Origin of the sequence: Bacillus sp. FSL K6-6038 (assembly GCF_038050455.1) — a bacterium.
GTDB classification, from domain to species: Bacteria; Bacillota; Bacilli; order Bacillales; family Bacillaceae_G; genus Bacillus_A; species Bacillus_A pseudomycoides.
Map to the genome: position 1 here is coordinate 2365490 of NZ_JBBOUH010000001.1, position 57671 is coordinate 2423160.

At 35.9% G+C, this 57671-nt stretch carries 44 protein-coding genes, 3 pseudogenes, 1 riboswitch and 2 other annotated features (1 of these 50 cut by a window edge); of the genes and pseudogenes, 37 read left to right on the forward strand and 10 right to left on the reverse strand.

Features of this window, described 5'->3' with window-relative positions:
• Positions 1-23: 23 nt before the first annotated feature.
• Positions 24-230, reverse strand: a complete 207-nt coding sequence (locus NSQ40_RS12210; RefSeq protein ID WP_018767192.1) for a KTSC domain-containing protein — start codon at positions 228-230, stop codon at positions 24-26.
• A gap of 655 nt (positions 231-885) precedes the next feature.
• Here NSQ40_RS12210 and NSQ40_RS12215 point away from each other — a divergent pair.
• Positions 886-3411 carry a PBP1A family penicillin-binding protein gene (locus NSQ40_RS12215; protein ID WP_097787256.1) on the forward strand — a complete coding sequence of 842 codons (2526 nt, stop codon included), beginning with the start codon at positions 886-888 and terminating at the stop codon, positions 3409-3411.
• 146 nt (positions 3412-3557) lie between these two features.
• Here the strand turns inward: NSQ40_RS12215 and NSQ40_RS12220 are convergent, their stop codons facing one another.
• On the reverse strand, positions 3558-3848 hold the full coding sequence (locus NSQ40_RS12220) for a hypothetical protein (protein WP_003197573.1): 291 nt from the start codon (positions 3846-3848) through the stop codon (positions 3558-3560).
• 166 nt (positions 3849-4014) lie between these two features.
• On the reverse strand, positions 4015-4452 hold the full coding sequence (locus tag NSQ40_RS12225; RefSeq protein WP_097787263.1) for an exosporium protein C: 438 nt from the start codon (positions 4450-4452) through the stop codon (positions 4015-4017).
• 325 nt (positions 4453-4777) lie between these two features.
• On the opposite strand from NSQ40_RS12225, the pseudogene NSQ40_RS12230 reads away from it, so the two are divergent.
• The 8 genes and pseudogenes from NSQ40_RS12230 to NSQ40_RS12265 all read left to right on the forward strand — a co-directional run.
• Positions 4778-4979, forward strand: a pseudogene (locus NSQ40_RS12230) (HesB/YadR/YfhF family protein); the annotation flags it as partial.
• 420 nt (positions 4980-5399) lie between these two features.
• Positions 5400-6518 carry a citrate synthase gene (mmgD, locus tag NSQ40_RS12235; protein WP_016114806.1) on the forward strand — a complete coding sequence of 373 codons (1119 nt, stop codon included), beginning with the start codon at positions 5400-5402 and terminating at the stop codon, positions 6516-6518.
• Between the two features lie 98 nt (positions 6519-6616).
• Positions 6617-8053, forward strand: a complete 1437-nt coding sequence (prpD, locus tag NSQ40_RS12240; protein ID WP_033797486.1) for a 2-methylcitrate dehydratase — start codon at positions 6617-6619, stop codon at positions 8051-8053.
• Between the two features lie 17 nt (positions 8054-8070).
• Positions 8071-8979, forward strand: a complete 909-nt coding sequence (gene prpB, locus NSQ40_RS12245) for a methylisocitrate lyase (protein WP_006094816.1) — start codon at positions 8071-8073, stop codon at positions 8977-8979.
• Between the two features lie 112 nt (positions 8980-9091).
• A complete protein-coding gene (locus NSQ40_RS12250) occupies positions 9092-10852 on the forward strand; it encodes a sigma-54-dependent Fis family transcriptional regulator (RefSeq protein WP_033797488.1) in 1761 nt (586 codons plus the stop codon).
• A gap of 140 nt (positions 10853-10992) precedes the next feature.
• A complete protein-coding gene (locus NSQ40_RS12255) occupies positions 10993-12708 on the forward strand; it encodes an acyl-CoA dehydrogenase family protein (RefSeq protein WP_033797489.1) in 1716 nt (571 codons plus the stop codon).
• A gap of 16 nt (positions 12709-12724) precedes the next feature.
• Positions 12725-13615, forward strand: a complete 891-nt coding sequence (locus tag NSQ40_RS12260) for an NAD(P)-dependent oxidoreductase (protein WP_003207149.1) — start codon at positions 12725-12727, stop codon at positions 13613-13615.
• A 75-nt stretch (positions 13616-13690) separates the two neighbouring features.
• Complete coding sequence (locus NSQ40_RS12265; RefSeq protein ID WP_003197594.1) at positions 13691-15151, forward strand: CoA-acylating methylmalonate-semialdehyde dehydrogenase; 1461 nt, start codon at positions 13691-13693, stop codon at positions 15149-15151.
• A 66-nt stretch (positions 15152-15217) separates the two neighbouring features.
• On the opposite strand, the gene NSQ40_RS12270 is transcribed toward NSQ40_RS12265, so the two are convergent.
• On the reverse strand, positions 15218-15850 hold the full coding sequence (locus NSQ40_RS12270) for a LysE family translocator (RefSeq protein WP_026008697.1): 633 nt from the start codon (positions 15848-15850) through the stop codon (positions 15218-15220).
• A 131-nt stretch (positions 15851-15981) separates the two neighbouring features.
• On the opposite strand from NSQ40_RS12270, the gene NSQ40_RS12275 reads away from it, so the two are divergent.
• Positions 15982-16527, forward strand: coding sequence for a helix-turn-helix domain-containing protein (locus tag NSQ40_RS12275; RefSeq protein ID WP_003197601.1), 546 nt, complete (start codon positions 15982-15984; stop codon positions 16525-16527).
• Between the two features lie 83 nt (positions 16528-16610).
• On the opposite strand, the gene NSQ40_RS12280 is transcribed toward NSQ40_RS12275, so the two are convergent.
• Positions 16611-17663: an enoyl-CoA hydratase/isomerase family protein gene (locus tag NSQ40_RS12280; protein WP_006094830.1), complete on the reverse strand. Its 1053-nt coding sequence runs from the start codon at positions 17661-17663 to the stop codon at positions 16611-16613.
• A gap of 458 nt (positions 17664-18121) precedes the next feature.
• On the opposite strand from NSQ40_RS12280, the gene NSQ40_RS12285 reads away from it, so the two are divergent.
• The 13 genes and pseudogenes from NSQ40_RS12285 (at position 18122) to NSQ40_RS12345 (ending at position 39164) form a co-directional block, all read left to right on the forward strand.
• On the forward strand, positions 18122-18379 hold the full coding sequence (locus NSQ40_RS12285) for a hypothetical protein (RefSeq protein WP_003197605.1): 258 nt from the start codon (positions 18122-18124) through the stop codon (positions 18377-18379).
• A 476-nt stretch (positions 18380-18855) separates the two neighbouring features.
• On the forward strand, positions 18856-19095 hold the full coding sequence (locus NSQ40_RS12290; protein WP_016114814.1) for a DUF2584 family protein: 240 nt from the start codon (positions 18856-18858) through the stop codon (positions 19093-19095).
• 21 nt (positions 19096-19116) lie between these two features.
• A complete protein-coding gene (locus NSQ40_RS12295; protein WP_003197609.1) occupies positions 19117-20274 on the forward strand; it encodes an exonuclease SbcCD subunit D in 1158 nt (385 codons plus the stop codon).
• Complete coding sequence (locus NSQ40_RS12300; protein ID WP_033797491.1) at positions 20271-23360, forward strand: AAA family ATPase; 3090 nt, start codon at positions 20271-20273, stop codon at positions 23358-23360. Before NSQ40_RS12295 ends, NSQ40_RS12300 begins: the two co-directional genes overlap by 4 nt.
• Positions 23361-24102: 742 nt before the next feature.
• Positions 24103-24888 (forward strand): 2,3-dihydro-2,3-dihydroxybenzoate dehydrogenase, encoded by a 786-nt coding sequence (locus tag NSQ40_RS12305; protein WP_003197614.1) that lies wholly within the window; start codon positions 24103-24105, stop codon positions 24886-24888.
• 25 nt (positions 24889-24913) lie between these two features.
• Positions 24914-26131, forward strand: coding sequence for an isochorismate synthase DhbC (dhbC, locus tag NSQ40_RS12310; protein WP_003197616.1), 1218 nt, complete (start codon positions 24914-24916; stop codon positions 26129-26131).
• Between the two features lie 18 nt (positions 26132-26149).
• Positions 26150-27766 carry a (2,3-dihydroxybenzoyl)adenylate synthase gene (locus NSQ40_RS12315; RefSeq protein WP_033797493.1) on the forward strand — a complete coding sequence of 539 codons (1617 nt, stop codon included), beginning with the start codon at positions 26150-26152 and terminating at the stop codon, positions 27764-27766.
• A gap of 46 nt (positions 27767-27812) precedes the next feature.
• On the forward strand, positions 27813-28733 hold the full coding sequence (locus NSQ40_RS12320; protein ID WP_097787366.1) for an isochorismatase: 921 nt from the start codon (positions 27813-27815) through the stop codon (positions 28731-28733).
• Between the two features lie 14 nt (positions 28734-28747).
• Positions 28748-35902 carry a non-ribosomal peptide synthetase gene (locus NSQ40_RS12325; RefSeq protein ID WP_258248445.1) on the forward strand — a complete coding sequence of 2385 codons (7155 nt, stop codon included), beginning with the start codon at positions 28748-28750 and terminating at the stop codon, positions 35900-35902.
• Positions 35899-36120 carry an MbtH family protein gene (locus tag NSQ40_RS12330; protein ID WP_016114820.1) on the forward strand — a complete coding sequence of 74 codons (222 nt, stop codon included), beginning with the start codon at positions 35899-35901 and terminating at the stop codon, positions 36118-36120. The genes NSQ40_RS12325 and NSQ40_RS12330 overlap by 4 nt, the downstream gene beginning before the upstream one ends.
• A gap of 2 nt (positions 36121-36122) precedes the next feature.
• Positions 36123-37577 (forward strand): annotated as a pseudogene (locus NSQ40_RS12335) (MDR family MFS transporter); the annotation flags it as partial.
• Positions 37578-37737: 160 nt separating this feature from the next.
• Positions 37738-38502: a 4'-phosphopantetheinyl transferase family protein gene (locus NSQ40_RS12340; protein ID WP_097787372.1), complete on the forward strand. Its 765-nt coding sequence runs from the start codon at positions 37738-37740 to the stop codon at positions 38500-38502.
• Between the two features lie 113 nt (positions 38503-38615).
• Entirely contained in the window at positions 38616-39164 is a 549-nt protein-coding gene (locus NSQ40_RS12345) for a hypothetical protein (protein WP_003197630.1), read from the forward strand.
• Between the two features lie 33 nt (positions 39165-39197).
• On the opposite strand, the gene NSQ40_RS12350 is transcribed toward NSQ40_RS12345, so the two are convergent.
• Positions 39198-39470, reverse strand: coding sequence for an HU family DNA-binding protein (locus NSQ40_RS12350; protein WP_018767205.1), 273 nt, complete (start codon positions 39468-39470; stop codon positions 39198-39200).
• A gap of 238 nt (positions 39471-39708) precedes the next feature.
• Between NSQ40_RS12350 and NSQ40_RS12355 the strand changes: the two genes are divergently transcribed.
• Genes NSQ40_RS12355 through NSQ40_RS12365 form a run of 3 tightly spaced genes read left to right on the forward strand, consistent with a single transcriptional unit; the run spans position 39709 to position 42030 of the window.
• Positions 39709-40473 carry a DUF3891 family protein gene (locus tag NSQ40_RS12355; protein ID WP_003197634.1) on the forward strand — a complete coding sequence of 255 codons (765 nt, stop codon included), beginning with the start codon at positions 39709-39711 and terminating at the stop codon, positions 40471-40473.
• A gap of 39 nt (positions 40474-40512) precedes the next feature.
• Positions 40513-41025, forward strand: a complete 513-nt coding sequence (locus tag NSQ40_RS12360) for a DinB family protein (protein ID WP_003207154.1) — start codon at positions 40513-40515, stop codon at positions 41023-41025.
• Between the two features lie 57 nt (positions 41026-41082).
• A complete protein-coding gene (locus NSQ40_RS12365; protein ID WP_003197638.1) occupies positions 41083-42030 on the forward strand; it encodes an MBL fold metallo-hydrolase in 948 nt (315 codons plus the stop codon).
• Between the two features lie 63 nt (positions 42031-42093).
• Here the strand turns inward: NSQ40_RS12365 and NSQ40_RS12370 are convergent, their stop codons facing one another.
• Both NSQ40_RS12370 and NSQ40_RS12375 read right to left on the reverse strand, forming a co-directional pair.
• The gene (locus tag NSQ40_RS12370; RefSeq protein ID WP_098188158.1) at positions 42094-43461 is read right to left on the reverse strand and encodes an alanine/glycine:cation symporter family protein; all 1368 of its coding nucleotides are present in this window, start codon (positions 43459-43461) and stop codon (positions 42094-42096) included.
• 106 nt (positions 43462-43567) lie between these two features.
• Positions 43568-43690: riboswitch (glycine riboswitch) on the reverse strand.
• 270 nt (positions 43691-43960) lie between these two features.
• Positions 43961-44545 carry a hypothetical protein gene (locus tag NSQ40_RS12375; protein WP_003197642.1) on the reverse strand — a complete coding sequence of 195 codons (585 nt, stop codon included), beginning with the start codon at positions 44543-44545 and terminating at the stop codon, positions 43961-43963.
• Between the two features lie 193 nt (positions 44546-44738).
• Between NSQ40_RS12375 and NSQ40_RS12380 the strand changes: the two genes are divergently transcribed.
• Positions 44739-45047 (forward strand): hypothetical protein, encoded by a 309-nt coding sequence (locus tag NSQ40_RS12380; protein WP_097787370.1) that lies wholly within the window; start codon positions 44739-44741, stop codon positions 45045-45047.
• A gap of 64 nt (positions 45048-45111) precedes the next feature.
• On the opposite strand, the gene NSQ40_RS12385 is transcribed toward NSQ40_RS12380, so the two are convergent.
• Entirely contained in the window at positions 45112-45795 is a 684-nt protein-coding gene (locus tag NSQ40_RS12385) for a hypothetical protein (RefSeq protein ID WP_097787371.1), read from the reverse strand.
• 237 nt (positions 45796-46032) lie between these two features.
• On the opposite strand from NSQ40_RS12385, the gene NSQ40_RS12390 reads away from it, so the two are divergent.
• The 7 genes and pseudogenes from NSQ40_RS12390 to NSQ40_RS12420 form a co-directional block, all read left to right on the forward strand.
• A complete protein-coding gene (locus NSQ40_RS12390; protein WP_033796141.1) occupies positions 46033-46851 on the forward strand; it encodes a hypothetical protein in 819 nt (272 codons plus the stop codon).
• Between the two features lie 108 nt (positions 46852-46959).
• Positions 46960-47580: a DUF4937 domain-containing protein gene (locus tag NSQ40_RS12395; protein WP_003197649.1), complete on the forward strand. Its 621-nt coding sequence runs from the start codon at positions 46960-46962 to the stop codon at positions 47578-47580.
• Positions 47581-47862: 282 nt separating this feature from the next.
• A complete protein-coding gene (gene rluF / locus NSQ40_RS12400; protein WP_003197651.1) occupies positions 47863-48570 on the forward strand; it encodes a 23S rRNA pseudouridine(2604) synthase RluF in 708 nt (235 codons plus the stop codon).
• Between the two features lie 133 nt (positions 48571-48703).
• Positions 48704-48930: a binding site (T-box leader), on the forward strand.
• A gap of 36 nt (positions 48931-48966) precedes the next feature.
• Positions 48967-49194, forward strand: a binding site (T-box leader).
• A gap of 46 nt (positions 49195-49240) precedes the next feature.
• Complete coding sequence (gene thrS / locus NSQ40_RS12405) at positions 49241-51166, forward strand: threonine--tRNA ligase (RefSeq protein WP_003197653.1); 1926 nt, start codon at positions 49241-49243, stop codon at positions 51164-51166.
• A gap of 548 nt (positions 51167-51714) precedes the next feature.
• The gene (locus NSQ40_RS12410) at positions 51715-52482 is read left to right on the forward strand and encodes an ABC transporter ATP-binding protein (RefSeq protein WP_033797012.1); all 768 of its coding nucleotides are present in this window, start codon (positions 51715-51717) and stop codon (positions 52480-52482) included.
• 11 nt (positions 52483-52493) lie between these two features.
• The gene (locus tag NSQ40_RS12415) at positions 52494-54374 is read left to right on the forward strand and encodes an ABC transporter permease (protein ID WP_003197657.1); all 1881 of its coding nucleotides are present in this window, start codon (positions 52494-52496) and stop codon (positions 54372-54374) included.
• A gap of 273 nt (positions 54375-54647) precedes the next feature.
• A pseudogene (locus NSQ40_RS12420) lies at positions 54648-54722 on the forward strand (IS6 family transposase); the annotation flags it as partial.
• Positions 54723-54878: 156 nt separating this feature from the next.
• On the opposite strand, the gene NSQ40_RS12425 reads toward NSQ40_RS12420, so the two are convergent.
• On the reverse strand, positions 54879-55241 hold the full coding sequence (locus NSQ40_RS12425; RefSeq protein ID WP_003197658.1) for a MerR family transcriptional regulator: 363 nt from the start codon (positions 55239-55241) through the stop codon (positions 54879-54881).
• Between the two features lie 113 nt (positions 55242-55354).
• Between NSQ40_RS12425 and NSQ40_RS12430 the strand changes: the two genes are divergently transcribed.
• The 3 genes from NSQ40_RS12430 to NSQ40_RS12440 form a co-directional block, all read left to right on the forward strand.
• On the forward strand, positions 55355-56116 hold the full coding sequence (locus NSQ40_RS12430; RefSeq protein ID WP_003197660.1) for an SDR family NAD(P)-dependent oxidoreductase: 762 nt from the start codon (positions 55355-55357) through the stop codon (positions 56114-56116).
• Positions 56117-56581: 465 nt separating this feature from the next.
• Positions 56582-56866, forward strand: coding sequence for a hypothetical protein (locus NSQ40_RS12435; protein ID WP_003197665.1), 285 nt, complete (start codon positions 56582-56584; stop codon positions 56864-56866).
• 450 nt (positions 56867-57316) lie between these two features.
• Positions 57317-57671 carry the 5' portion of a DinB family protein gene (locus NSQ40_RS12440; protein ID WP_003207157.1) on the forward strand. It continues 143 nt past the right edge of the window, so 355 of the gene's 498 nt are visible here — the first part of the coding sequence; it begins with the start codon at positions 57317-57319; its stop codon lies off the right edge, out of view.

Genomic DNA, 57671 nt, shown 5'->3' on the forward strand with positions numbered 1-57671 from the left:
AGGAGAATGAGGAACCTTACTGATTAAATTTTGGTGTGACGATAGGAATTTCTAATATAGGTGTCATAATAATAGCTTTTGGATTGCGCGTTTCGTAATCCTGTGTATATACTTTCTGGTACATCGTAAAAATCATATGTGCCATTTCTGAATTCAATTCGTAAAATCATAGATGATGGATTATAACCTACAGCGACTAAATTTTTAGAAATTACTGGATATAAAGTCATGTTAGTTCATCTCCCTTCTTCAATATGTTTAGCTGTTAAGAAAGGAAAATCCTGCTAATTTATAGAATTATAATACTTAGATGCTATACATTGCATATTATATATCCATTTTGATTTTCCGACATATAAGTCGCTGCTATGAAGAACAAAGGGTGGTCTGCACTCATTTTCTATGGGGTAGGAAGAGGGTCTGATCGCTTCTATGCATGGCCGGATGCTCTCTTTTACCTAAAAAAGAAAGGTTTTATGTCGGTTTTTCAATTTGTATTTATATAGTACTGTTTTTTGTGATCGCTTAGTTTATTGTGAGTTCACACGAAATTCATATTGGTGTGATATTTTTATTTCACTATTGATTTACTAGTAATAGTTTTTCAAATAAAAAAGTTTGACCAAATGAAAAAAAAGTATATTATTTATACGAGGTTATATGTTTTTTTATACTTTGCTGTTTAAAATTTTCGAATTAACTTATGCCAAAAGCAAAATGAAAGCCAACCTCTTATATTATATGTGTTACATGTAAGTATTATTAGAAAGATAGAGGGGAAAAAGTTGTCCAAAGTATATAGGCTTATTTGTTGAGGTGAAATCAAGATGTTGGTTTCATTTTCGTGTAAATCAACGGGAGAATTGAAAGGCAGGAGAAAGCAAGATGTCAGAAAATTATCGCTCTCGAGAAGAGCGAAGACAAGTACAAAAGAAAAAGCAACCAAGTGCTAATGTAGAAAAAACGAAAGGTAAAACATCGTTTTTCCGTAAATTTTTAATTGGATGTTTAATACTTGGAATCGTGGCGCTCGTAGGAGGAGTAACTACTTTTTTCATTATGATAAAAGATGCTCCGAAACTTGAAAAGGAAAAGCTTGTCAATCCATTATCAGCAAAAATTTATGATAAAGATAAAAAGCTGATATATGAATATGGGAAAGAGAAACGAACAAATATTACGTATGATCAAGTACCTAAATTAATAGAAAATGCATTTTTAGCTACAGAGGATGCACGTTTTTATGATCATAGTGGTGTTGACTTCAAAGGGACTGCACGTGCTGTTTTAGTCAGCCTTACTGGGAATTATGGCTCACAAGGCGGAAGTACAATTACCCAACAGGTTATTAAAAACTATTTCTTGTCTATGGATAAAACCCCTAAGCGTAAGGCACAAGAAATATTTTTAGCTTATAAGTTAGAACAGCAATATTCAAAACATGAAATATTAGAAATGTATTTAAATAAGATTAATTTAGGGAACCGCTCATATGGTATTGCAACAGCAGCTGAAAACTATTATGGAAAAGAATTAAAGGACTTAACTTTACCACAGGCTGCGATGCTTGCAGGACTACCAAAAGGCCCTAGTATTTATGATCCAACAAAACCGCAAAATGTAGAGCGGGCAACAGAGCGTAGAAATGTTGTCTTACATTTAATGAATCGACATGGATATATTTCGAAAAAACAAATGGAAGAAGCATCGAAGGTCCCTGTAACCGACGGACTACTTCCTCCTAAAGAAGTTACAGAAATGCCATATCCAGCATTTATAGACGCTGTTGTGAAGGAAGTAGAGAAAGAGTTACCAGATGCAAACGTTGGATCTGATGGGTTATCTATTTACACAACTTTAGACCAAGAAGCGCAGAAATATGCTGATGATCTTTTAAACAAAAATATTATTAGTTATCCAAATGATAAATTCCAAGGTGCTTTTACATTTATGGATACAAAAACTGGAGAAATTCGCGCTATAGGTAGTGGACGTGGTGAAAATAAAGCGACATTCAAAGGGCATAATATGGCAATTGAACTAGATCGTTCAGCAGGTTCAACAATGAAGCCAATTTTTGACTATGGTCCAGCAATTGAATATTTAAAATGGCCAACTTATCATCAACTCGATGATTCAGCATATAAATATTCGACAGGACAACAGGTTCAAAATGCTGATAAAACGTATAAAGGTATGATAACAATGCGTGAGTCTCTTAAATGGTCTCGTAACATACCAGCAATTAAAACAGCAAAAGAGGTAGGATTAAGTAAAGCACAAAGCTTTGCAGAAAGCTTAGGTATTCCATTTAAAAAAGATGCAGTTGAGTCAACAGCAATTGGTACAAATGAAGTATCGCCAACTGAAATTGCAGGAGCATATGCTACATTTGGTAATGATGGTAAATATACAAAACCACACTTTGTTAAAAAAGTGGTTTATCCTGATGGGAAATCACAAAGTTTTGAACCAAAATCGAAACGTGTTATGGAAGATTATACAGCATATATGATCACAGATATGCTACGTTCTGTTGTGAGTTCTGGTACTGGTACAGCAGCTAATGTAAGTTCTTTAGATGTGGCAGGTAAAACAGGAACAACAAACTATTCATCTGAACAAATATCGAAATATGGTATACCATCTAGTGCATCGCGTGATAGTTGGTTTGCGGGTTATACACCGCAGTATACAATGGCAGTTTGGACTGGATATATGAAAGATAGTCCTGAAGATTATATAAGCAGCAAAAATACGAAAATTGCACAACAGATTTTTAAAGAAATGATGAGTAAATTTGGAACAAATACGTCACACTTTAAGGCGCCAAGTAGTGTTGTTCAAGAGGGTGATGAATTACGTGTGAAAGGTGCAAAACGAGATTCTTCTCCAAATCCGAGCACGTCAAATTCAAACTCAAGTGAACAGCAGAAAAATGATGGTCAAAATAAACAGCAAGAACAGCAGCAACAAACAGATGGAGATAAAAAACAACAAGAGCAAAAACAAAATGAAGAAAATAAGCAAAATAATGATCAAAATAAACAAAATGAAGACAATGCAGCAAATAATCAAGGTGGAAATGATCAAGGGAATACAACCCCGCCGAGCAATGGAAATGGTCAAGGGAATACAACCCCGCCGAGCAATGGAAATGGTCAAGGGAATACAACTCCGCCGAGCAATGGAAACGGCCAAGGAAATACAACTCCACCAGGCAGTGGAAACGGCCAAGGAAGTACAACTCCACCAGGCAGTGGAAATGGCCAAGGGAATACAACCCCGCCAGGCAGCGGAAATGGCCAGGGGAATACAACTCCACCAAGCGGTGGAAACGGCCAAGAAAATGCAACACAACCGAGCAATGGAAATGGTCAAGGAGAGGCAACTCCAAATGGTGGTCAATAAATATAATGTTTTTTAAAGTTTCAATCATATAAAAGTGTATGGAAAACACCTAGGATACCGGAGATCGATCGGTAACTTAGGTGTTTTTTTGTATGCTATCATGTATAAAAATACTGTATATGAAATGGAAGAATATATATATATGTTCAAATGTTGAAGGTCCCATAAAAATTTTGAAAATAAATTGATGGGAAATGATAGAAAATCTGGAGAGGTGGATACGGAGAATGGGGAGGATGACCATAATAGGTAGTGCCACTAGGAGGTGTGCCGTGATGCCAAAATGAAGGTGTTGCTCCACCTGATAATTGATATTGCTGCCAAGTTGCTGGGAGTTCAATGCCAACATCAGAAGTTGCTGTATGAACGGGAACAGAATGGACAGAAGGAGAGGCAACTGGGGCTACAACGGCAATTCTTGTTGGAAATAAATACATAAAAGAATCACCCCTAAATCGTATTATATAGCAGTATATTCTTGCACGAGCTGCAAATGTGCACGCGAATTTTTACAGAGTATAGAATGTATATAAAAAAGAACAAGAAAGAACAGAAATGAGTTCTTTCTTGTTGGAAAGACATTTAGATATTGTAGTAGTTTCATTAACAGCAATCGTGGTTGTTGCCAATAGCTAACGCGCTAAAAGAAACCGGACCTACTATTGCAGCTTCGGCACCAGCAGTCATATTTTCAACAGTAAGCGTGTAAACATGAGTTCCGGATCTTAGATCTTTGTCAATTGCTTGGAAGGTTACAGCATAAAATTGTTCTGAATCAGTGGATTCGATCCCAACTTGAGTGTTGAAAATCTCAGTATTATCGCGGAAAATACGAAATACGATTTGAGCGATGTTTGTAACTCCTTCAACTCCAACTGTTGCGATTAATTCTACTGTGTTGTCACGGGAGTCTCTACGTGGAATATTTACTCGTAACTGAGCAACTGAATTTCTTTTTGGAGAATGGTCAATTGGAATTGTTTGTCTTGCATTTGTTTTACTACGTGGCTGAATAGCTTGAAAATCAATAATATGCGTTATAATTCTCACTACCTATTGTTTGATACCTTATAATATGAAGACTCTTAGAGAATAGCTTGGACATTTTTACTAAAAAGGTATATAAGCTCTACAGAAAACTTTATTAAAAAATCGTATTGGGGGCATGAAGTTAAAATGAAGAGCCGCTTTCAATAATTATATTCAAAAAAAATATAAACTTATTTAATAGTTCAATAGTCGAAAGACTAACTCCAACTATAGATGGTGGACTTTTTTTATAAAAACACATCTATTTACGGAAGGAAGTTCCTGTATAAAAAGATACAATATGATTGTAATAAATAATACCTTTTATGAGTTTTTATATGGAGATAATAGCACCATTCAGCCTAGTTATTCTTTAGGAGTGGCTTTTGAGGTGTCAGAAGATATAGCCGCATCTGTTGAACAGGATGGCATTCAATTTTTTTGTCGATTCCGACGATATTTGGTATTTTCGGGACTGTGATTTAGTAGTAAGTTATCATAAGAAAATGGACGAAATTGAATTTAACTATGTAAAATAATAATTTTATTAAAAATGAAAATATTTTATATAAAAATTGTATTTAATTAATATCGATATATAAAATAAGTGTGAGCGAGTTGTGTATATGTACAACTCGCTTTTTTGTGTGCTGAAAAAAGATAATAAATATACGGAGTAAATTGTTTGTTGTATAAGCTTTATATGGAATTTTATTGAAAATCAATATATTTCGGTTTAAAAGAAAAAGAAGGGACAACGGGCTTTTTGATAAAAAACTTAGACGTTATTCTTAAAAAACAATTTTATTACAGCAGGAAAAGTATAGGAAACTTATCATTATAAAATAAATTGAAATCTTCTAAAAACTCTGATACATTGAAATAGAAATGTAGTTCACAATGTTGTAAAGGCTTACAGTTATGTGCACGAAGATCTATTAGGATTGGAGGAAATGATAATGAAAGCTGAAGAAAAATTTTCCCCGGGATTAGATGGTGTAGTCGCAGCGGAGACGAAAATTTCGTTTCTCGATACGGTAAAAGGTGAAATTGTTATTCAAGGATATGACTTAATTGAACTATCAAAGACAAAAGGTTATTTAGACATTGTGCACCTTTTATTAGAAGAACATCTACCAAATGAGGATGAAAAGGAAAAACTTGAAAAGAAATTGAAGGAAGAATATGAAGTACCAGAAGGTGTATTCAATGTTTTAAAAGCATTGCCAAAAGAAACGCACCCGATGGATGGGTTACGTACAGGTGTATCAGCATTAGCTGGTTATGATAACGATATTGAAAACCGTTCGCTAGAAGTGAACAAAAGTCGTGGTTATAAATTGTTAAGCAAAGTGCCAAATATTGTTGCGAACAGTTATCATATTTTAAACAATGAAGAGCCAATCGGGCCGCTTCAGGAGTTATCGTATAGTGCGAATTTCTTCTATATGTTAACTGGTAAAAAACCGACTGAGCTTGAAGAGAAAATCTTCGACCGCTCTTTAGTTTTATATAGTGAACATGAAATGCCAAACTCTACATTCACAGCTCGCGTTATCGCATCTACGCAATCAGACTTATATGGTGCTTTAACAGGAGCAGTCGCATCCTTAAAAGGAAGCCTACATGGCGGTGCAAATGAAGCAGTTATGTACATGCTGTTAGAAGCTGGAAATGTTGAGAAATTTGAAGAGTTACTGCAAAAAAAATTATATAACAAAGAAAAAATCATGGGATTTGGACATCGCGTCTACATGAAGAAGATGGATCCAAGAGCACTCATGATGAAAGAAGCTTTAAAACAGTTATGTGATGTAAAAGGTGATTATACATTATATGAAATGTGTGAAGCTGGAGAGAAAATTATGGAGAAGGAAAAAGGAATCTATCCGAATCTAGATTATTATGCAGCTCCAGTATATTGGATGTTAGGTATTCCAATTCAACTGTACACGCCAATCTTTTTCAGTTCTAGAACAGTAGGCTTATGTGCGCATGTTATTGAACAGCATACAAACAATCGCTTGTTCCGCCCACGTGTAAATTATATCGGCGAGCGACATGTGCTTAGCAAATAAAAACAACTGGGGAGTTGTTAAGGCCGCCCGCCAGGTGGGTGTTTGACCGACACCCATCCTCAATAATAACGAATTTTCGACAGAAAGGGAAGGATAGCATGATTAAAACAAATGAAATTAAACAAAAAGATGCAATTTTAGAAGAGATTACGGATTATGTATTAAATAAAGAGGTGACGAGCTCAGAAGCATTTAGCACAGCACGCTATGTGTTGCTTGATACGCTTGGATGCGGAATTTTAGCGCTGCAATATCCTGAATGTACGAAACTCCTTGGACCAGTTGTACCAGGAACAGTTGTGCCAAATGGTACACGTGTACCAGGAACATCATTTGTACTTGATCCAGTACGCGGTGCTTTTAATATTGGATGTATGATTCGTTGGCTGGATTATAACGATACATGGCTTGCTGCAGAATGGGGACACCCGTCTGATAATTTAGGTGGAATTTTAGCTGTTGCAGATTATGTGAGCCGCGTTCGTATTTCAGAAGGAAAAGAACCATTAAAAGTACGCGATGTACTTGAAATGATGATTAAAGCTCATGAAATCCAAGGTGTACTTGCATTAGAAAATAGTTTAAACCGCGTTGGTCTTGACCATGTATTATATGTAAAAGTAGCGACAACAGCAGTTGTTACAAAAATGCTTGGTGGCACGCGTGAAGAAATCTTTAACGCATTGTCTCATGCATGGATTGATAACTCTAGTCTTCGTACATATCGTCATGCCCCAAATACAGGTTCACGTAAATCATGGGCAGCTGGGGATGCAACAAGCCGTGGTGTTTACCTTGCACTTACTGCATTAAAAGGTGAAATGGGTTATCCAACAGCATTATCTGCACCAGGATGGGGATTCCAAGATGTATTATTTAATAAGCAGGAACTAAAATTAGCAAGACCTTTAGATTCTTATGTAATGGAAAATGTATTGTTTAAAGTATCATATCCAGCAGAATTCCATGCTCAAACAGCTGCAGAATGCGCAGTGAAATTACATCCAGAAGTGAAAGAGCGATTAGAGGAAATTGACCGTATTACAATTACAACACATGAATCGGCGGTTCGTATTATTGATAAAGAAGGTCCATTAAATAACCCAGCTGACCGCGATCATTGCTTACAATACATTACTGCAATTGGTCTATTAAAAGGCGATATCGTTGCAGATGACTATGAGGATGAAGTTGCATTTGACCCTCGTGTAGATGAATTACGAAATAAGATGGTTGTTGTAGAAAATAAACAGTATAGTTTGGATTACCTTGATCCGAACAAGCGCTCAATCGCCAACGCTGTTCAAGTTCATTTTAAAGATGGCACAGTAACAGAAAACGTAGAGTGTGAATACCCATTAGGTCACCGTTTCCGTAGAGACGAAGCGATTCCAAAGGTTGTTCAAAAGTTTTCTGCAAATATGGCTGTTCATTATTCTAATAAACAACAAGAAAAAATTCATGAAGCTTGTTTGAATGAAGAAAAGTTAGAAAATATGAATGTAAATGAATTTGTAAATCTTTTCTTAATTTAAGTATAGGGGGAATAAGAATGGCTTGGGTTGTGAATAAACCGTCAACACAAGAAGAGCTTGCTAATCGATTCCGAGCTTTAGTAGAGGCACCTGAAATTTTACAAATCCCTGGTGCTCATGATGCAATGGCTGCTCTTGTTGCAAAAAACACTGGATTTTCAGCTCTTTATTTATCGGGAGCTGCTTATACAGCAAGTAAGGGTTTGCCAGATTTAGGTATTGTAACGTCTACTGAAGTAGCTGACAGAGCAAGAGATCTTGTTAGAGCAACGGACTTACCTCTTCTTGTCGATATTGATACAGGATTTGGTGGAGTGTTAAATGTAGCAAGAACGGCTGTAGAGATGGTGGAAGCAAATGTAGCCGCTGTCCAAATTGAAGATCAACAATTACCGAAAAAATGTGGACACTTAAATGGAAAAAAACTTGTTTCCACTGAGGAATTAGTACAGAAGATTAAAGCGATTAAAGAAGTAGCACCAACACTTGTTGTTGTAGCACGTACAGATGCTCGCGGTGTAGAAGGATTAGATGCAGCAATTGAAAGAGCGATTGCTTATGTAAAAGCAGGTGCAGATGCTGTTTTCCCGGAAGCACTTCAATCCGAAGAAGAATTCCGTTTGTTCAACAGTAAAGTAAATGTTCCGTTGCTTGCGAACATGACTGAATTTGGGAAAACTCCATATTATAGTGCAGAAGAATTTGCAAATATGGGCTTCCAAATGGTGATTTATCCGGTTACATCACTTCGCGTTGCAGCAAAAGCATATGAGCGTGTGTTTATGCTAATTAAAGAAACAGGCTCACAAAAAGAAGGGTTATCTAACATGCAAACGAGAAGTGAATTGTATGAAACAATTTCGTATCATGATTTTGAGGAATTAGATAACGGAATTGCAAAAACAGTTTTATCTGAAGATCAATAGAACAGAGAAGAAAGGCGATGATGGGACATCTTGGGCAAGAACAACTGCTTGATGTGAGAATTCATCGCCTTTTTATATGATTTGAATTGTTGTATACAAGAGGTGAGAAGATATGAGTTCTACAAAAGATTTCTCTGTAGAAAAATGGATGCAGCAAGATTTCCAGTTTGTGAGAAGTAACGATACGATTACTGAAACAGTTAAATTTCTTATTAAAATATCAAAGGATGAACTTCCTGTGCTAGATGGAAAGCAAATGATTGGCATTGTAAAACTAACAGATTGTATTCAGTGGATACAACAAAAAAGTGATAAAAGTATGTTAGTTCATATGATTGTCACTAATTCTATTAATAAGGGTAGTATGAAAACAACTATGAACGAATTACAGGATATACCATTTTATGTGACAACTGAACAAGACGGAGTACTTGTAGGAATCATAGACAAGCCTGAACTTTTCGCTTTTCAAAAGTTTCTAAAACAGCAATTAAAAGAATCACAACAATTAATTGAATGGTTTCGTTTGTCTTTCGACACTGCGTATGAAGGCATTGCGATTGTGGATGAAAACGGCGTCATTCAAATGTTTAATGATACGTATAGCCGCTTTGTCGGAGTATCGAAAGAAGAAGCAATTGGACAACTGGCCGAAAATGTAATTGAGAATACGAGGCTTCCAGTTGTATTAAAAACAGGGGTACCAGAAAGAAATCAAGTGCATCGTTTGCAAGGCCAAAATTTAGTTGTGCATCGGATGCCGATTTGGAAGCAAGGAAGAGTGATAGGTGCTGTAGGCATGCTTATTCATGAAGGGATTTCAGATATTTATAAAATACTAGAGAGGTTTGATCAAAAAGATAGTGCTGTCAAACCGTTATTTTCTAAACCGAAGAAGAAGCAAATTCGATTCGAAGATATTCTTGGAGAAAGTCAGACGATTTCTGAAACGAAAAAAATGGCTCGAAAAGCAGCTGGGTCGAAAGCGTCTGTGTTAATTACTGGAGAAAGTGGTGTTGGTAAAGAGCAATTTGCAAGAGCTATACATGATACAGGTATAACAAAAAACGGTCCATTTATCAGTGTGAACTGTGCTGCTATTCCTGATAATTTACTAGAATCCGAACTGTTTGGTTATGCAGAAGGTGCTTTTACAGGTGCGAAAAAGAACGGGAAAGCAGGGAAGTTTGAACTTGCGAATCATGGCACGTTATTTTTAGACGAAATCGGTGATATGTCTCTATTAACACAGGTGAAAATTTTACGTGTTTTACAAGAAAGGGAGATAGAAAGAATTGGTGGTACACATCCAATTTCAGTTGATTTTAGGCTAATTGCAGCGACAAATAAAGATTTAAAACAAATGGTTAGAGAAGGTACATTTAGAGAAGATTTATATCATCGTCTTCATGTTATTCCGATTCATATTCCACCACTTCGTTTTCGAAAGCAAGACATCCCACTCATTGTCGAAGAACATTTACAAAAGTTATGTCAAATGTATGGTGCTAAAGAAAAGACACTTGATAAAGAAGTATTACGCCTTATGTTCCATTACAATTGGCCAGGAAATGTTCGGGAATTAATCAATGTGTTAGAAAGACTATTTGCACTATCGGATGATGTACATATACGAGCTAAGGATTTATCAGAAGAATTCTATTATCGGGATATGGAACAGAAGAAATTAGTACCTATGATTCAGTCTTTACCAGCAAAGCAAGAAGCGATGAAAGTGGTACGTGAAGAGGAAGAGCGAGGATTAATTGAACGCGTTTTAAAAGAAGCAAAAGGGAATAAGTCAAAGGCAGCAGCATTGTTAGGGATTTCTAGGGCGACTCTTTATAACAAATTATCACGATTCAAAATCTAGACAAATTGTTATAAACAGTGTAAAACTGTCTAGACAGTTTTACGTTTTCTATTTATTTAGCCCAGGTTCTATCAAGTTTTTAGTTTGGCATAGATTTTGCATATAAAGAAAATGAAGACCGAAATGATAGGGGGATACAGATGGAGAAAACAAAGTTGCAATGGGACGAATTTTTTTCGCTGAATAAGAATCTTAATACAACTTTTTTTACACCGGAAGATTTTTCAGGTGATGAAGATTTAATCGCAAAAACAACAGAACAGTTTGTTAAACAGGAAATTGTTCCTCGAATTGAAAATATCGAGCAGCACAATTATCAAGTTTCTCGCGGGTTGTTTGAAAAGGCCGGAGAACTTGGGTTGTTAAGTATAGAGGTACCAGAAGAATATGGTGGGTTCGAATTAGGAAAGGCAGTTTCTGGCCTTGTAGCAGAAAAGATGGGATATGCAGGAGCATTTAGTGTTTCCTTTAATATTCATGCTGGTGTAGGAACATTGCCATATATATACTATGGCACAAACGAGCAGAAGGAAAAATACTTACCTAAAATTGCATCAGGCGAATGGATTGGAGCGTATGCATTAACAGAACCTAATGCTGGATCAGATGCATTAAGTGCAAAAACAAGCGCTGTATTAAATGAAGAAGGAACAACTTGGAAATTAAATGGGGAAAAGCAGTGGATTACAAATGCTCATATGGCTGATGTATATGTTGTTTTTGCAAAGACAAATAAAGGAATGACAGCATTTATTGTCGAAAGAACATGTGAAGGTGTTTCAATTGGCTTAGAAGAAAAGAAAATGGGCATTAAAGGATCTTCGACTGCGACACTCATTTTAGAGGATGTTGTAATTCCAGTTGAAAATGTATTAGGGGAAGTTGGAAAGGGTCATTACGTAGCCCTTAATATCCTCAATTTCGCTAGATTGAAACTCGCTTTTGGAAATATTGGAACAGCAAAACAAGCAATTGGTTTATCTGTTCAATACGGGAAAGAACGAAAACAGTTTCAAACAGAATTAGTTGATTTCACGATGATTCAAGAGAAAATTGCAAATATGATTATCGCTACATACGGTGCAGAGAGTGCAGCTTATCGAACAGCAGGCGTAATTGACGAGGCAATTCATGAGACAAATGGGGATGGAAGCATCATGCAGAAAATGTCTCAATTTGCAATGGAGTGTGCCATTAATAAAGTGAATGCTTCGGAAACACTAGGAAATATTGTGGATGAAGCTGTACAAATTCATGGTGGCTACGGTTATATGCAAGAATATGAAGTAGAACGATTATATCGTGATGCTAGAATTAGCCGTATATTTGAAGGAACGAATGAAATTAACCGCTTAACAGTTGCGAAAATGTTAATGAAACAAACGAAGCAAATAGGAGATCAAGTAGACGAAGGCACATTTGAAAATATAGAACGAAACCATCGTTATATTTTATTATCGAAACAGTTATTGAAGCAATCTTTGAAAACGCTATCTCAAACTCCTGAATTAAAAATCGAGCAAGAACAAGAATATTCACGCGTATTAGCAGACATGTTGAAAGATGTGTATGTAATGGAATCAGCATTTTTACGTACGAAGAAAGCAGTGAGTAAAAATGGTGAAGAAAAAGAACGTACAAAACAGTTCGTAACAGATGTTCTTTGTGAGGAAGGGTATCGTAAAGTAGAATCAGCGGCAATGGTTCTTCTTTCTGCAGCAGTACAAGAAGAGCAAAATAGAAACGCTATTCTAGATGAAATTCGTCAACTGTCAATACCTCTATATACGAACATATTTATGAAAAAGAGAGAAATTGCAAAAGCCATTATAAATCGCGGAAAATATATTGTTTAAATAGGAGGAGAACAATATGAAAAAGATTGGTTTTATTGGTTTAGGTAATATGGGCCTTCCAATGTCTAAAAATTTAGTTAAATCAAATTACACTGTATATGGCGTCGATTTAAATAAAGATGCTGAGGCTTCTTTTGAGAAAGATGGAGGAATCATCGGCTTATCAATTGCAAACTTGGCAGAAACATGTGATTTGATTTTTACAAGTTTACCATCTCCGCGAGCTGTGGAAGCGGTTTATTTTGGAGAAGAGGGTTTAATTGAGAATAGTCATCCGAATGTTGTTCTAATTGATACCAGTACAGTAGCACCGCAATTGAATAAAAGATTAGCAGAAGCTGCTAATGATAAAAAAGTAGATTTCTTAGCAGCACCGGTTAGTGGTGGGGTGATTGGAGCGGAAAATCGCACATTAACTTTTATGGTCGGTGGATCAAAAGAAGTATATGAAAAAGGTTTACCAGTGATGGAAGTATTAGGGGCAAATGTGTTTCATGTAAGTGAACAAATTGATAGTGGCACGACTGTAAAGCTTATTAATAACTTATTGATAGGTTTCTACACAGCGGGTGTAAGTGAAGCTTTGACTTTAGCGAAGAAAAACAATATGGATTTAGAGAAAATGTTTGATATTCTAAATGTGAGTTACGGACAAAGTAGAATTTATGAGCGCAACTATAAAAGCTTTATCGCACCAGAAAACTATGAGCCAGGTTTTACTGTAAATCTATTAAAGAAAGATTTAGGATTTGCGGTTGATTTAGCAAAAGAAAGTGAACTTCACTTACCAGTAAGTGAAATGCTGTTGAACTTGTATGATGAAGCGGGTAAAGCGGGGTATGGGGAAAAAGACATGGCTGCTTTATATAAGAAGATAAGTGAACAAGTAATCTCTAGTCATGAATAATGAATGGTTATAGCGTCGAATTATAAATTGTGAGAAACAATTCGAACTTATAACAATAAAAAAGGAGCGAATACAATGATTACAACAGAAATTAAACGAGTGAAAAATCATATTAATGGTGAATGGGTAGAATCTACTGGTACGGAAGTTGAAGCTGTTCCAAATCCTGCAACTGGGAAAATAATCGCTTATGTTCCGCTTTCTCCAAAAGAAGATGTGGAGCGTGCTGTTGAAGCTGCAAAAACAGCTTATGAAACATGGTCTAAAGTGCCGGTTCCAAATCGTTCAAGACAGCTATACAAATATTTACAACTTTTGCAAGAAAATAAAGATGAGCTTGCGAAAATTATCACATTAGAAAATGGAAAAACATTAAAAGATGCGAGTGGTGAAGTACAGCGTGGTATTGAGGCTGTAGAATTGGCAACATCAACACCAAATTTAATGATGGGGCAAGCACTCCCGAACATTGCAGGTGGAATTGATGGTTCGATTTGGCGTTACCCAATTGGAGTTGTTGCTGGTATTACACCGTTTAACTTCCCGATGATGATTCCATTATGGATGTTCCCATTAGCAATTGCTTGCGGTAACACATTCGTATTAAAAACATCTGAAAGAACACCACTTTTAGCTGAGAGACTGGTAGAGTTATTCTATGAAGCAGGTTTCCCAAAAGGAGTTTTAAATTTAGTGCAAGGCGGAAAAGACGTTGTAAATAGCATTCTAGAAAATAAGGACATTCAAGCGGTTTCATTTGTTGGATCTGAGCCAGTTGCACGCTATGTATACGAAACAGGAACAAAATATGGAAAACGAGTACAAGCACTCGCAGGAGCGAAAAATCATGCGATTGTTATGCCAGATTGCAATCTTGAAAAAACAGTACAAGGTGTTATTGGTTCTGCATTTGCGAGCAGTGGAGAGCGCTGCATGGCATGTTCTGTTGTAGCTGTTGTGGATGAAATTGCTGATGAGTTTATTGATGTACTAGTAGCGGAAACACGTAAATTAAAAGTTGGCGATGGTTTCCATGAAGATAATTATGTAGGTCCATTAATTCGTGAATCTCATAAAGAGCGTGTACTAGGCTATATTAATAGTGGTGTAGCAGATGGGGCTACTTTATTAGTAGATGGTCGTAAAATTAATGAAGAAGCCCGTGAAGGATATTTTGTTGGAGCAACAATCTTTGATGGTGTGAATCAAGATATGAAAATTTGGCAAGATGAAATTTTTGCTCCAGTTTTAAGTATTGTGAGAGTAAAAGATTTAGAAGAAGGCATTAAACTTACAAATCAATCCAAATTTGCAAATGGTGCAGTTATTTATACATCAAGCGGTAAACATGCGCAAACATTCCGTGATAATATCGATGCAGGAATGATTGGCGTAAACGTTAACGTTCCAGCACCGATGGCATTCTTCGCATTTGCTGGAAATAAAGCATCCTTCTATGGTGATCTTGGAACAAATGGAACAGACGGTGTTCAATTCTATACACGTAAAAAAGTTGTGACAGAGCGCTGGTTTTAATAGATGAATAGCATATACATGTACAAAAAGTACACCCCTCATTAGAGAGGGGTGTACTTTTCATCGTTAACTATTCTTTTCAAAAGCTAATTTGATACCAAATCCAATTAATACAATACCAGTAAGTCCTTGGATGTATCTTTGAGTAGCTGGTTTTTTCATGAAAACACTGATTTTATCAATTAAGAAGATATAAAAGGCAAACCATATCACGGTTAAAACGAGATAGGTAAGACCCATGGTTAGAAATTGAATGAATGTATTATGGTTAGGATTTAAAAATTGTGGTAAAAAGGTCAAAAAGAATACAGCGACTTTAGGATTTAAAAGATTAGTAAGAAACCCTTGGCGAAAACAAGAGCTGTTTTCATCTGCACGTTTCATAGGTAACTCATTTGTATCTATGCTGTTTTTGCTTTTTAAAGATAAAAGTGCTTTTATTCCTAAATAGACTAGATAAATGGCACCAACATATTTAAAAATAGAAAATAAGAGAGCAGATTTAACAATGATAGCGGAAAGCCCAATTACAGCAGCTAAAGTATGAATTAAAAGGGCGATACATGTGCCGAAAACCGTTTTTACACCTCCTATTTTTCCTGAAGTAAGAGTGTTTTTTGTAGCCATTGCAGTATCAGGCCCGGGTAAAATAATAAGACAAATAGACATGATAATAAAAAGAAGATAGTTCTCCACAATCACTCCACCTTTCTGTGTTTGTTTTTCAGAAAATTTAATTAAAAATAGTTTAACACAATTTAAGTGATATGATAAATAAAATTTAAGTATGTTAAAATATATCTATCATATTGTTTGAAGGAGCATGAGGTATGGAAAATATAAATATCGGAAAAAAGGTGAAAGAGCTTCGGGAATATAAGGAGCTGAGTATGCGAGAGTTAGCTAAAATGGCAGAAATAACACCTTCTATGTTAAGTCAAATTGAACGAGGATTAGCTAATCCTTCGATTCAAACATTGAAATTGCTAGCCAAGGCTTTAGAAGTTCCAACTTTTAGTTTTCTCATTGAAGATACGAACACGGATGATCTAGTTATAAGAGCGAATGCACGTAAAAAAATGATCGTAGGAAATTTATCCTATGAATTATTATCACCAGATTTAACGGGTGCTTTGGCAGTATCTTTAATGACTTTGCCACCTAATTCTGTTTCCTCCGAAAAACTTTTAGAGCATAAAGGAGAGGAAATTGCTCATGTTTTAGAAGGACAGATTATCTTGTATTTACAGCAAGATATATATACTTTATACCCCGGGGATAGTGTGAAAATCCCTTCTTACATGAAACATAAATGGGAGAATCTATTTGATCAAGATGCCGTTATTTTATTCGCTGTAACGCCTCCATCGTTCTGATAATGAAGATACATAATACATATGTCTAGAAAGAAAAAAGCTAGATGAAGCAGCAAATAGGTTGCTTTCATCTAGCTTTTTGATTAGGCATTAAGCAGATTGAAGAAGCGATTGACATCTTCATCTGAAACATCACTTAATTGTTTATATTTATACTTTGGATTTTGATCTTTGTCGACAACGACTGAACGTACTCCTTCAAAGAAATCTTCGTGCCTCATGAAATTTTTAGCGAGCACGAGATCTGTTGCAAAGCATTCTTCTATCGATTTTTCCTTTCCGTCAATAAGTTGTTTTAATGTTACTTTTAATGAGAACGGAGATTTTGATAGTAATGTTTCTTTCGTTTTTGAAGCGAAGGATCCGTCAGCATTATCTAATGAATGGATGATATCTTCAACTGTATGGAATGAAAAATGTTGATCAATTTCTTCTAATAAGGAAACAAGTTCACTTTCTACACTAGGAGCTGTTTCATATTTATTAATGAGTTCTTTTAAAGTGATATGTATATTTTGATCATGCCAATTTACCTTTTCGATTGCATCTAGGAAAGTAGGTAAAGTTTCCGATGGCATATAATGATCAGCAGCTTTTATATATAATACATCAGCAGCTTTTAAAACAGATGCTGTTAACGCAACATACCGACCAGTCTGCCCAGGAGCCTTGTTTAAGAAATAAGCAGCTCCAACGTCTGGGAAAAAACCAATGTTCATCTCAGGCATGGCCCATTTTGTACGATCTGTTACAATTCTATATTTTGCCCCATTCGTAAGACCGACGCCACCACCCATTACAATTCCATCTAAACAAGCAATAATTGGTTTTGGATAATGATATATATAAGTATCTATTTCGTATTCTTCTTCAAAAAAATGTTCAGCATGCTGTAATGCAACTTCATTTGAACGTGCTTCGTATAATGTTTTTATATCACCGCCAGCGCAAAATCCTTTCGTGCCAGCACCTTTCAAGATTACTACGGCAATACGATCATCTTTTTCCCATTCTTTTAGTTTCTGACCAATCGGATGTAACATATCATAAGATAAAGAGTTAAGTGCTTTTGGGCGATTTAAAGTGATTGACGCGACGCCATTTTCGTGAATGGAAAATAAAACATTTTCAGTCATTTTGAATCCTCCTCTTATATATCTTCTCATTCTTATTTCTCGATACAAGCTAAAATGTCCTTTATAATTTATTTGATATTGCAAGTAGCGTGCCAGTTTTAATGTCCTTAATTAAGAAGAAATGCCAGTAATAAAGTGTCTAACTGTCTAAACAAATGGACATTTAGACGTCGGACTAGATACTTTTTAGAATGGTGCATATTTTGACGAGTTATATTTGCAGGATTTCAACATATGAAAATGAATATTACAACATCAGTCATTTAAAATGTAGGGGTATTGTTTGTAACTTGAAAATGAAGGGAATACTATATACCATATTTAATTTGAAAGAAAGTGAGTAATTGGAATGAATTCAATATGGATAGCAACTTCACTTTGTTTTATTTACTGAATTGTCTTGCTTTTAACGAAGTGAGAGTTTGTATATAATAGGAGTAGAGAAAGGGGAGATCGGAATGCCAGGGCCTTTGCTATTATCGGTTATTATTTTGTCTTCTCTCATGGTAGGAATTACACAGTATTTTCATCGTACAGATACAACAGAAGAAATTAAAGATAAAGTACGTCTCGTATTTCCGGTTTTTATATTATCTATCTCACTGTGTTATGTGTTAAATAAAGATGGATATATCGTGGCATCATTCTCATTTTTTATAGCAATTGTTTTAATAACTGTATTGTACTATATAATGAAAGAGTATTTGCAAAAATAAAGATGCCTGAAAAGGCATTTTTATTTTTATGAAATTAAACAATTTATACCGGAATTTGAAGATGTGAATTCATATTACTGTTTACCTGCTTTTCTAAAATTGCTTTCTGTATACTTGCTTTTTAAGCTATTATTGCTTTGACTTTAGGATATTAATAAACTTATTGAATCATATTTTTATTGGGACTGTTTTTTGTATCATATAAAATCATTCAACTTGTAGAACATTCAGCTCATTCTTCTTTTCCAAACGGTCACGCGACATCAGCGATTCTATTTTAAACATCGTGACTTAATTTCAAATCCACATGAAACATTGTTAATTTCACATACCGTATTATAATTTAAAAAATACATATAGCATAAAAAAAATAAAATGAATGTGAAAGTGAATTCTTCATCATGTATTCACTTGTCAATCGTGAATAGCCGCTATACTATTAAAGTATAGAGAACTGGAAAAGGGGTTGTATTTATATGAAATTTGAGATGCATACAAAGATTATTTCAAATGAAAAAGAAATGAGATTACATATAGAAGAAAATATATTTCAATTAATATTAGACGGTTATCATTTATTTGCTGTGGATGAAATGTTACCTTTATATAAATCTGATCAAGAAAGAATCGGTAGTGCAATCGTTCAAAAGTTAGAGTGGGAAGATGGGAAGACAACACTTAACTACCAACTGGTTTCATTACAATCAGTAAATTAAAAGAGAGAAAGGAAGGAAAAGATGAAGTTTTTTCATACAGCGGATTGGCATTTAGGAAAACTTGTTCACGGTGTGTATATGACCGAAGATCAACGAATTGTATTAGATCAGTTCGTTCAAGCTGTGGAAGAAGAAAAACCAGATGCCGTAATTATTGCAGGTGATTTGTATGACCGAGCGATTCCTCCAACAGAAGCAGTAGATTTACTAAATGATGTATTAAAAAAGATAGTGATTGATTTACAAACGCCAGTAATTGCAGTAGCAGGGAATCATGATAGTCCAGACCGTATTCATTTTGGCAGCAGTTTAATGAAAAAACAAGGGTTACATATTGTTGGCCAATTTCAATTTCCGTATGAACCAGTTGTTTTACATGATAAGTATGGGGAAGTGCATTTTCATTTAATCCCATATGCGGATCCAAGTATTGTAAGACATGTGATGAAAAATGAAGATATTCGGTCGCATGATGATGCGATGCGTATTTTCATGAATGAACTTTCAGAAACGATGAATCAAGAAGCAAGACACGTATTTGTAGGCCATGCATTTGTCACTTCTTCAGGTGAAGCAGAAGAAAATACGAGTGATGCAGAGCGTCCGCTTTCCATCGGCGGTGCTGAATACGTAAATAGTCATTATTTTGATAAGTTTCATTACACAGCACTTGGGCATTTGCACCAAGCGCACTTTGTACGTAATGAAACGATTCGTTATTCTGGTTCACCACTTGCGTATTCTATTTCTGAAGAGCGGCATAAAAAAGGGTATTATATTGTGGAATTAGACGAAACAGGTCAAGTGGAAATAGAAAAGCGTTTATTTACACCTCGTCGCCAAATGCGAACAGTAGAAGCGAAAATAGATGATTTATTAAAGTATCCAACAAGTGAAGATTATGTCTTCGTAAAGTTATTAGATGAAAATCCTGTACTGCAGCCAATGGAAAAAATTCGTTCTGTATATCCAAATGCTATGCATGTTGAACGTTCTATGCAAAGACGAGAATTTACAGAAACCAATGAAGTTACTGTTTCTAGACATAAAACAGATGATCTATCCCTTTTGAAAGCTTTTTATAGAGAAATGAAGGGCTCAGATTTATCAGAAGAGAAAGAACGTCTTTTCTTAGACGTATTACAAACAGTGCAGGAACGGGAAGGTGAACGAGGATGAGACCACTTCAGCTTATTATGACCGCATTTGGTCCGTATAAACAGCGAGAAGTTATCGATTTCAGCGATCTTGGCGATCACCGTATTTTTGCTATTTCAGGAAATACGGGAGCTGGGAAAACAACGATATTTGATGCGATTTGTTATGTATTATATGGGGAAGCGAGCGGAGAAGAACGTAGTGATACGAGTATGCTACGTAGCCAATTTGCTGATGATAATATATACACAAGTGTAGAATTAACCTTCCAGTTGAAAGGAAAGCAATACGAAATAAAAAGACAGCTCGGTCATAAAAAACAAGGGAATAAAACAGTTACAGGGCATGCTGTTGAGCTATATGAAGTAATAGGTGATGAGAAGGTTCCATGTGTGGATCGTTTTCATGTGACAGATGTGAACAAAAAGGTTGAAGATTTAATCGGACTTAGCAAACATCAATTTAGTCAAATTGTTATGCTTCCGCAAGGAGAATTCCGAAAACTATTAACGTCTGAAACAGAAAATAAAGAAGAAATTTTACGTCGTATTTTTAAAACAGATCGTTATAAATTAATGCGTGAATTGTTAGATCAAAAACGTAAACAGTGGAAAGACGTCTTACAAGAAAAGCAAAAAGAAAGAGAACTGTACTTCCGTAATGTTTTTAAATTACCGGTTCGAGATGATTCACTATTAGAGACATTAGTTCAACAGGAACATGTAAATACGCACCAAGTAGTCGAAGCGCTTGAACAAGAAAAAAATTGCTATGAGGCGGAAGTTGAACAATTACAAGCGCAGCAAACATTGCAAACGCAGCAATTAAAAAAAGCCGAAGATCGTTTTCATATAGCTAAGTCTATTAATGAAAAGTTCAAAGATTTACAGCAAAAACAAGAGAAACAAGCAGTTTTACAAGCAAATCGAGAACAAATAGAAACGGAAGAACAACGCTTTAAACTTGCTGAACAAGCGAAACGATTATTACCATTTGAACAATGGTATGAAGAAGCGGTACAGAGTGAACAAAATGCTGAACAATTATTGAAACAAATATCTGTAAAAAAAGAAAAGACGGTTAAGGCGTTTGAACTTGCTTATGAGAAATATGAAGAATTAAAGGGTAAAGAGTCTGTTCGTGAAGAAGGTAAGAAAACTGTACAAAGATTAGAAGAGTTACAGCCAATTATTGCTTCATTAGCAGAGAAAAAATCAAAATTGCAACAGGCAGAACTTCAAAGTGGGAAATTGAAGGAAGGTATTCAGAAGTTTGAGAAACAGCTAGAAGGACAGATTTCTCAAAAACAACAAATTGCCGGAGAATTACAACAGCTAGAGGTTGCACTTGAGCAATATGTAGCAAAAGTAGAAGAGCTAACAAATATGCGGGAAGATGCAAAAGTACTAAAGCAAGCATATGACGTTTGGCAAGAAAAGCAAAAATATGAACAAGAAAAAGAAGTTGCAAATCAAAAGATGGAAGTTGCAGTTAAAGCATATGAAGAGATGGAGCATCGTTGGTTAAATGAACAAGCAGGAATGTTAGCTCTTCATCTTCATGAAGGTGAATCTTGTCCTGTATGTGGTAGCATAGATCATCCAAAGAAAGCTACAGAACGTGGAGATTCCATTGATGAAAAACATCTAAATGAACTGCGCGAAAAGAAAACAGTTGCTGAAAAATTACATGTTCAAGTAGAAGAGAAATGGAATTTCTACAGATTACAATATGAGCAAGTAATAGATGAAGTCGTAAAACGAGGATACTGTTCAGAAGAGTTAGTTGAAACATACCGTACGCTAGTGCAAAACGGAAAACAACTAGCAGCTGAGGTAAACACATTAAAGGAAAGTGAAGAAAAACGTAAACAGCTAGCGTTAAGTGTAAAAGGATTAGAAGAAAAAGTAGAAGAATTACAGAAGCAAAAACGCGAAGCTGAAGTGATGCATCACCGTACTGAAATGGAGTGCATGCAACTTCGTACGTCCTATGAACATGATCAGCAAAAAACCCATGAGGACTTACAAACGTTAGAAGCCTGGAAAAAACAATTTGATCAAGCTGTTAGCACACTTCGCTTTATGGAAGAGGAGTGGAAGAAAGTACAAGAAGCTTATCAATATTGGCAAAATGAAAATATACGCATACAAGCTGAGTATGATGGTGCTCTAAAGCAAGTAAGTCATGCAAAAGAAAAGCAAGAAGAGACTTTACTTCGCTTTACGACAGAGCTTGAACAAGGTGGATTTATCGACCAACAAGCTTATAAAGAAGCAAAATTAACAGATGTAGAAATGAAGCATTTGCATGAGCAAATTCAAGAGTACTATTCATCCTTAGAAGTATTGGCTAAACAAATTGAGGAACTAGTAAATGAATTAAGCGGGAAAGAATGGACGGACATTACAGCTCTAGAAGAACAAATGAAAGAGTTAGGAATTCAGCTTGATATTACAAAAGAAAAGCGCCAGCGTGCCCAAAGTGCAGTTGCATACATTACCGATTTGCATGAAAACATTAGACGAATTGATGAACAAATTCATGAAGAAGAAAAAGCTTTCCAAGAACTTGTTGATTTATATGAAGTCATGAAAGGGGATAACGAAAGTCGTATTTCGTTTGAACGTTACATTTTAATTGAGTATTTAGAACAAATTGTTCAAATTGCTAACGAAAGACTTCGTAAACTATCAAACGGCCAGTTCTATTTAAAACGAAGTGAACGAGTTGAAAAACGAAATCGTCAAAGTGGACTAGGATTAGATGTATATGACGCATATACAGGTCAAACACGTGACGTAAAAACATTGTCTGGTGGTGAAAAATTTAATGCATCGCTTTGTCTAGCACTTGGTATGGCAGATGTGATCCAGGCATATGAAGGCGGTATTTCTATCGAAACCATGTTTATCGATGAAGGATTTGGCTCGCTAGATGAAGAGTCATTAACAAAAGCGATCGATGCATTGATTGATTTACAAAAATCAGGACGATTTATTGGCGTTATTTCACACGTTCAAGAGTTGAAAAACGCAATGCCAGCAGTTTTAGAGGTAACGAAGCAGAAGAATGGTTGTAGTGAGACTCGGTTTGTGGTGAAATAATAAAACTAATAAAAAGGTTAATAGTAAATTTTAATTATGAGAGGACATATGCTTAATAGTGGGCATATGTCCTTTTTCCATATAGTTATATCGGTATAATTTACGTTTGAAGGAAGCGTTGTTTAAAGAAAAAGATGTAAATAGTTATTTTTAAATAAATTTCTTAATAAAATTTTTTCAGAAATTTATTGAGAAATTAAATGTTCAATATGATGGTTTTTATTATAAAATAAAGATTTTTATGTAACTAATGATAAAATTTATGATTATTAATTAGGAAATTTGAAAGTTTCAATTTAATTTTTTAAATCTATTATTTTCACAGAAAATAGGATGAAAAAAGTCTATATTTACAATAAAAGCAGAGATTTTTATGCAGATAAGTATGGGGACATAATAAAATATTTTATCTGAAAAATAAAAAAAGATTGACAAGACTGTTGAGAAACATTATCATTTCGGTGTACAAAAGAAAATGAAAATCATTATCAATTAATGCTAAGTGAGTATTACCTAGTTTATTGTGACTGAAATTAAGATTAAATTGCACTTGACTGATAAGTTTAATATGTGTATGATTTTCGTAAATGTAATGATAATGATTATCAATATCATTATTAGTTGGTGATGTTTGTTTAAATATTTTCTTTGCACAGATTAATTAGGTTAACTTTATTAATCTGCAATTGAGAATATACAAGATAAACTAGATCGATTCGTTGTAAGGAAAGGAATTGAGAATATGGATTTTGGGGAATTTGATGGGAAGATTGCATTAGTTACTGGTGCAGCACAAGGAATTGGAGAGACTGTAGCGAACATGCTTGCGGAAAGAGGGGCAAAAGTTGCAGCGGTTGATAAGAATATTTTAGAACTCAATAAGCTTTCAGATTATCATGCAACAAGAGGCAGCTCTTTGAAAGTATTCGCTTTAGATGTGAGTGATAGTTCCGCAGTGGAAAATACAGTAAATCAGATTGAGGATACAATGGGGCAAATTGATATTTTAGTTAATGTTGCTGGTGTTTTGAAGATGAATGCAATTCACTCTTTAAGTGATGAAGATTGGGACAAGACTTTTTCTGTAAATGCTACAGGGGTGTTTTATGTATCTAGATCAGTAAGTAAACGTATGAGGTCACGTAAATCTGGTGCGATTGTAACTGTAGGGTCAAATGCTGCCAGTGTACCTAGAATGGAAATGGCTGCGTATGTAGCATCGAAAGCTGCTGCAACGATGTTTACAAAATGTCTTGGTCTTGAGCTTGCAGAATATAATATTCGCTGTAATTTAGTTTCTCCTGGTTCAACTGAGACAGAGATGCAGAGGTTACTTTGGATAGATGAAAATGGGGCTGAAAAAATTATTGCAGGCTCACAAGATACATATAGATTAGGAATTCCATTAAAAAAAATAGCAACGCCTTCAGAGATTGCTGAAGCAGTTCTATTTTTAGCGTCAGATAAAGCAAGCCATATTACGATGCATAATCTATGCATTGATGGCGGCGCTACTTTAGGAATCTAAATTACATATAGGGGGCTTTAAAATAATGAATCATACAACTGCTTTAAAGGAGTTAGCGACAAAATTACTAGATGACTATAGAGCTGGATCTTCATTCTTTTTTGCTTCACCGTATCGTACAATACTTGCCGAAGGAACATTTGCAACGGTGAAACATAGTCAGGCAGAAAATGTTCCTGAGCTAGTTCGTGCTGTATTAAGCAATGCGAAACAAGCTGGCCATCCTAATCCAATTGTTGTAGGAGCACTGCCTTTTGATCGTACAAAATCGGTACAGCTCGTTGTACCTCGGGAGAGCAGGCTAGCAGATCGTCTGCAATTTGATTTTACAGATCGAATCCAGCAATCACCTGCACTTACATATGAAATGAATCCTATTCCGTCATCTTCAGAATATATGCGTGGTGTAGAGCAAGGAGTAGCTAAAATAAAGAGCGGTGACCTAAAGAAAATCGTTCTATCTAGATCGTTGGATTTGAAATCTCCAGAAAAGGTTGACATTCAAAAACTACTTTGTGATTTAGCGCAGCACAATAAACAGGGGTATACGTTTGCGGTAGATTTACCGAAGAGTGAAGAAATAGAGAATTGTGATGCTTCACCAAAGCGTAGTCATACACTCATAGGAGCGAGTCCAGAGTTACTTGTCTCACGGAGTGGAATGCAGATCATTTCTAATCCGCTTGCAGGCTCTAGACCTCGAAGTAAAGACCCTGAAGAAGATAAGAGACGAGCAGATGAGTTGCTTTCTTCAGCTAAAGATTTACATGAACATGCTGTTGTTGTTGAAGCAGTAGCTGCGGCGCTTCGTCCGTACTGTCGTACATTGCATGTTCCGGAAAAACCATCATTAATAAATAGTGAAGCAATGTGGCATTTATCTACTGAAGTAAAAGGAGAATTACTAGACGCATCAGTGTCTGCATTAGAATTAGCACTTGCGCTTCATCCTACACCAGCAGTTTGTGGAACTCCGACAGAAAAAGCTCGAGAGGCTATTAACGAAATTGAACCGTTTGATCGAGAATTTTTCACGGGAATGCTTGGTTGGAGTGATCTGAATGGTGACGGTGAATGGATTGTTACGATTCGTTGTGCGGAAGTTGAAGGGAATTCCCTTCGTTTATTCGCAGGAGCTGGTATTGTTGCGGAGTCAAAACCTGAAGATGAGCTAGCTGAAACATCGGCTAAGTTTCGTACAATGCTTCGGGCTATGGGATTAAATGATGAATCTTTGAAATAGAAGTTAGGGGGATAAATGATGTTAACAGGATGCCAGGAGTGGCCAAAGGAATTTGCAAATCGATATAAAGAAGAGGGGTGCTGGCGCGGAGAGACCTTTGGAGAGATGCTGCGAGAACGTGCGATGAAACATGGTGACCAGATTGCAGTGACAAGTGGCGAAAAACACTTAAGCTATAGTGAACTGGATAAAAGAGTAGATCAATTAGCTGCAGGATTTCTAAATTTAGGAATTAAACAAACGGATCGAGTAGTTCTTCATTTACCAAATATTACGGAGTTTTTCGAAGTCTGCTTTGCGCTTTTTCGAATTGGTGCAGTTCCAGTTTTTGCTTTGCCGTCACACCGAAGTAGTGAAATAAGCTATTTTTGTGAATTTGCTGAAGCAACTGCTTATATTATTTCTGATAAACAGCTTGGATTCGACTATCGAAAACTTGCAAGAGAAATAAAAGAAAAAGTTCCAACGTTGCAACATGTAATTGTTGTAGGAGAGGCGGAGGAATTTGTAGGAATTCGTGATCTTTATATGAATCCGGTCAATCTGCCAGAAGTAAAATCTAGCGATGTAGCTTTCTTGCAATTATCAGGCGGAACAACAGGATTATCTAAATTAATTCCCAGAACACATGATGACTATATTTATAGTTTAAGAGTGAGTGCTCAAATTTGTAAATTGGATCAAGATAGTGTGTATCTTGCTGTGCTTCCAGTTGCACATAACTATCCGCTTAGTTCGCCGGGGACTCTTGGGACGTTATATGCCGGAGGGCGGATTGTTCTAGCTTCTGGGGGAAGTCCAGATGAAGCGTTCTCTCTTATTGAGAAGGAACGTGTCACAATTACAGCACTTGTGCCCCCCCTTGCAATGGTATGGCTTGACGCAATAGCTTCACGCAATAATGATCTATCTAGCCTGCAAGTTTTACAGGTAGGCGGTGCAAAGTTTAGCGCGGAAGTGGCCAAGCGTATACGCCCGGCATTCGGTTGTACATTGCAACAAGTTTTTGGTATGGCCGAAGGGTTAGTGAATTATACGAGACTTGATGATGCAGAAGATATCATTATTCATACGCAAGGAAGACCAATGTCAGAGTTTGATGAAGTTCGTGTAGTTGATGAATATGATAATGACGTAGAGACAGGTCAAGTGGGGAGTTTATTAACTCGTGGACCATATACAATCCGTGGATACTATAAAGCTGAAGAACATAACGCTAAATCCTTTACTTCGGATGGTTTTTACCGCACAGGCGATCTTGTCAAAATAAATGAGCAAGGTTATTTAGTGGTTGAAGGACGCGATAAGGATCAGATTAATCGTGGTGGAGAGAAAGTTGCGGCTGAAGAAGTTGAAAATCATCTGTTAGCTCATGCAGCGGTACACGATGTTGCAATAGTATCTATGCCAGACGATTATTTAGGTGAACGTACTTGTGCTTTCGTTATAGCTCGCGGGGAAACACCGACTGTAGTGCATTTGAAAATGTTTTTAAGAGATCGAGGAATTGCGGCATATAAAATTCCAGATCGAATTGAATTTATAGACTCGTTTCCACAGACTGGTGTCGGAAAAGTGAGTAAGAAAGAATTACGGAAGGCAATTGCTGAAAAACTTAAATCTACCATGAAGTAATAAATGACAAATAAATATTCTTAACAATTCGAAAGGAAGTGATTAGATGGCTATTCCAGCTATCTCAGTATACCCAATGCCATTAGAGTTAGATTTACCAAATAATAAAGTAACGTGGAAGCCAGATCCGAAACGTGCTGTTCTTCTTATTCATGACATGCAAGAGTATTTTCTTGATGCATATCATGTAGAGGAATCACCAAGAGTAGAACTGATTTCAAATATTCAATCTATCAGAAAAACATGTAAGGAAATTGGTGTTCCTGTCGTTTATACTGCACAACCAGGTGGACAAACGCCAGAGCAAAGAGGATTATTGCAAGATTTTTGGGGGGCTGGTATTCCTGATGGGCCTCACAAGAAGAAAATTGTAGATGAGCTCACTCCTGATGAGGATGATATTTTCCTTACAAAATGGAGATATAGTGCTTTTAAGAAAACAAATCTTCTAGAGATTTTACGTGAACATGGGCGTGATCAGCTTATTATTTGTGGGGTTTATGCACATATTGGATGTCTTTTAACGGCATGCGAAGCATTTATGGATGGGATACAACCATTCTTCGTCGCTGATGCGGTTGCTGATTTTTCACAAGAACATCATAAACAAGCTTTGCAGTACGCATCTGATCGATGTGCAGTAACTATAATAACGAATTTATTATTAAAAGATTTACAAAGTTTAAAAGAAACGTCTGCAGCAGAAGAAAATACAGGATTCACATTACAATCGGTACGTGAACAAGTTGCTGAATTGCTTCGTGAATTACCAGCAGATATTGGAGATAACGAAGATTTATTAAATAGAGGGCTTGACTCAGTTAGAATTATGAGTTTAGTAGAGAAATGGCGCCAAATAGGTGTAGAAGTTACATTCGCAGATTTGGCTGAGCGTCCAACAATTTATGACTGGTTTAATTTGGTGTCCTCTCAAGAGGAAAAGGTGCTATCAAATACAGATAGATAAAGGGGTAAATACGAATGTCTCATTGTCAAAAGGTTCGTCATTCATTGTCAGGTGCGCAAACGGGTATGTGGTTTGCGCAGCAACTTGATCCAAAAAATCCAATTTATAATACGGGTGAATACATAGAAATACATGGTTCAGTTGATGTGAAAACATTTGAATTAGCTGTGCGTAAAGTTGTAATGGAAGCTGAATCTTTACATGTTCACTTTGAAGAAGATGCGAAAGGGCCATGGCAAGTTATCGATGATTCACCTGAATTTCATATGCATATTATTGATGTTAGTACTGAAGAAAATCCCCAAAAAGCCGCTGAAGCGTGGATGCAAGTGGATTTATCTACGCCAGTGAATCTGAAAAAGGACAAGCTGTATACGGAGGCGCTTTTTAAAGTCGCTTCCAATCGTTTCTTCTGGTATCAGCGCATCCATCACATTGTGATGGATGGATACGGATTTTCTTTACTTGCGCAAAGAGTAGCAAGAGTATATACGGCATTCATGAATAATCAATCGTATGATGAGAGATCATTTGGTTCTTTATATACCATTTTAGAGGAGGATGCTGCGTATCGTGCATCGGAGCAATTTGAGAAAGATCATAGCTTTTGGTTAGAACGGTTCCAAGATCAACCAGAAGTAGTAAGTTTAGCGGAACGTGCTCCTAGAACATCGAAGACATTTCTTCGCCAGCCAGCACATTTGTCTCGTTTAAGTACAGAATCTTTGCGGAAGGTTGCACATGATTGTAATGCGAATTGGCCGGATCTTATCATAGCTGCAACTGCGATTTATATACATAAATTAACAAGTGCACAGGATATAGTTCTAGGTTTACCGATGATGGGACGTTTAGGATCAGCATCGATCAATATCCCTGGCATGGTCATGAATGTAGTCCCGCTCCGCTTGTCTATAAGCTCTAATATGAGTCTTGCTGAGGTTGTCGGGCAGGTTTCTAATGAGGTTCTTGATATTCGTTTTCATCATAAGTATCGTCATGAAGAATTACGCCGAGATCTTAAATTATTGGGAGAAAATCAAAGGTTATTTGGTCCAATGATTAATGTGATGCCATTTGACTATGCCTTGAGTTTTGCAGGAAATCATGGGGTTAAACATAATCTTTCGGCAGGACCGGTTGATGATCTTTCAATAAATGTGTCAAACGAGTTTGACGGAAAGGGCTTAAGGATTCATTTTGATGCAAACCCTGAAGTATATAGATTAGAAGAGTTAATAAATCATAAAAAAAGATTTGTGAATCTTCTGGAAGATATATCGGATCTTCAGGTAGATTCACCGATTGGAAAACTGGAACTCTTACTTCATGAGGAACGCAAGCATTTAGTAGAGTGGAATCAAACAATGAAAGAAAGTTCATTCGTAAGTGTACCTGCTCTCATTGAAAAACAAGTAAGTAAATCTCCTGATTCTATTGCTGTCATATGTGATGGAATAGAACTTACTTATAAAGAATTAAATGAACAAGTAAATCAACTTGCTCATTTCTTGTTAGAACGAGGAGTTCAATCTAAGGAATTTGTAGCGTTAGCATTTCCAAGATCTGTAGAGATGGTTATCGGAATGTTAGCAGTTCTTAAGACAGGAGCAGCATATTTACCAATCGACCCAGAATATCCAGAGGATCGAATTACGTATATATTAAGCGATGCTAAGCCTGCTTGTATCCTAACACATTCTTCTGTTTTAGGTGATTTACCGAATGGGGATCATATAACAAGAGTTGTGCTTGATAATCAGGATACAAAAGAAGAGTTAAGAGGATACCAGAAAAATAACCTAGATTCATTTGATGGAGAAGCACCCTTAAATCCTGCGTATACAATTTATACTTCGGGGTCAACAGGTAAGCCAAAAGGTGTCGTTGTGCCGATGCAAAGCTTAAGCAACTTTTTATTGGCGATGCAAGATCAATTCTCATTACATGTAAATGATCGTTTGTTGGCTGTTACAACCTTTGCGTTTGATATTTCAGCTTTAGAAATTTATTTACCACTTATTAGTGGAGCAAGCGTTCAAATTGCCCAAAAAGAAGCAGTTCAAGATTCTTCAGCATTAACAGAAATCATTCAAAAGGAAAACATCACAATTATGCAAGCTACACCAACACTTTGGCATGCGCTTGTAACAGATTATCCAGAAAGATTAATAGGACTTAAAGTTCTTGTTGGTGGTGAGGCGCTTCCATCGAATCTAGCGTCTCGGTTAAAAGAATTAAATTGTCATGTTACAAATCTTTATGGACCAACTGAAACAACAATTTGGTCAACTTTCATGGATATGAATGAAGAAGAGAGTGGTACACCTTCTATTGGAAGACCAATTTGGAATACTGAAGTATATGTACTAGATGCAGGTTTACAACCTGTACCACCTGGAGTGGTGGGAGAATTATATATTGCTGGTACGGGGCTTGCCAATGGATATTTAGGAAGACCAGAATTAACAGCTGAACGATTTGTTGCTAATCCATTTGGGAAACTTGGTACACGAATGTACCGTACGGGCGATCTTGTTAAATGGCGTAAGGATGGTTCGTTAGATTATGTGAGTCGTGCAGATCATCAAATTAAGATTCATGGATTCCGTATCGAGTTATCTGAAGTGGAAACTGTATTATCTCAGCACCCTCATGTTGAGCAAGTCGTTGTAATCGTTCGAGAAGATCGACCTGGCGATAAACGTTTGGTTGCTTACATTGTACCTGATGCTGATGGAAATCTTGACCTTGCAGAAATTCGAACATATGCAGGAGGGAGCCTACCAGGTTATATGATACCGTCAGCAATTATGATGATGTCTGAATTGCCATTGACACCGAACGGAAAGATTAATCGGAAAGTGTTACCAGCACCTGACTTCAATTTACTTGTTAGTGAACGCGTAGCTAGAAATCCACAAGAAGAAATTTTATGTGATTTATTTGCGGAAGTGCTTAGCATAGCGCGAATTGGAATCGATGATAACTTCTTTGAAATAGGCGGACATTCTCTGTTAGCTTCCCGGTTAATGGGACGTATTCGTGAAACATTAGGTGTGGAATTAGGCATTGGAAAACTATTTGAATCACCTACAGTCGCTGAACTTGCTAAACAATTAGATAGCACACAGAGTGCAAGGTCAGCTATTCAGAAAGTAGAGCGTCCAAGAGAAGTTCCTCTTTCTTTTGCACAGCGTCGTTTATGGTTCTTGAATTGTTTAGAAGGTCCAAGCCCAACTTACAATATTCCAGTAGTCATTCGAATGTCTGGTGAATTAAATCGAGAAGCTTTACAAGCTGCATTTTATGATATCGTCGATCGACATGAGACACTTCGAACTATTTTTCCTAACATGCTTGGTACGTCACATCAGCAAATTTTGGAGACAAATGAGGCAAATCCTACTTTAATTGTTACGCAGACTACTGATTCAGAATTACCTAAAGTACTTGCTGAAGCTGTAAGATATAGCTTTAATCTTGCAGAAGAGCCAGCTATCCGTATGGAGCTTTTTGAAATAAATCCGGATGAACATGTGTTACTTGTATTATTGCATCATATTGTAGGGGATGGATGGTCATTAAACCCATTGTCAAGAGACATAGCAACTGCGTATCAAGCACATTGTAAAGGTGGATCAGTTCAGTGGAAGTCACTGCCAGTACAGTATGCCGATTATGCCCTTTGGCAACAAGAACTATTAGGAAATGAGAGTGCACAAGATAGTCTCATTTCACAACAAATTGAGTTTTGGAAAGAAGAATTGAAGGGGTTACCAGCCCAACTTGAGTTACCTACAGATTATCAACGTCCTGTGGAAACGAGCTATTGCGGAGAAACGATAGATTTTCATGTGAATCCAGAGTTACATGAACGATTATTAGAGCTTGCTCGTAAAAATGGTGTTAGTTTGTTTATGATCCTACAATCCGGACTTGCTGCATTACTTACACGATTAGGGGCTGGAACGGATATTCCAATAGGTAGTCCAATTGCTGGGCGTAGTGATGATGCGCTTGGAGATATTGTCGGATTGTTCGTAAATACACTCGTTTTACGTACAGATACGTCTGGAGATCCTAGCTTTAGTGAACTGTTAAGCAGGGTGCGTAAAGTTAACCTTTCAGCATATGAACATCAAGATGTTCCATTTGAAAGACTTGTTGAAGTGTTGAACCCTGTGCGTTCGAGAAATAGTCATCCACTATTCCAAATTATGTTAGCTTTTCAAAATACACCAGAGGCTACACTTGATATACCGAATCTAGAAACGCATCTTGAGATTAAGAGTGTTGGTTCTTCGAAGTTTGATATGACGATAGAAATAAGTGAACGTAGTACGTCTGAAGGTCAGCCAAATGGATTACATGGTTTACTTGAATTTAGTACAGATTTATTTAAGCGTGAGACAGCTCAGAAACTTGTGAGTCGTTTCATTCATTTATTAGAAGACGCAGTAGAAGATCCAGAACAACCTATTGGGCGTTTGGAAATTTTGGACGAAGAAGAGCGTCAAACAGTACTTGAAAAATGGAATGGCGGCTTTCAAATTGCGCCTGAAATGACCTTACCGGAATTATTTGAGAAACAAGTTCGCTTAACGCCAGATGCAACCGCTGTCGTATTTGAGGACACTACGCTAACTTATGAAGAGTTAAATAAGAGATCGAATAAACTTGCACGTCTGTTAATTGAAAAAGGAGTAGGTCCAGAGCAAATGGTTGCTTTAGCGATACCAAGATCTGTTGATATGGTTGTGAGTTTGTTAGCAGTTTTGAAAGCGGGGGCAGGATATTTACCGCTAGATCCTGATTATCCATCGGATCGAATTTCATTCATGCTAAGTGATGCTAAGCCTGTCTGTATGATTACGAACACACAAGTGACAATAGAGAGTGCAGAGACCGTAACGATTGTAGTAGACGATTTCAAAATAATGGAGACATTAAACAAATATGGTGAAGAGAATATAGAAAATGTGGAACGAATACAGCCACTATCACCTGTACACATCGCTTATGTAATTTATACATCAGGTTCAACAGGAAGACCAAAAGGTGTAATGATTCCTCATCAGAATGTTATAAGGCTGCTTGGGGCAACTGACCATTGGTTCCAATTTGATTCAGAAGATGTTTGGACAATGTTCCATTCTTATGCTTTTGATTTTTCAGTTTGGGAAATTTGGGGGCCGCTATTGTATGGGGGACGTCTTGTTGTCGTACCACACACTGTGAGTCGTTCACCTAGAGAATTTTTAAATCTGCTTGTCCAGGAAAAGGTAACAGTTTTAAATCAGACACCATCAGCATTTTATCAACTTATGCAAGCAGATCGCGAAAATGTTGAATTAGGGCAGAAGCTTTCCTTACGATATGTCGTTTTTGGCGGAGAAGCACTGGAATTAAGTCGTCTAGAAGATTGGTATAGTCGTCATCCAGAAAATTCGCCTAAGCTTATTAATATGTATGGTATTACAGAAACAACTGTACATGTAAGCTATATCGAGCTGGATCAAAATATTGTATCTTTACGAGCAAACAGCTTAATAGGATGTAGTATACCAGATCTTAAAGTATACGTATTAGATAATTACTTACAACCTGTACCACCAGGAGTGGTAGGAGAAATGTATGTTGCAGGAGCAGGGCTTGCTCGTGGGTATTTAGGTCGTGCAGGGTTAACTGCGGAACGATTTATAGCAGATCCATACGGGAAACCTGGTACTCGAATGTATCGTACAGGAGATTTGGCGCGTTGGTGTCAAGATGGCACATTAGACTATATCGGTCGTGCAGACCATCAAATTAAGATTCGAGGTTTCCGAATTGAACTTGGCGAAATTGAAGCCGTTATTATGCAGCACTCTCATGTTGAACAAGTAGCTGTCATTGTACGTGAAGATCAGCCTGGTGATAAGCGATTAGTTTCCTATATTGTTTCGACAGAACATGTAAACATTGATACAGCTGAAATGCGCCAATATGTAGGACTTAGTCTACCTGATTATATGGTACCATATGCTTTCGTTATGATAAGTGAATTACCTTTAACTCCAAATGGTAAGTTAGATCGTAAAGCATTACCAGCACCTGAATTCATGGTATCTACGATAAGCCGAGGACCAAGAACACCAAAAGAGGAAATTTTATGTGATTTATTTACAGAGGTTTTGAATTTACCTCGAATTGGCATTGATGATGGTTTCTTTGATCTTGGCGGTCATTCCTTACTTGCTGTGCAGTTAATGAGCCGGATCAGGGAAGCGCTAGGAGTAGAGTTAAGTATTGGTAGCTTATTTGCGGTACCGACAGTTGCAGGGCTTGCTGAAATACTTGAGATGGGGACGAGCCAAAGTGCGCTAGATGTAATCTTGCCATTAAGAACAAGCGGTGAAGAGTTACCTATGTTCTGTGTACATCCAGCAGGTGGACTTAGCTGGTGTTATGCAGGATTAATGAAGTCTTTAGGAAGCAATCATCCAATTTATGGTGTACAGGCACGCGGCATTGCAAAAAGTGAAGAACTTCCAAAATCATTAGACGAAATGGCTGCTGACTATCTTGAGCACATTCGTGAGATACAGCCACATGGGCCGTACAGGTTGTTAGGTTGGTCTCTCGGAGGAAACGTTGTTCATGCAATGGCAACTCATTTGCAAAATCAAGGAGAAGAAGTTGAACTGCTTGTTATGTTGGATTCTTATCCCGGTCACTTTTTACCAAATACAGAAGCGCCTAGTGAGGAAGAAGCGCTTATTGCCCTACTTGCATTAGGAGGATACGATCCAGATAACATGGATGGAAAACCACTTGATATGGCAAACGCTATTGATATACTTCGCAGGGATGGCAGTGCATTAGCGAGTCTGGAAGAGGAAACAATTTTGAACTTGAAAGAAACATACGTAAATTCTGTTGGTCTTTTAGGAAAGTATGTTCCAAAACAATTTCATGGAAACCTTGTATTCTTTAGATCAACAATCATACCAGAATGGTTTGATCCAATTTCTCCAGATACATGGCTTAGTTATATAGATGGGGAAATTGAACAATATGATATTGATTGCCGACATAAAGATTTATGTCAGCCAGGACCACTTACAGAAATCGGACAAGTATTAGCTAGTAGACAGCAAGCGATGAAAGGGGTAAATAAAGTATGACGAATCCATTTGAAAACGATAACTTTATGTATAAAGTGTTAGTAAATAAGGAAGGCCAGCATTCTGTCTGGCCAGCCTTTCTCGATGTACCAGCCGGGTGGGATGTTGTTCATGAACAAGATAGTAGACAAGCTTGTCTTGCGTATATCGAATTACACTGGAGTGATATGCAGCCAAAGAGTCTTCACTCACTTGAGTGCGTTTCAGTAGGGGAGTAGTAATGAATTTGAAGCTGAATCCGAAAATTGTTGTTAGTGTTGTATATGTAACGGCTATGTTTATGGCTGCTATGGATGCAACGGTTGTAAATGTAGCTCTGCAAACGATTAGTCATGAACTACAAGTTCCACCTTCAGCAATGGGGACAGTCAATGTTGGATATTTAGTAAGTTTGGCTGTGTTTTTACCTATTTCTGGGTGGCTTGGAGATCGGTTTGGTACAAAGCGAGTATTCCTAATTGCTCTTTCTGTATTTACAGCTGCTTCCGCGCTATGCGGAATTGCTGATAATATTACTGCCTTAAATATATTCCGTATCATACAAGGTGCTGGCGGAGGATTATTGACGCCAGTAGGAATGGCAATGTTATTTCGAACATTTTCACCACAAGAAAGACCGAAGATTTCTAGGTTCATCGTCTTGCCTATTGCTGTTGCGCCTGCAATAGGACCAATTGTTAGCGGGTTCTTTGTGGATCATATGTCTTGGCGCTGGGCATTTTATATTAATTTACCGTTTGGAATAGTAGCTTTACTAATTGGTGCGTTATTTTTAGTAGAGCATATTGAAAAAACTGCTGGGCGGTTAGATTTACCTGGTTTTATGCTTTCCGCACCAGGATTTGCAATGTTGATATATGCAATGAGTCAAGGGCCATCAAAAGGATGGGGTTCCTCAGAAATAATAGGGACAGGATTAGGTGGACTTTTGCTTATTATTCTCTTTGTATTTGTTGAACTTCGTGTGAAGCAGCCGATGCTAGACTTATGTTTGCTGCAAGATCGTTTATTTCGGAATATGAGTCTCATTTCGTTATTTTCGGCTGCTGGATTACTGGGCATGTTATTTATATTCCCACTTATGTATCAAAATGTATTACATGCGTCGGCACTAGAAACAGGTCTTACAACATTTCCAGAAGCAATCGGGTTAATGATTGCTTCGCAAATTGTGCCTTTGTCTTACAAAAGACTTGGGCCACGTAAGTTGATTTCTACCGGTTTGCTATGTGCAGCGATTATATTTGTTGTTTTAAGCTTCGTGAATCAGGAAACAAACCCTTGGCTGGTCCGTATTCTATTGTTTGGCATAGGATTTTTCCTAGGTCATTCTGTAGGAGCTGTACAATTTTCAGCTTTTAATAATATTCATCCGTCTTCAATGGGGAGGGCGACAACTATTTTTAATGTGCAAAATCGATTAGGTTCCGCCATCGGTGTTGCAATTCTTGCAAGTCTTTTAGCAGCTTTTGGAAATCATGATGTAAGTGGAGCAGGAAATGAGAGTGCTAGTATTGTAGCGTATCAAATGGCCCTGCTTGGTGCAGCTGTATTCCTATTCATAGCATTATTATTTGCATTACGTATTCGTGATGCGGAAGTAATAGATACATCAAAGAAAAAACGTCAGTCCAATCAAATGAAGCTCATTCAAAAGCAGTTGCAGGTGAATAATGGAGTGGAAAATCTAGGTAGGATTCTCTATTACAATAGTAATAATGAAAAATTAGGATGGGATACTCCCTGTATACTAGTGGAGATATTTGTTGAAGGCTGGAATAGATTCCATACTTTTCTTAGTATGGGATATTGAATATGAAAAGGGGAGAATTTTTATGAAAGATTGGGAGATTGTAGATTCAGTACCAGAGCTAAGAAGTCATCACTGTCAAGTATGGTGGGCGCAAATTTCAGATTTGCAATGTTGGCACTATAATTTACTAAATGAAATCGAGCGTGAGAAAGCAAATTTGTTCCATCATTCCGAGGACCGAGCAAGATTTATGCTTGGATGTGCAATTAGTCGATTGGTACTGGGAAAACAACTCACAATGTCCCCGCTTCAAGTACCAATTAATCGAACCTGTTCAGTTTGTAAGCTAGCCCATGGACGCCCACAATTACCTGTAGGCATGCCACAGCTATCTGTATCACATTCAGGAGAACGAGTTGCTGTCGCGTTTACAACATCTACACCTATTGGTATAGATGTAGAACAAATAAATTCTAATATTGATGTACTTAAAATGGCAGTAGGAGTATTAACAGATATAGAAATTGCTCAGTTAATGCAACTGCCAGTTGAAAGGCGAATTGAAGGGTTTTTAACATATTGGACGCGGAAGGAAGCTATACTTAAGGCTACTGGAGAAGGCTTAATGATATCACCTTCTAATCTGACTGTATCAACTCCAGATCATTTACCGGAACTACTTGTTTTTCAGGATAAGCCACAGCTTGTTGAGATTACAACTTTGATGAATTTGCAACCTGGCTCAGACTATGTTGCTTCAATAGCTTTATTAAACAAAGATGTAACAGAAATGAGGCAATTTGATGCCGGAAAGCTTTTGCAGAGTAGTAGACTTCTCCCTCATTAATGAATAGTAATACTTTAATTGACGAAGGTGTGTACGAATAATACAGATACCTAGAGTGAAAATGCTCGCTTGAGTGGCTGCTAGATTATATAAATATAGAAGAGGTGTTAGTCATGTTAGTAGTGGAAAATAGAAAAAGAGAATTGGCTGATGCTACAGTAGTTAAAATGGTTAAAGATTTATTGTTTTCTAAAGAGACGTCATCTATTACGTCTTTAGAAAATATTGTGAAAGATATAGTTCAGTTCAATGTTGTGGAACAAGAAATGTTAGATAGGGAATATGTTCCAAAAGAAGCGAGGAGCTTTTTTGATAAAAATGGAACATTTCTTTACCGAGTTTCATCCATTAGTTACAAAGGAAAGGTGTTATCTGAAAATCTAATTTTTACTGATACCTCACTATTACCAAGTGAAATTGTGAAAGAGTTAGAAGACGGAAACGTTCCTATTGAAAACCTAGTTGAGCAAATGGAAGTAAGAAAAAACATGCTATATCAAGGATATCAGCCTTCTGGAAATATTATTGAACTGTTTGATGGCTGCTTATTACAATCTAGTATATACCCTACGAGAAAATATCAAATCGTAAGCAACTGTAGATGCTTATTTTATATTTGTGAAGTATATCATGAGGATAATATATATGCGGTCATGAAATAAAACAATAAACCAGCCTAATTGGCTGGTTTATTGTTATTTTACAGCTTCTTTTAATTCTTTTCCGGCTTTAAAGGCAGGAACTTTACCAGCTGCAATTTGAATTTCCTCACCTGTTTGTGGGTTTCGGCCAGTACGTGCAGCTCTTTCCCGTACTTCGAATGTGCCAAAACCAATAAGTTGCACTTTGTCACCAGTTTGTAAAGCATTCGCAATTGTATCAAATACAGATTGGACAGCTGCTGAAGCTTCCTTTTGGGAGATATCGGCAGTTTGGGCTACATTTTTAATTAATTCAGTTTTGTTCATTTTTTTCACCTCATATTAATTTTTTGTCTAAGTCTATTTTTGGAATGAGTGATATGATAGAGAAATTTTTGTTAATGTAAAATATTGATAGGATTGCATTGTTATCTTAATTTCGGTGAAAGAGGCGGAATCCCTGCAAAGTATGAAGGAATTTATTTGAATTGTTTCTTGAAAAAAGAGGATATATATAGATTATAGTACAATCGATATATAAAATAGAAGTAAGGAGGATTCTATAATGATTATTCGCACAAAGCTAGAAGAATTAATAGTAATTCGGCAGCATGATCATGGTTTTTTGGCAGGAGAATTTGCAAAAAAATTTAGAAAAGATGTATTTGAAGATAAAACATATTTAAAAGAGTGTATTGATGCGATTTATGAACATGATAGGGGATGGATTGGCTTAGATACAACGCCAATTTGGAATGATGCTAAAAATTCACCTTATACGTTTATGGATTGTCCAAGTTCATTGAGATTTGTTTTTTATACCTTAGGGTTGAATGAGATTGAACATACAAATCCTTATGGTGCTATACTTTGTAGTAAACATTTCATATCATTTCCTCTTAATCAAGAAGACGATGAAATGATAAAGTTTTATAAACAGGAATTGGATCGTCAAAAGAAATTTTTGAAAACGTTAACAACAGAGCAGTATGATATGTTCGATATACACTATAAACTTTTAAAGTTTTGTGATGAGCTCTCGTTATATGCTTGTATGAATGAACCTGGTGTAAAGAAAGAAAAAGAAATTGATTTATTTAAAGAGGGATTTGAAGGAACTGAAACTTTTAATAAGAACACAAATGAACGATTAAAGGCAGAGTGGTTAGATAAAGAAACGATTCGTATTATACCGTTCCCTTTTGAAGGCGAGTTTAAAACGTATGTAAAATATAAATCTGTGCTAACGAATAGAATAGAGGAGATTGGTATTGTTAAGGCGGATAAGGAGGTAGAATCTCAGAAATTAGATTTATATTTTGTGAGGTAAGAATGTAGTTACGTGAAAATAAGGAAAGGAGAATAGAATATGAAACAATATATGATAAAACAATTTGATTATCATACATGGGCAAATAAAAGAATACTTGAGCATCTAAGGGAGCTCCCTAAAGAGGTGTATTATCAAGAAGTTCAAAGTGTATTTCCTTCTATAGAAAAGGTACTGATTCATATTTATGTAGTGGATTGTGTATGGTTACATGTTTTAAATGGTAAAAGTATGGCTGAAGCGTTACAGGTAGGAAAGGAGTTACAAGAGCAAGTCGAAAACAAAACAATGGATGAATTGAAAAATCTGTTCCACAAAGTAACGCAGCAGTATAAAGTGTTTTTGGATAAACAAAAGGATATGAATCAGGTAATTCTACTTGATAATCCATACGCTGGAAGATTAAAAACCTCTGTATCTGAATTAGTGCAGCATGTTGTAAATCATGGAACATATCATAGAGGAAATATAACAGCTATGTTGCGGCAACTAGGTTATCCATCTACTATGACGGACTTTGTATTTTATTTACATGCAGAACAAAAATCTTAATGGAGAAAATGATAGCTTAGTATTCAAATACACTGAGAATAGAAGGAGAGGAAAGAAATGTATAAAGAATGTAGTAGCGAACATTTTACGATTGAGAAATTAAATGATGGTATTTACGCGGCAATTGCAAAGGAAGGAGGAGGCTCCTTAGCCAATGCCGGTTTTGTTGATATAGGAGATCAAACGATTATTTTTGATACGTTTAACACACAACAAGCAGCTGCAGATTTAAAAGAGATAGCAGAAGAAATAACAGGTCATTCTATATCATGGGTTATTAATAGTCATTGGCACGGAGACCATATTCGTGGAAATCAAGTTTTTAAAAATTGTAATATCATATCTAGTCATAAAACATACGAGCAAATGGCAGAAATTCATCCTTCCAAAATTGATAAACAGAAACAAGACATAGAAGGTTTACATACATATATACAATCCCTACAAGATCAATTCACTCAAACAAATGATGAAAGCTTACGAAAACAGATTTCATTCTTAAATCAGTTAGCGATTTCATTACCTACACTGCGACTTGTATTACCTCAATATTCTTTCCAAAATGAATTTACTATACATGGTTCGAAGAGAACTGCAAAATTGATTACGTTAGGTGGAGGCCATTCCGTTTGTGATACGATTCTTTACTTACCTAAAGAGAAGGTTTGTTTTATGGGTGATTTGTTATTTGTGAAATCACATCCTACTTTTTTTGAAGAATCTAATCTTCAAGAATGGAAGCGTATGTTAGAAATGATTGAGGAATTTGAAATTGATAAAGCAGTACCAGGACATGGCCCTGTAGGTGTAAAAACAGACTTCAGAAAAGTAATAGAATACATTGAAGAATTAACAGTTTTAGTTAGAGAGAATACAAGTATTGATGAGGTCAAATGTCCGAGTGCATATATAAATTGGCATACTCCTGAGGTTTTTACATCAAATTTAAAGTATTTAAAGAAGGTAATGGAATTACCAATTTTGCAAAGTAATGTTACGAAATAAAGAAATAATACAAATAAAGGGTATCCTATTTCTATATGGGATACCCTTGGCATTAAATGTTGATTAACTTGCTATTTTTTTATTTGATGTTTTGAGTTTTTCAGCTTGTAAGAAACGATTTGTTTCTGCTACCACAACACCACTTAATCCAATTAGACCGATTAAGTTTGGAATAGCCATAAGTCCGTTTGCGATATCAGCAAATGTCCAAACGATTCCGAGTTTTAAGTTGGCACCAATTGCAATCATTACAATGAAGATGGCTTTATAGTATTTCACAGCACCTTGTCCGAATAAATAAGCTACACATTTTTCACCATAATAAGACCATCCTAAAATAGTGGAGTAGGCAAATAATATGATTGCAATACCAAGTATCATACTACCAGTATCGCCAAATACAGATTGGAAAGCGAGTGTTGTTGCTTCAACACCAGTTTTTCCAGATTTCCAGGCACCTGTTGTAATTAATACTAAACCAGTAATTGTACAAACAATAAAGGTATCGAGAAAAGTTCCTGTCATTGACACAAGCGCTTGTTTGGCAGGTGAATCTGTTTTTGCAGCAGCAGCAGCAATTGGAGCGCTTCCTAAGCCTGCTTCATTGGCAAATACTCCGCGTGCCATCCCAATTTGAATAGCAGAAGCAACGGTTGCACCGATAAAACCACCAGCCGCTGCAGTACCTTGAAATGCACCAGAAAAAATAAGTGAAAATGCTTCTGGGACTTGATCAAAGTGATAAAAAATAATAATGAGACCAGAAATTACATAAAAGAAAGCTTTAAGTGGAACGAAAAATCCAGTGACTTTCCCGATTTTTTTTACGCCACCTAAAATAACAATCGCAATTAAGAAAGCCATTAATATACCAGTTAAAGCAGGGGGAAACGAAAAGTTTATTCTCATAGCTTCTGCAACGGAATTCGATTGCACCATATTTCCGATTCCAAAAGAAGCGATTGTTCCGAAAATGGCAAATAAAATAGCAAGCCATTTTTTCCCTAAACCACGTTCTAAGTAATACATTGGACCACCGGAATATTCGCCGTTTTCATTACTTACACGATATTTTACCGCGAGGATTGCTTCTGCATATTTCGTGGCCATACCGAACAAGGCAGTGATCCACATCCAAAATATTGCCCCTGGCCCACCGATTGTAACAGCTGTTGCGACACCGGCTATATTTCCCATCCCAATAGTTGCGGCCATTGCTGTCATGAGTGCTTGGAAATGACTAATATCTCCTGAAGAAGATGTGTCTTCTGATTTTCGAAATGCTAGTTTGTGAGCGTATAATAGTCTACTAAACTGTAAACCTTTTAGGCGCACTGTGAGAATGATTCCAGTTCCGACTAGAAGGAATAAGGTCGGTAATCCCCATACGTAGTGATTGATTTGTTCTAATACTTTACTTACTGTCTCCATCTTTATTCTCCTTTTAGAAAAAATAAAAAACCACTTCACATAAATGAAATGGTCTCTGGAGAAACAAGGAATAGAAAAATAAACCGATACAAATCGGCGTTTTCTTTCGCTTGTCTCTGTCCTTTTACCTGAGAGATTATCCGCTAATATAAGCGGATTTGCTCCTTCGGTGCTCTGTTTCCTCTGCACTATATGATAGGCGAGAGGGAGTCTCTCCAGAGATTCGTCCCCATGCAGTTCTACTTGTAACCAAGACCTGAGAGTTTCAAAGTTGAGTCATCAACTTTTTGCCCCGTCGGTAGATCAATTGATCTTCTCCTGAATGGTTCATCCGAATTATGTGATTAAAAACTTAATTATATTGATATGAAATGGTTTATACATAATCAATAAACAACATTATAGGTTCCTTATAAATGAATTGCAATCATTTTTTATTGGAAGATACTTTTTAACAAAAATTTTATCTCCTGAAATGGGAGGAGATTATAGAGTGAATTTATTTTTTGGTTATTCCTAATATACCTTCTAGTTCAGCTAACGTAGATAAGGCTATGACAATATTTTGATCAGCAAGACCTAAAGATTGCGCAGCATTTTCTAAACTATCTTTTAAGGGTTTCTCATTATTTAATCCTTGCGTAACAGATAATGCGGCATTTTCCATACAATTTGAAGCGGCTATAAACGCGGTTTTAAAATGACTGATTTTCTGCTTCAGTGCAGGGTCTTTCATTTTTTCTTCAGCTTTAAACATCTCCGTGTTTTTAGAAATCTCGTTGAATTGGTTTGCTATATGATTCATTTTATCTAATAGTTCAACTGTATTTATGTTATCTGGATTTGAATTTAGTTTAGTCCATGTTGGTAACCAATCTTGTTCCACGATATTATCGTAGTTTGTAGTAAGTAAATCAATTTGGGATTTTAATTCTTGTTGATAGATTTTTTTATCGACAGGTGCCTTAGAAGTTTTTATTGTTGACTCATTAGCGTAGTGTGACAAAATAATCACTCCCATGCTCATAATAATCATTATGCTAAAAAGCCAAAACCACCATTTTTTATAGAACGATTTTTTCATTTGGTATTTCCTCCTAATATGCAAAACATAAGCTGTATGAATCTATAATAACAAGTTACATAGTTAGAAGTTGTTGTATTTTGTCGAAAAAAGGAAGGGATTGAAGAAATAAATAATAATGGGATTATACAGTAAGAATTAGTAAAATATTAAATGATATTACTTTTAATAACATATAAGGATGAGGTTTTCGATGGAGAAAAAGAGACGGAAAATATACTCAAATATAATTATGGTAGTAGTTTTAGGTGGACTATTAGTGCTAATATTTATGACGAAAGAATCAAAGATTAAAGATTTTCCAGTTCCTATGTCAGCTATTCATATTGAAGATGAAAATCAAGCACATTATCAATATATAAGTCTAATGCCTATATCAAAAGCAAAAGGATGGGAAAACCTTGGAGAAGATGGGCATACTGTAGTATTTCAAAAAGGAGATAGGAAGGTAATTGTATTACATTATCCAGGAGACAATACTTATTATTTGTTTGAAGAGTAGATTAAGATATCAGGGGAATAGGACATAAACAGGATGATTACTTTGTTTGTGTCCTATTTATTATTTAAGATAACAATCCGAGTTCCTTTGCATGTAGTGGGGAAAGACTTAATTTCTGAACGAAAAATGCATGAAGTGAGATTTGTTCTTTGATTTCAACCCATTCGTGATAACAGGAAAATAATGCTTGAATATCATTATTAAAATATTGTTCTACTAGTATACGAATCAATTTCGTACTTCGCCAATAATCATAAAAAGCTCCCGCATATGATCCACTTTCCGCAGACTTGCCGAACTCATTTAAAGGGTAATTACTAAATTCAGCTTGATATATGCTAATTAATTCATCTTCTACCTGCATAATTGTTTTAAATTGTTCATGTGACATCATTAGTTTTCTTGATAAATAAAAGCATACGCCTTCTTCAAACCACATCGATTCTTCATCAATTTCATCAAAATCACTATGGAATTCTTCAGCGTGATGTACAAATTCATGTGCAGCAATAGTTGCGATGTCGAGTATATTAAGTTGCTTATAATATTGCTGAGCTTTTTCAAGCTCTTTTCCGTCAGTTACAGATAAGTAGATATTTTTCCATACATCAATAAGTGGTGTAATATGAATCAAATCACGTGAAGTATAAGCTGGCATAGGAATATTTGAATAAACTTGTGTTGCAGATTCTAAATCGTGAAATACGATTCCTTTTGGTGGTGAGAGGATTGTAACCTTTTCTTGCAATATATGAAGCTTTGTAATTCGTTTAGTAGTTTCAAACCTTCTGCTTCAATCTTTTGAATATGAGTTGAATCAGTTACTGAGAATGCGGGTTTCATTGTCAACATACTCCTTTTATTGGATTATTTAGTAAATGCATTATAATCATACTACGATAAGGTGTATTTTTGTTTTTATTCTTAATTTTTTGATTTATAATTAATTTGTATATAACACTTTATATAGGAATGAGCTGATTGATTGTCAATTATTAAGAAAATAGGTCGGTTTTGTCCTGTAGATGACAAAGGATACATTATTAATGATTCACATATGAATAATATTCAACCAGTCTTTCTCAAAGTTATACAAGAAGTACAGGATATATGTTTTCATATGCTGCAGGATGACCTCCATAGCATTTACATTAGAGGGTCTGTTCCAAGAGGGATTGGAATAGAGGGGATTGCAGATATAGATACAATTATATTAGTTCGAAAAGATCCGAAGGCACTAGACTTGGAATGGATCGAAAGTATAGAACAACAAGTGCTCCAAAAATTTGATTGTATATCTGGGGTGGAATTAAGTTTTTATGATGTTGAAGAAGTGTTACATTCCAGTCGTTTGTCGTTTATAAGTTTTATGATTCAAACACATGGAGTATGTATACTCGGTGAAGATATAAGGTCACAGCTACCTAAATATAAAGTAAGTCGAGAATTAGCACGTGAACATCTTATACATTTACAGCCACAAATTGAACAAGCATGTAAAGAATTAATTCATAATAAAGGTAGGGAAGATATATTAGATTGTTGCCGCTGGATTATGAAAATCATAGTTAGAGCAGGATTAGCATTAACAATCGATAAAGAAGGACTTTATTCTAGAGACCTTCATCCAGCGTATGAGTTGTTTAGTAAGCATTTTCCAGAGCAAGAACAAAATATGAGGAAAGCGCTGCAATATGCAGTTAATCCTATAGACGACATAACAGAAATTTTGTCTTTTTTAGAGCTACTGGGAGATTGGATGATAAAAGAAGCAAATCAGTATTTTAAAAAAACAATTGAATAGATTGTAATTTTATTATGTCAATAAAAGTGTTTGATTTTTTAAATAGTAGGTGAAGAAATAGCAATTATTGCAAAAGGAATACGGAATATATAATTAGGGGGGATCTATATGTTATTAAAAACGATATTTTGTCAGGTAGAAAAAGAGAAAAAGGGTTTGTTTTCAGAGGCGCAAGAGAAATGGAGAGGTTTACAAAATCTAGAGGGATTTTATGGACAGTTCGGGGGCTGGAATGAAGATGAGGCCTGTATATTTACTGTATGGGAAAACATGAATACATATCAAAAATTTATGAATGAAATGCATGATCCAATTTTTCATAATAGCAATCAAAAGGATACGTATGTATCTTGTGAAATAGAGTTATTTCAAACGTTATTTGATATAAAAGCTACTCCATTTACGAATGTACTTGCAAAAAATCTATTTGTCAGAGCAGCAGTTTGTGATGTGAAAAGAGACAGGGAAGAGAACTTTTTACATATACAAGAAACAATTTGGAATAAAGGAATGGAAAAATCAGAAGGAATGTTAGGCGGCGTTGTGGGAAGATCTCTTAAAAACTCCAATCGCTATGTCGTCCTTTCTTTTTGGGAAAATGAAATGTCACATCAACGTTATGTGAAAGAAATTTTTCCTGGATTATATGAGTTAGCTAATGTAACCGAGGATGTTGAAAATATAAATGGAAAGCAAGTTGTGTGTATAAAAGAATGGTCTGTATATTAATTATAAAAAAAGTGAATAAATGGTGTATATCTAGGATGAATGATTTTAGTAGTTATAGTTGTATGAATTATTAGTTTAAAAGTAGAAGGCATGCAGCGAATGTATTATTGGTATGTAGTTCAATAAGACGAACTCTTTTCTTTTAAACATGAAAATTATAGAAGACGTCAGATACCCTTTCGTGTTAATATATTTAAGTTATATTAGGAGGCTTACCCTTTTGTTATTGTACGGTAGAAGCAGTGTGAGCTTGAAATTTTTAGAAAAAAGGATGTGCCTAACTTGCGTATAAATAAATTTATTAGTGAATCTGGAAAAGCATCTAGACGCGGAGCAGATAAGTTAATTAATGAAAGAAGAGTAATTATTAACGGAAAGGTTGCAAAAATAGGTGACCAAGTACAACCAGGTGATGACGTGCGAGTAAATGGAGAGCAGCTTCGAATTGCTCGAGACCATGTGTATATCGCTTTAAATAAACCAGTAGGTATTACATGTACAAGTGAAAAGGCAGTTAAAGGTAACATTATCGATTTAGTGAATCATCCTTTACGAATTAATCACGTTGGACGTCTTGATAAAGATTCAGACGGTTTAATTTTGTTAACGAATGATGGCGATATTATTAATGAAATTTTACGTGCTGAAAATAAACATGAAAAAGAATATATTGTTTCAGTAGATAAACCGATTACGCCTGAATTTTTAAAAGAAATGGCAGCGGGTGTTAAAATTTTAGGAACAAAAACACTTCCTTGTGAAATAACACAGTTATCAAAATATGAATTCCAAATTATTTTAACACAAGGATTAAATCGCCAAATTCGTCGTATGTGTGAAGCTTTAGGTTATCAAGTATACACATTAAAACGTACGCGAATTATGAATATCCAGTTGAATAATTTACCAGTTGGACAGTGGAGAGATTTAACGAAGAAAGAGAAAAAAAGATTATTTGCAGACTTAAACTACGAACCACAAGATTGGTAAAAAAGATAGGGGAAATCAAAAAACATGAAAATTGTTTTTGGTTTCCCTTTTTTTATTGAACAAAAAATATTTTTTGACACTTGCAAAAATAAAATGAATAGGGTATAGTAAATAACAATTAATGGATGTGTTATTAAAAGCAAAGAAAAGGACACGAGTTATTTTTAACGGTTGTACAGAGAAGGAAGGAACGCTGAGAACTTCCTAACGCAGTGAAATAACTTACCACCTTAGAGCTGCACTGGGGAAATAAAAGTATCTAGTGCCGTGTAAGCGACGTTACCGCAAAAGAAGCCATTGTATGTTTAATATGATGGGAATCTGGGTGGAACCACGAATATAAGCATATTCGTCCCTATTATTAGGGATGAGTATGCTTTTTTATTTTTAATTTCATAATAAGCGAAGAAAAGGACACGAGTTATTTTTAACGGTTATACAGAGAGGGAAGGAGTGCTGAGAACTTCCTAACGCAGTGAAATAACTTACCACCTTAGAGCTGCACTGGGGAAAATAAAAGTATCTAGTGCCGTGTAAGCGACGTTACCGCAAAAGAAGCCATTGTATGTTTAGTATGATGGGAATCTGGGTGGAACCACGGGTAAAAGCACGCTCGTCCCTATTATTAGGGATGAGTGTGCTTTTTTATTTATGAAATGGAGCGATTAAAATGAGAGAACAGATGATTAACATTATTTTTCCAGATGGTAGTGCCAAAGACTATGTAAAAGGAATTACTCTAGAAGAGATTGCAGCCTCAATTAGTTCAAGTTTAAAAAAGAAAGCAGTAGCCGGAAAGGTGAATGGTCAATTATTTGACTTACGTCGAAATATCGAACAGGATGCAGAAATTCAAATTATAACTATGGATTCAGAGGAAGGAATAGAAGTTGCAAGACATACTTCTGCACATATATTAGCGCAAGCTGTAAAGAGAATATACGGTGATGTAAAACTTGGCGTAGGACCTGTTATAGAAAATGGTTTTTATTATGATATGGATCTTCCAAGTAGTATAGGTATTGAAGACTTACCTAAACTTGAAAAAGAAATGAAGAATATTGTGAATGAAAATTTGAAAATAGAGCGAGTTGAAATCACTCGAAAAGAAGCAGAAAAGCTTTTCCAAGATGTAAATGATCACCTAAAGTTGGAGCTTTTAGAAGCAATCCCTGAAAATGAGATTGTAACAATTTATAAACAAGGAGAATTTGTTGATTTATGTCGTGGTCCACATTTACCGTCAACTGGCTACTTGAAAGCATTTCAATTAACTCACGTTTCCGGTGCATATTGGCGCGGGGATAGTAATAATCAAGTGCTTCAGCGTATATATGGCGTTGCGTTTTCTTCTCAAAAAGAATTAGAAAGCTATTTGCATTTTGTAGAAGAAGCAGCAAAGAGAAACCATCGTAAGTTAGGAAATGAACTTGAATTATTTATGTTCTCGGAAGAAGCACCAGGAATGCCTTTTTATTTACCGAAAGGACAAATCGTTCGAAATGAATTAGAGTCTTTTTTAAGAGAAATACAACAAAACTACGATTACCAAGAAGTGCGTACTCCCATTATGATGAATCAGGGGCTATGGGAAGAATCAGGGCACTGGGATCATTATAAAGATAATATGTATTTTTCAGAGGTAGACAACAAAAGCTTTGCATTAAAACCGATGAATTGCCCTGGACACATGCTTATTTTTAAAAATAAGCTACATTCATATCGCGATTTACCAATTCGAATGTGTGAATTTGGTCAAGTACATCGCCACGAATTCAGCGGTGCATTAAATGGATTATTAAGAGTTCGTACATTTTGTCAGGATGATGCACATTTATTTGTGACACCTGAGCAAATAGAAAGTGAAATAAAGTCAGTGTTAAAACAAATTGACTATGTCTATAGAACATTCGGTTTTGAATATGAAGTGGAGCTTTCAACAAGACCTGAAGATTCAATGGGTGATGATGAGCTATGGAACCAAGCTGAATTGTCTCTCGAGAATGTGCTGAAATCATTAAATTATAACTATAGAGTGAACGAAGGAGATGGCGCATTTTACGGACCTAAAATTGATTTTCATATTAAAGATGCTTTACAAAGAAGCCATCAATGTGGAACAGTTCAGCTTGATTTCCAAATGCCAGAGAAATTTGACTTGAATTATATTGATGAAAGAAATGAGAAAAGAAGACCAGTTGTTATTCACCGTGCTGTATTAGGCTCTTTTGATCGTTTCCTAGGAATACTAATTGAACATTTCGGAGGGGCATTCCCAACATGGTTGGCTCCGGTTCAAATAAAGGTGATTCCTGTTTCCAATCAAGTACATGAACAATATACAAAGGAAATTGAAGAAAAGTTAAAGAGCGTTGGCCTTCGCGCCGAACGAGATGCTCGTAGTGAAAAACTAGGGTATAAAATACGAGAGGCACAGCTCCAAAAGATACCATACATTCTTGTTATTGGGGATAAAGAAATGGAGAATGGATCTGTAAATGTGCGTAAATATGGTGAAGAAAAATCTGAAGTGGTTTCGCTATCTGCATTTATGGAAAGTATACGGAAGGAAGTTTATAATAAAGGATCTAAGTAATAAATCATAAATCAATCAGGTTGAAACACACTACTTTAAGTAAGTAGTGTGTTTTTTACTATCATAAAGAAATTATTTGAAGTTGTTCGTCGTTAAAAATCATTTTTAACCTGTTTATTTTCTACTTCCCATCCATCATTCTTCTTTTTAATCTCTAAAACTATATTCATTCCACTAGATTCCTTGTAAAGGATATAACCATGGTCTGATTTAATATATGTCGACGGCTCTCCTCTCCATTTTTACTTATTTTAAATTATGCTTGTCTTAATATATTTAGAAGCGCCCGCTTCTAAGCAAAGTGTAGGTGGGGGATTTTACGTTGTTATTTTTGTACCTTACAAAAATGTAAGGTGAATGTAAGATAAATCGCAGGAAGATTGTAAGTAAAAGTGGGAATATTTAAAAAGAAAGTAAATGATATAAGATTTTTTATCAATTTTGTTATAAAAAAATGAAAAATTAAAAAAATCTTAAGAATTTATGTAGGAGAAATCTAAGAAATGTATGACAAAGTAATGATATACAAAAGAGATGGAGGGATAGGAATGGCAACAAATGTAGTGACAGTAGAAAGTGTGGAGAAAACATATGGCAAAAGAAATGAAAGCCAGTCAAAAGCATTAAGAGGGGTATCGCTTACGATACAAGAAGGGGAATTCGTTGGGATTATGGGACCTTCTGGATCTGGAAAAACGACACTACTAAATGTAATTAGTACACTTGATCATGCGACAGGAGGAAGTGTGACGATAGCAGGCACAGATATTACTTCAATGAAGGGGAACGCTTTATCAGATTTCCGTTCTCAAAAACTGGGGTTTATTTTCCAAGATTTTAATTTGCTTGAAAATCTCTCGATCTATGAGAATATTGCTTTGCCACTTTCACTACAAGGAGTGCCTTCAAGTGAGATAAGCGGGAAAGTAAATGAGGTTGCACAGAAATTAGATATTGTTGAAATTTTAACAAAATATCCATCAGCTGTCTCTGGTGGTCAAAAACAAAGAACAGCTGCAGCACGAGCTTTAGTACATAATCCGGCCATTGTATTAGCGGATGAACCAACAGGAGCACTTGATAGCAAAAATGCGAAGAGTTTATTAGAAGCGATGCAAGACTTACATGAAAATCATGGAGTAAGTATATTAATGGTAACGCATGATGCATTTAGTGCAAGTTATTGTGAGCGGATTCTATTTATTCAAGATGGGCTACTCTATAAAGAATTGAAACGCCAAGGAACACGAGAGGATTTCTATCAAGATATTTTAGGTGTGCTTGCTCATATGGGCTCAGCGGCTGAATCCAAATAGGGGGCGAGATCATGTTATTGAAATTATCACGTCATAGTATGAAAAAAATGTTAAAGGACTATCTTGTTTTGCTTGTTGGTCTTGTCATTAGTATCAGTATTTTCTATATGTTTCAAACGATGGCGATTAACAGCCAATTTACAAAAGATAATAGTATGATTAATAGTATTCGCCTTGTATTTTGGGTTGGTGCTGTCTTACTTTCCTTCATTACGGTCTTTTATATCGTATATGCGAATTCCTTTTTACTTACATTGCGCAGGAAAGAGCTTGGTATGTATATGATGCTCGGTGCAAAGAAGAAAAAAGTAGCCCAGTTATTATTTATCGAAACATTCGGTATGGGAATTATCAGCATTATTATTGGGATTATTGTAGGAATATTACTAGCAAGTGCAGCGGGGAATTTTTTAATGAATGGTTTAGAAATTTCGGCGAAAGGCTATGCACCATTTTATATACCTGCAGTTCTTGTTACATGTGGATTCTTCTTGGTCTTATTTATTATTACTGGATTTATCAATAGTATACGGTTATTACGTCAAACTGAACTTGAGCTACTTCGTGAAGATGAAACACAAGATACAATAGAAAAGAGTAAACGTCGCGTTATCATTTTTACTGTAATGGGAGTGTTACTGTTAGGAACAGGATACTATTCTATACTGCATATAGACAAGTTACGTGAAATAGGATTTATACTAGCAACGGGTGCTACAACGATAGGGACATATTTTATTTTTAGTTCATTGTTACCATTGTTTGTAACAAAGTTAAAAAACAACAAAAAACGAAATGAAACAGGTTTAAATAGTTTTACATATGCTCAGCTTCGTTTTCGAATAAATAGTTTATCTCGGGTACTTGGGACTGTTGCGATGCTAATTGCACTTGGTGCAGGGGCGATGACAGCTGGAATGGCTTTTCAAAAAAATGTTGGTATTATGACGGATTTTTCTCGAGTCTATGATGCGACAATTCATGATCCGAATGAAAAAGATATAGCGGCATTAAAACAAATGGAAATTGAAGAGCAACGAACTTATAAATATAAAGTGGACGGGGAAGCAGTCTATTATTTACGAGAAGATTTAACTGCAAAGCCACCACTCATTTCTGATCATCAAGATACAAAGAATGTCAAAGAGCCTGTACGTAAACGTGTAAAAGAACCATTAACGGAACCGCTTTATACATCTATGGAAGCACCTGAGGCAGCAAGTAAACTTCCACATATGCCAAGTGATTGGAATGATGCAATCATAAGAGAAGTTCAAGTTACACACAATCAATTCAACGGGAAACCTGTTCGAATTGCAGATAAGGACCATTATAAAAACATTCAAGGAACAGAACATAGTGTCACGCTAGTGCAAGTGGATGACTTACAAAAATATAAACCGTTGTTAATAGATATTGATCAACGACAAAAAGAGTTAGTAGAAAAAGCAAAAGGCGGAAAAGTAGAATTATATACAAAAATGACAACTTACCAATTTATGAATAGTTTCATGAGCGGTACGATGTTTATGGGGTTCTTCCTTGGAGTTGCATTCTTAGCTATGATGGCGAGCTCTCTTATGTTTAAAATTTTAACAGGAGCTTCTCGTGATGTACGTCGCTATGAAATGCTTCGAAAAATTGGAGTACGCCGTAGTATGTTGTCGCGTAGTATCTATAAAGAAATTTCATATCTCTTTATCTTCCCGGCTATCATTGGTATTTCACATATTTTAGTAGGACTTAACTTGTTCCGCCTCTTCTTAGTTGATCCGTTTGTAAAAGTGTGGATGCCAATTGGAATTTTTCTTATTATTTATGTTGTATATTACTGGATAACGGTGCAACTATATAAAGGAATGGTTTTGCCAAAAGAACAAGTTTCAAAGTAATAATGAATGAGATAATTTGCTGGCAGAATGAAAAAACACGCTTACTTTCATTATCAAGACCTAAAAGTTAAAAAACCTCAAAAAATAAAGGTAAGTACATATTAGTTATGTTAAATATCTACTTACCTCTTATTTCTCCTTAAACTAAGGCTCCACATAGGCTTAAATATTTCAATGTGCTTCTAATGGAATATTCCCAATATCCGAAACGGGTTCTGTTGCAAAGTTTTCTAAATGAGATCACACTCTAGAAAAAAAGAGTAAGGAGAAACACAAATGCGAAGTTTTCAAAGAGACTCCGCCTTTTCAACGTACAATGAACTTCAACAATTACTGGCTACTTCCTAAACATTGTTCCTCATTTACCAACCTGTTTATGCTTTTTTCAAACTTTGCAACAGAACCCTCAATTTTTATATTTATTGGACAGATGAGTACTCCAAAATCGATGGATGCTCCTTCTACCCCATGGAGATGTGGTGATTACCCTTATAGAGCCTGCATCTAATCTCGTTTACTGATGAAATCTTTATAAGCGGCAATTTTATATTCAAGCATCTCATCTGCAGCTTTTAATGTTCTGATTTGTTTCTTAATAGCGTCTTTATGTTCTTCTAAAAGGCTTAATCGCTCTAGTGTAGTATGTTCTCCTTCTAAAACTAATGAAGCATACTTCTTTATTTTCGCGATAGGCATTTGTGTTTCTTTTAACTTGATAACAAATTGTAGCCATTTAATATGTGAATCGTTATATCGCCTGTCTCCGCGGGCATCACGAACCGGAGTTATAATTTTTTCCTTTTCGTAATACCGCAATGTATGTGTACTTATCCCTAAAATTTTAGCCACTTCACCAATGGTGTGCATAAGAAACCTCCAGATTAATTTTTTTCTTGACTTAGAGTTAACTCTAATCATTATAATCAACTCATAGTTCGTTCACAATAAAATCAATTGGATAAAATTCAGGAGGGATTTATATGAAATATACAGTTATTACGGGTGCCAGTTCAGGAATTGGGTATGAAACGGCTCTTGCTTTTGCGGCTCGCGGAAAAAACTTAATCATAGCAGCTCGCAGAACGGAGGAATTGGAAAAGCTAAAATCAAAAGTGGCTGACGTTAACGCAGACCTGGATGTTGTCATTCGAACTGTTGATTTATCTGTTACCACAAATGTTTATGCATTCTACGAAAGTCTTCAGCACTATCAGATCGAGACCTGGATCAACAATGCTGGGTTTGGAAACTTTGCTTCCGTTGGGGAACAAAATTTAAATAAGATTGGGACGATGCTTCATTTGAATATTGAAGCCTTAACCTTGTTGTCCTCTCTTTATGTGCGTGACTATGCAGATGTTAAAGAAACGCAAATCATCAATATTTCTTCAGGAGGAGGATATCTGATTGTTGCCGATGCTGTGACCTACTGCGCGACAAAGTTCTATGTAAGTGCCTTTACAGAAGGGCTTGCACAAGAATTGAAAGGAAAAGGAGCAGCCATGCAAGCAAAAGTCTTGGCTCCTGCTGCAACAGAGACCGAATTTGCGAAACGCTCCTATGATGTTGATAATTTTGAATATGATGGTATTGTTCCAAAGTTCCATACAGCTGAACAAATGGCCGGTTTCTTACTGGATTTATATGACAGTGAGAAGGTGGTAGGAATTGTGAATGGAGAAACGTATGACTTCGAATTAAGAGATCCGATTTATCCGTATGTGACGCGGACAAGAAACTAGTCTTTTAAAATCCAAACATAACAAAAAGCCGATAGTTCCTTAGCGTATATTTTCGTTAAAATGTGACGGTAATTCTAGTAAATCTTTTGCATTTACGATAGATATATTAAAAATAATCATTTAGCTTTAACACAATATTATCGTTGGTATCAAGTATATGAAGTTTCGCTTAACAAAGCTCGTCTAGAAAATCAGTTAGACATTTTAGAGGATGAAATTGAAATTTTATCAAGCTGGAACTTCGAAAGGTAAAATTGGTTTAGTAGACAGATTAAAAATGTTTGAAGGATGGAAAAATGCGCATCATGTTGAAAACACATCAATCAGTTGAACGATGAGGTACTTTCATTAGAAGCTAATATTCTTTATCAAAATATACGTCCAGATAATAGTAGATAAAGCTATAAAATTAATTACTTAACAATTCTGAAACTTCTAGATAACGAATTACCTCTTTTTACAAAGGTGCATTTAGAACCAACAGGTACTGTAGAAAATCCACAATTTAAATCTGCCTATGCAGAAAATAGAGCAAAATCATTTATGCATTACTGGTTATATTTAATGAAAACAGCATCTGTGAACAGTGACAAATTCAAAGAACTATTAGCAGATCAATTTGAGTTAAATTTAAGTACGACTTCTAAAGTTAATACATTAAAAGGGTTTAATGAATGGTTAGCAACCATTTCTAACCAAGTAAAACAAAGCGGACATTATCCGGAAAATTTTCAGTTACAGAAAATGTAAGTAACACGATGAATGCTTCTGTAGATTTTGAATGGGAAGGTATTTCTGCTGAGAATAAGCCAATGATTGCGGAAACACATCATGAATGGGATACTTGAAAATAATTTAGATGAGCGATTTACTCGTATGAAAATGATGAAAGCAATTCAGACAAAGCCATTTCAAACAGTAGAATAATTTAAAATATAGCTTTTTTCTTTTATGATAGATAAAAGAAAAAGGCTACAGGCTTGATACGAACAAAAAAAGAAAATTGTACGTTAAGGTACTATTTAAATAAAAATCACCGATTTCCTGTACGTTAAGAAGTCAGTGATTCTTGTTATTTTTTTCTTATTTTGTTTTCTCTTAATGGTCGTAAATCTTCTATAATATATTTAGTGCATATAAAAGAGGCGGAACCATAAAATCAGCAAATTAGAAAATAAAACAGGATGGGAGTCGGTTATTATGGAGCAATCAAATAAAGCGTTTAGCGAGGCATTAGTAAAATCGTTAAGAGGAGAACGAGGACATCTTCCTATCAAGAATGCTTTGTCGGATATAGACTTGGCGCTTGCGGGAAAACGCAGAGAGGAACTGCCATATTCTATTTATCAATTAGTGAAACACATGACATACTGGCAAGATTTTCTCTTATTATCCGCTCAGGGGGAGAAGCCTGCATTGCCTGCCCATGTGAAAGAGAGCTGGCCTGAAGAAGAATGTCCTGGCAGTGAGGAAGAGTGGAAACAAATTATTCATTATTTTCTTCAAGGGATTGAACAGGCATGCACGATTGCCCAAACTGTTCAATTGGACAAAC

Excerpts from the sequence above, each read along its gene's own strand:
- NSQ40_RS12210 (WP_018767192.1), bottom strand. The coding sequence starts at position 230 with ATGACTTTATATCCAGTAATTTCTAAAAATTTAGTCGCTGTAGGTTAT.
- NSQ40_RS12215 (WP_097787256.1), top strand. The coding sequence starts at position 886 with ATGTCAGAAAATTATCGCTCTCGAGAAGAGCGAAGACAAGTACAAAAG.
- NSQ40_RS12220 (WP_003197573.1), bottom strand. The coding sequence starts at position 3,848 with ATGTATTTATTTCCAACAAGAATTGCCGTTGTAGCCCCAGTTGCCTCT.
- mmgD (WP_016114806.1), top strand. The coding sequence starts at position 5,400 with ATGAAAGCTGAAGAAAAATTTTCCCCGGGATTAGATGGTGTAGTCGCA.
- prpD (WP_033797486.1), top strand. The coding sequence starts at position 6,617 with ATGATTAAAACAAATGAAATTAAACAAAAAGATGCAATTTTAGAAGAG.
- prpB (WP_006094816.1), top strand. The coding sequence starts at position 8,071 with ATGGCTTGGGTTGTGAATAAACCGTCAACACAAGAAGAGCTTGCTAAT.
- NSQ40_RS12250 (WP_033797488.1), top strand. The coding sequence starts at position 9,092 with ATGAGTTCTACAAAAGATTTCTCTGTAGAAAAATGGATGCAGCAAGAT.
- NSQ40_RS12255 (WP_033797489.1), top strand. The coding sequence starts at position 10,993 with ATGGAGAAAACAAAGTTGCAATGGGACGAATTTTTTTCGCTGAATAAG.
- NSQ40_RS12260 (WP_003207149.1), top strand. The coding sequence starts at position 12,725 with ATGAAAAAGATTGGTTTTATTGGTTTAGGTAATATGGGCCTTCCAATG.
- NSQ40_RS12265 (WP_003197594.1), top strand. The coding sequence starts at position 13,691 with ATGATTACAACAGAAATTAAACGAGTGAAAAATCATATTAATGGTGAA.
- NSQ40_RS12275 (WP_003197601.1), top strand. The coding sequence starts at position 15,982 with ATGGAAAATATAAATATCGGAAAAAAGGTGAAAGAGCTTCGGGAATAT.
- NSQ40_RS12280 (WP_006094830.1), bottom strand. The coding sequence starts at position 17,663 with ATGACTGAAAATGTTTTATTTTCCATTCACGAAAATGGCGTCGCGTCA.
- NSQ40_RS12285 (WP_003197605.1), top strand. The coding sequence starts at position 18,122 with ATGCCAGGGCCTTTGCTATTATCGGTTATTATTTTGTCTTCTCTCATG.
- NSQ40_RS12290 (WP_016114814.1), top strand. The coding sequence starts at position 18,856 with ATGAAATTTGAGATGCATACAAAGATTATTTCAAATGAAAAAGAAATG.
- NSQ40_RS12295 (WP_003197609.1), top strand. The coding sequence starts at position 19,117 with ATGAAGTTTTTTCATACAGCGGATTGGCATTTAGGAAAACTTGTTCAC.
- NSQ40_RS12300 (WP_033797491.1), top strand. The coding sequence starts at position 20,271 with ATGAGACCACTTCAGCTTATTATGACCGCATTTGGTCCGTATAAACAG.
- NSQ40_RS12305 (WP_003197614.1), top strand. The coding sequence starts at position 24,103 with ATGGATTTTGGGGAATTTGATGGGAAGATTGCATTAGTTACTGGTGCA.
- dhbC (WP_003197616.1), top strand. The coding sequence starts at position 24,914 with ATGAATCATACAACTGCTTTAAAGGAGTTAGCGACAAAATTACTAGAT.
- NSQ40_RS12315 (WP_033797493.1), top strand. The coding sequence starts at position 26,150 with ATGTTAACAGGATGCCAGGAGTGGCCAAAGGAATTTGCAAATCGATAT.
- NSQ40_RS12320 (WP_097787366.1), top strand. The coding sequence starts at position 27,813 with ATGGCTATTCCAGCTATCTCAGTATACCCAATGCCATTAGAGTTAGAT.
- NSQ40_RS12325 (WP_258248445.1), top strand. The coding sequence starts at position 28,748 with ATGTCTCATTGTCAAAAGGTTCGTCATTCATTGTCAGGTGCGCAAACG.
- NSQ40_RS12330 (WP_016114820.1), top strand. The coding sequence starts at position 35,899 with ATGACGAATCCATTTGAAAACGATAACTTTATGTATAAAGTGTTAGTA.
- NSQ40_RS12340 (WP_097787372.1), top strand. The coding sequence starts at position 37,738 with ATGAAAGATTGGGAGATTGTAGATTCAGTACCAGAGCTAAGAAGTCAT.
- NSQ40_RS12345 (WP_003197630.1), top strand. The coding sequence starts at position 38,616 with ATGTTAGTAGTGGAAAATAGAAAAAGAGAATTGGCTGATGCTACAGTA.
- NSQ40_RS12350 (WP_018767205.1), bottom strand. The coding sequence starts at position 39,470 with ATGAACAAAACTGAATTAATTAAAAATGTAGCCCAAACTGCCGATATC.
- NSQ40_RS12355 (WP_003197634.1), top strand. The coding sequence starts at position 39,709 with ATGATTATTCGCACAAAGCTAGAAGAATTAATAGTAATTCGGCAGCAT.
- NSQ40_RS12360 (WP_003207154.1), top strand. The coding sequence starts at position 40,513 with ATGAAACAATATATGATAAAACAATTTGATTATCATACATGGGCAAAT.
- NSQ40_RS12365 (WP_003197638.1), top strand. The coding sequence starts at position 41,083 with ATGTATAAAGAATGTAGTAGCGAACATTTTACGATTGAGAAATTAAAT.
- NSQ40_RS12370 (WP_098188158.1), bottom strand. The coding sequence starts at position 43,461 with ATGGAGACAGTAAGTAAAGTATTAGAACAAATCAATCACTACGTATGG.
- NSQ40_RS12375 (WP_003197642.1), bottom strand. The coding sequence starts at position 44,545 with ATGAAAAAATCGTTCTATAAAAAATGGTGGTTTTGGCTTTTTAGCATA.
- NSQ40_RS12380 (WP_097787370.1), top strand. The coding sequence starts at position 44,739 with ATGGAGAAAAAGAGACGGAAAATATACTCAAATATAATTATGGTAGTA.
- NSQ40_RS12395 (WP_003197649.1), top strand. The coding sequence starts at position 46,960 with ATGTTATTAAAAACGATATTTTGTCAGGTAGAAAAAGAGAAAAAGGGT.
- thrS (WP_003197653.1), top strand. The coding sequence starts at position 49,241 with ATGAGAGAACAGATGATTAACATTATTTTTCCAGATGGTAGTGCCAAA.
- NSQ40_RS12410 (WP_033797012.1), top strand. The coding sequence starts at position 51,715 with ATGGCAACAAATGTAGTGACAGTAGAAAGTGTGGAGAAAACATATGGC.
- NSQ40_RS12415 (WP_003197657.1), top strand. The coding sequence starts at position 52,494 with ATGTTATTGAAATTATCACGTCATAGTATGAAAAAAATGTTAAAGGAC.
- NSQ40_RS12425 (WP_003197658.1), bottom strand. The coding sequence starts at position 55,241 with ATGCACACCATTGGTGAAGTGGCTAAAATTTTAGGGATAAGTACACAT.
- NSQ40_RS12430 (WP_003197660.1), top strand. The coding sequence starts at position 55,355 with ATGAAATATACAGTTATTACGGGTGCCAGTTCAGGAATTGGGTATGAA.